Source organism: Pantoea sp. C2G6 (assembly GCF_051336815.1).
In the GTDB taxonomy this organism is placed as follows: domain Bacteria; phylum Pseudomonadota; class Gammaproteobacteria; order Enterobacterales; family Enterobacteriaceae; genus Pantoea.
Genome location: NZ_JBGMNJ010000011.1, coordinates 1 through 57,671, shown reverse-complemented (window position 1 = coordinate 57,671; position 57,671 = coordinate 1). Strand labels below are relative to the sequence as shown.

The 57,671-nt window shown below is 54.4% G+C and carries 49 protein-coding genes (1 of these 49 running past the window's edge); 29 read left to right on the top strand and 20 right to left on the bottom strand.

Going from position 1 to position 57,671, the window contains the following annotated elements:
- Positions 1–80: the 3' end of a transcriptional regulator ArgR gene (gene argR, locus ACCW71_RS14895; protein WP_436372622.1), read on the top strand. The gene continues 388 nt to the left of window position 1, outside the view; 80 of the gene's 468 nt are visible here — the last part of the coding sequence; its start codon lies off the left edge, out of view; the stop codon is at positions 78–80.
- A gap of 307 nt (positions 81–387) precedes the next feature.
- Entirely contained in the window at positions 388–603 is a 216-nt protein-coding gene (locus ACCW71_RS14890; protein ID WP_436372620.1) for a YgdI/YgdR family lipoprotein, read from the top strand.
- Between the two features lie 50 nt (positions 604–653).
- Here ACCW71_RS14890 and ACCW71_RS14885 read toward each other — a convergent pair whose 3' ends face one another.
- The 3 genes from ACCW71_RS14885 to ACCW71_RS14875 form a co-directional block, all read right to left on the bottom strand.
- On the bottom strand, positions 654–959 hold the full coding sequence (locus tag ACCW71_RS14885) for a lipoprotein (protein ID WP_436372617.1): 306 nt from the start codon (positions 957–959) through the stop codon (positions 654–656).
- Positions 960–1,174: 215 nt separating this feature from the next.
- Positions 1,175–1,603, bottom strand: coding sequence for a hypothetical protein (locus ACCW71_RS14880; protein WP_436372614.1), 429 nt, complete (start codon positions 1,601–1,603; stop codon positions 1,175–1,177).
- A gap of 651 nt (positions 1,604–2,254) precedes the next feature.
- A complete protein-coding gene (locus tag ACCW71_RS14875; RefSeq protein WP_436372751.1) occupies positions 2,255–3,235 on the bottom strand; it encodes a helix-turn-helix domain-containing protein in 981 nt (326 codons plus the stop codon).
- A gap of 257 nt (positions 3,236–3,492) precedes the next feature.
- Here ACCW71_RS14875 and ACCW71_RS14870 point away from each other — a divergent pair, with 257 nt between their 5' ends.
- Together ACCW71_RS14870 and ACCW71_RS14865 are read left to right on the top strand one after the other, a co-directional pair.
- The gene (locus ACCW71_RS14870; protein WP_436372611.1) at positions 3,493–4,299 is read left to right on the top strand and encodes an SDR family NAD(P)-dependent oxidoreductase; all 807 of its coding nucleotides are present in this window, start codon (positions 3,493–3,495) and stop codon (positions 4,297–4,299) included.
- Between the two features lie 76 nt (positions 4,300–4,375).
- Entirely contained in the window at positions 4,376–4,672 is a 297-nt protein-coding gene (locus tag ACCW71_RS14865; protein ID WP_436372609.1) for a YciI family protein, read from the top strand.
- Positions 4,673–4,813: 141 nt separating this feature from the next.
- On the opposite strand, the gene ACCW71_RS14860 is transcribed toward ACCW71_RS14865, so the two are convergent.
- Positions 4,814–5,194, bottom strand: coding sequence for a YgiW/YdeI family stress tolerance OB fold protein (locus ACCW71_RS14860; RefSeq protein ID WP_436372608.1), 381 nt, complete (start codon positions 5,192–5,194; stop codon positions 4,814–4,816).
- Between the two features lie 561 nt (positions 5,195–5,755).
- Positions 5,756–6,175: a DUF1090 family protein gene (locus tag ACCW71_RS14855; protein WP_436372606.1), complete on the bottom strand. Its 420-nt coding sequence runs from the start codon at positions 6,173–6,175 to the stop codon at positions 5,756–5,758.
- A gap of 369 nt (positions 6,176–6,544) precedes the next feature.
- Here ACCW71_RS14855 and ACCW71_RS14850 point away from each other — a divergent pair, with 369 nt between their 5' ends.
- From ACCW71_RS14850 to ACCW71_RS14840, 3 genes are all read left to right on the top strand, one after another.
- Positions 6,545–6,781, top strand: coding sequence for a YgdI/YgdR family lipoprotein (locus ACCW71_RS14850; RefSeq protein ID WP_436372604.1), 237 nt, complete (start codon positions 6,545–6,547; stop codon positions 6,779–6,781).
- Positions 6,782–6,829: 48 nt separating this feature from the next.
- Positions 6,830–7,372 carry a YfaZ family outer membrane protein gene (locus tag ACCW71_RS14845; protein ID WP_436372602.1) on the top strand — a complete coding sequence of 181 codons (543 nt, stop codon included), beginning with the start codon at positions 6,830–6,832 and terminating at the stop codon, positions 7,370–7,372.
- 102 nt (positions 7,373–7,474) lie between these two features.
- Positions 7,475–7,777, top strand: a complete 303-nt coding sequence (locus tag ACCW71_RS14840) for a hypothetical protein (RefSeq protein ID WP_436372600.1) — start codon at positions 7,475–7,477, stop codon at positions 7,775–7,777.
- 47 nt (positions 7,778–7,824) lie between these two features.
- On the opposite strand, the gene ACCW71_RS14835 is transcribed toward ACCW71_RS14840, so the two are convergent.
- Positions 7,825–8,007 carry a DUF2256 domain-containing protein gene (locus tag ACCW71_RS14835; RefSeq protein WP_436372749.1) on the bottom strand — a complete coding sequence of 61 codons (183 nt, stop codon included), beginning with the start codon at positions 8,005–8,007 and terminating at the stop codon, positions 7,825–7,827.
- Between the two features lie 1,195 nt (positions 8,008–9,202).
- On the opposite strand from ACCW71_RS14835, the gene ACCW71_RS14830 reads away from it, so the two are divergent.
- Positions 9,203–9,604: an H-NS family histone-like protein gene (locus ACCW71_RS14830; protein WP_436372748.1), complete on the top strand. Its 402-nt coding sequence runs from the start codon at positions 9,203–9,205 to the stop codon at positions 9,602–9,604.
- A 238-nt stretch (positions 9,605–9,842) separates the two neighbouring features.
- Here the strand turns inward: ACCW71_RS14830 and ACCW71_RS14825 are convergent, their stop codons facing one another.
- Complete coding sequence (locus ACCW71_RS14825; protein ID WP_436372598.1) at positions 9,843–11,405, bottom strand: sensor domain-containing diguanylate cyclase; 1,563 nt, start codon at positions 11,403–11,405, stop codon at positions 9,843–9,845.
- Positions 11,406–11,681: 276 nt separating this feature from the next.
- Between ACCW71_RS14825 and ACCW71_RS14820 the strand changes: the two genes are divergently transcribed.
- On the top strand, positions 11,682–12,080 hold the full coding sequence (locus ACCW71_RS14820; protein ID WP_436372596.1) for an H-NS family histone-like protein: 399 nt from the start codon (positions 11,682–11,684) through the stop codon (positions 12,078–12,080).
- A 234-nt stretch (positions 12,081–12,314) separates the two neighbouring features.
- Here the strand turns inward: ACCW71_RS14820 and ahr are convergent, their stop codons facing one another.
- From ahr to ACCW71_RS14805, 3 genes are all read right to left on the bottom strand, one after another.
- Positions 12,315–13,331, bottom strand: coding sequence for an NADPH-dependent aldehyde reductase Ahr (gene ahr, locus ACCW71_RS14815; RefSeq protein ID WP_436372594.1), 1,017 nt, complete (start codon positions 13,329–13,331; stop codon positions 12,315–12,317).
- Positions 13,332–13,435: 104 nt separating this feature from the next.
- Positions 13,436–15,409: a methyl-accepting chemotaxis protein gene (locus ACCW71_RS14810; protein WP_436372592.1), complete on the bottom strand. Its 1,974-nt coding sequence runs from the start codon at positions 15,407–15,409 to the stop codon at positions 13,436–13,438.
- A gap of 480 nt (positions 15,410–15,889) precedes the next feature.
- Positions 15,890–16,186: a hypothetical protein gene (locus tag ACCW71_RS14805; RefSeq protein WP_436372590.1), complete on the bottom strand. Its 297-nt coding sequence runs from the start codon at positions 16,184–16,186 to the stop codon at positions 15,890–15,892.
- Positions 16,187–16,388: 202 nt separating this feature from the next.
- Here ACCW71_RS14805 and ACCW71_RS14800 point away from each other — a divergent pair, with 202 nt between their 5' ends.
- Positions 16,389–16,565 (top strand): general stress protein, encoded by a 177-nt coding sequence (locus tag ACCW71_RS14800; protein ID WP_436372589.1) that lies wholly within the window; start codon positions 16,389–16,391, stop codon positions 16,563–16,565.
- A gap of 98 nt (positions 16,566–16,663) precedes the next feature.
- Here the strand turns inward: ACCW71_RS14800 and ACCW71_RS14795 are convergent, their stop codons facing one another.
- Positions 16,664–17,557: a LysR family transcriptional regulator gene (locus ACCW71_RS14795; protein WP_436372587.1), complete on the bottom strand. Its 894-nt coding sequence runs from the start codon at positions 17,555–17,557 to the stop codon at positions 16,664–16,666.
- Between the two features lie 232 nt (positions 17,558–17,789).
- Here ACCW71_RS14795 and ACCW71_RS14790 point away from each other — a divergent pair, with 232 nt between their 5' ends.
- From ACCW71_RS14790 to ACCW71_RS14765, 6 genes are all read left to right on the top strand, one after another.
- On the top strand, positions 17,790–18,914 hold the full coding sequence (locus tag ACCW71_RS14790; protein ID WP_436372745.1) for an MFS transporter: 1,125 nt from the start codon (positions 17,790–17,792) through the stop codon (positions 18,912–18,914).
- A gap of 59 nt (positions 18,915–18,973) precedes the next feature.
- Positions 18,974–20,002: an alpha/beta hydrolase gene (locus tag ACCW71_RS14785; RefSeq protein WP_436372585.1), complete on the top strand. Its 1,029-nt coding sequence runs from the start codon at positions 18,974–18,976 to the stop codon at positions 20,000–20,002.
- 166 nt (positions 20,003–20,168) lie between these two features.
- A complete protein-coding gene (gene yajD, locus ACCW71_RS14780; protein WP_436372582.1) occupies positions 20,169–20,516 on the top strand; it encodes an HNH nuclease YajD in 348 nt (115 codons plus the stop codon).
- 421 nt (positions 20,517–20,937) lie between these two features.
- Positions 20,938–23,265, top strand: coding sequence for an FdhF/YdeP family oxidoreductase (locus ACCW71_RS14775; RefSeq protein WP_436372580.1), 2,328 nt, complete (start codon positions 20,938–20,940; stop codon positions 23,263–23,265).
- A gap of 197 nt (positions 23,266–23,462) precedes the next feature.
- Positions 23,463–24,578 (top strand): metallophosphoesterase, encoded by a 1,116-nt coding sequence (locus ACCW71_RS14770; RefSeq protein WP_436372578.1) that lies wholly within the window; start codon positions 23,463–23,465, stop codon positions 24,576–24,578.
- Positions 24,579–24,636: 58 nt separating this feature from the next.
- Positions 24,637–25,440, top strand: a complete 804-nt coding sequence (locus ACCW71_RS14765; protein ID WP_436372575.1) for an MBL fold metallo-hydrolase — start codon at positions 24,637–24,639, stop codon at positions 25,438–25,440.
- Positions 25,441–25,487: 47 nt separating this feature from the next.
- Here ACCW71_RS14765 and ACCW71_RS14760 read toward each other — a convergent pair whose 3' ends face one another.
- Together ACCW71_RS14760 and ACCW71_RS14755 are read right to left on the bottom strand one after the other, a co-directional pair.
- The gene (locus ACCW71_RS14760; RefSeq protein ID WP_436372574.1) at positions 25,488–27,413 is read right to left on the bottom strand and encodes a methyl-accepting chemotaxis protein; all 1,926 of its coding nucleotides are present in this window, start codon (positions 27,411–27,413) and stop codon (positions 25,488–25,490) included.
- Between the two features lie 613 nt (positions 27,414–28,026).
- Positions 28,027–29,685 (bottom strand): methyl-accepting chemotaxis protein, encoded by a 1,659-nt coding sequence (locus ACCW71_RS14755; RefSeq protein ID WP_436372571.1) that lies wholly within the window; start codon positions 29,683–29,685, stop codon positions 28,027–28,029.
- A 632-nt stretch (positions 29,686–30,317) separates the two neighbouring features.
- Here ACCW71_RS14755 and ACCW71_RS14750 point away from each other — a divergent pair.
- A complete protein-coding gene (locus ACCW71_RS14750) occupies positions 30,318–30,638 on the top strand; it encodes a hypothetical protein (RefSeq protein WP_436372569.1) in 321 nt (106 codons plus the stop codon).
- A gap of 86 nt (positions 30,639–30,724) precedes the next feature.
- Here ACCW71_RS14750 and ACCW71_RS14745 read toward each other — a convergent pair whose 3' ends face one another.
- Positions 30,725–30,958 (bottom strand): DNA polymerase V subunit, encoded by a 234-nt coding sequence (locus tag ACCW71_RS14745; RefSeq protein ID WP_436372568.1) that lies wholly within the window; start codon positions 30,956–30,958, stop codon positions 30,725–30,727.
- Between the two features lie 1,052 nt (positions 30,959–32,010).
- Here ACCW71_RS14745 and ACCW71_RS14740 point away from each other — a divergent pair.
- The 3 genes from ACCW71_RS14740 (at position 32,011) to ACCW71_RS14730 (ending at position 34,586) form a co-directional block, all read left to right on the top strand.
- Positions 32,011–33,228, top strand: a complete 1,218-nt coding sequence (locus ACCW71_RS14740; RefSeq protein ID WP_436372566.1) for a diguanylate phosphodiesterase — start codon at positions 32,011–32,013, stop codon at positions 33,226–33,228.
- Between the two features lie 181 nt (positions 33,229–33,409).
- The gene (locus ACCW71_RS14735; protein WP_009093260.1) at positions 33,410–33,619 is read left to right on the top strand and encodes a CsbD family protein; all 210 of its coding nucleotides are present in this window, start codon (positions 33,410–33,412) and stop codon (positions 33,617–33,619) included.
- A gap of 202 nt (positions 33,620–33,821) precedes the next feature.
- Complete coding sequence (locus ACCW71_RS14730) at positions 33,822–34,586, top strand: MerR family transcriptional regulator (protein WP_436372564.1); 765 nt, start codon at positions 33,822–33,824, stop codon at positions 34,584–34,586.
- A 73-nt stretch (positions 34,587–34,659) separates the two neighbouring features.
- Here the strand turns inward: ACCW71_RS14730 and ACCW71_RS14725 are convergent, their stop codons facing one another.
- On the bottom strand, positions 34,660–35,151 hold the full coding sequence (locus ACCW71_RS14725) for an Hsp20 family protein (RefSeq protein WP_436372561.1): 492 nt from the start codon (positions 35,149–35,151) through the stop codon (positions 34,660–34,662).
- Positions 35,152–35,324: 173 nt separating this feature from the next.
- Complete coding sequence (locus ACCW71_RS14720) at positions 35,325–35,564, bottom strand: transcriptional regulator (protein WP_436372559.1); 240 nt, start codon at positions 35,562–35,564, stop codon at positions 35,325–35,327.
- A 373-nt stretch (positions 35,565–35,937) separates the two neighbouring features.
- On the opposite strand from ACCW71_RS14720, the gene ACCW71_RS14715 reads away from it, so the two are divergent.
- The 3 genes from ACCW71_RS14715 to ACCW71_RS14705 all read left to right on the top strand — a co-directional run bounded on the left by ACCW71_RS14715 (position 35,938) and on the right by ACCW71_RS14705 (position 39,938).
- Complete coding sequence (locus ACCW71_RS14715; RefSeq protein ID WP_436372557.1) at positions 35,938–36,162, top strand: DUF3606 domain-containing protein; 225 nt, start codon at positions 35,938–35,940, stop codon at positions 36,160–36,162.
- A 507-nt stretch (positions 36,163–36,669) separates the two neighbouring features.
- Positions 36,670–38,454: an EAL domain-containing protein gene (locus ACCW71_RS14710; RefSeq protein WP_436372555.1), complete on the top strand. Its 1,785-nt coding sequence runs from the start codon at positions 36,670–36,672 to the stop codon at positions 38,452–38,454.
- Positions 38,455–38,753: 299 nt separating this feature from the next.
- Positions 38,754–39,938, top strand: coding sequence for a diguanylate phosphodiesterase (locus ACCW71_RS14705; RefSeq protein ID WP_436372553.1), 1,185 nt, complete (start codon positions 38,754–38,756; stop codon positions 39,936–39,938).
- Between the two features lie 1,419 nt (positions 39,939–41,357).
- On the opposite strand, the gene ACCW71_RS14700 is transcribed toward ACCW71_RS14705, so the two are convergent.
- On the bottom strand, positions 41,358–42,431 hold the full coding sequence (locus ACCW71_RS14700) for a RepB family plasmid replication initiator protein (RefSeq protein WP_436372550.1): 1,074 nt from the start codon (positions 42,429–42,431) through the stop codon (positions 41,358–41,360).
- 2,081 nt (positions 42,432–44,512) lie between these two features.
- On the opposite strand from ACCW71_RS14700, the gene ACCW71_RS14695 reads away from it, so the two are divergent.
- The 5 genes from ACCW71_RS14695 (at position 44,513) to ACCW71_RS14675 (ending at position 51,143) form a co-directional block, all read left to right on the top strand.
- On the top strand, positions 44,513–45,715 hold the full coding sequence (locus tag ACCW71_RS14695) for an AAA family ATPase (RefSeq protein WP_436372547.1): 1,203 nt from the start codon (positions 44,513–44,515) through the stop codon (positions 45,713–45,715).
- Complete coding sequence (locus ACCW71_RS14690) at positions 45,712–46,683, top strand: ParB family protein (protein ID WP_436372544.1); 972 nt, start codon at positions 45,712–45,714, stop codon at positions 46,681–46,683. The genes ACCW71_RS14695 and ACCW71_RS14690 overlap by 4 nt, the downstream gene beginning before the upstream one ends.
- Before the next feature lie 646 nt (positions 46,684–47,329).
- Complete coding sequence (locus ACCW71_RS14685; RefSeq protein ID WP_436372542.1) at positions 47,330–48,700, top strand: sucrose-specific PTS transporter subunit IIBC; 1,371 nt, start codon at positions 47,330–47,332, stop codon at positions 48,698–48,700.
- Positions 48,700–50,109, top strand: coding sequence for a sucrose-6-phosphate hydrolase (locus ACCW71_RS14680; protein WP_436372540.1), 1,410 nt, complete (start codon positions 48,700–48,702; stop codon positions 50,107–50,109). Before ACCW71_RS14685 ends, ACCW71_RS14680 begins: the two co-directional genes overlap by 1 nt.
- A gap of 29 nt (positions 50,110–50,138) precedes the next feature.
- Entirely contained in the window at positions 50,139–51,143 is a 1,005-nt protein-coding gene (locus ACCW71_RS14675; protein WP_436372537.1) for a substrate-binding domain-containing protein, read from the top strand.
- A gap of 86 nt (positions 51,144–51,229) precedes the next feature.
- Here the strand turns inward: ACCW71_RS14675 and ACCW71_RS14670 are convergent, their stop codons facing one another.
- The 3 genes from ACCW71_RS14670 to ACCW71_RS14660 all read right to left on the bottom strand — a co-directional run bounded on the left by ACCW71_RS14670 (position 51,230) and on the right by ACCW71_RS14660 (position 55,643).
- The gene (locus tag ACCW71_RS14670; RefSeq protein WP_436372536.1) at positions 51,230–51,790 is read right to left on the bottom strand and encodes a chorismate mutase; all 561 of its coding nucleotides are present in this window, start codon (positions 51,788–51,790) and stop codon (positions 51,230–51,232) included.
- 274 nt (positions 51,791–52,064) lie between these two features.
- Positions 52,065–52,976, bottom strand: coding sequence for an N-acetyltransferase (locus tag ACCW71_RS14665; protein WP_436372533.1), 912 nt, complete (start codon positions 52,974–52,976; stop codon positions 52,065–52,067).
- Positions 52,977–53,861: 885 nt separating this feature from the next.
- On the bottom strand, positions 53,862–55,643 hold the full coding sequence (locus ACCW71_RS14660; RefSeq protein ID WP_436372532.1) for an EAL domain-containing protein: 1,782 nt from the start codon (positions 55,641–55,643) through the stop codon (positions 53,862–53,864).
- A gap of 345 nt (positions 55,644–55,988) precedes the next feature.
- Here ACCW71_RS14660 and ACCW71_RS14655 point away from each other — a divergent pair, with 345 nt between their 5' ends.
- Positions 55,989–57,425 (top strand): methyl-accepting chemotaxis protein, encoded by a 1,437-nt coding sequence (locus ACCW71_RS14655; protein WP_436372529.1) that lies wholly within the window; start codon positions 55,989–55,991, stop codon positions 57,423–57,425.
- Positions 57,426–57,671 lie beyond the last annotated feature (246 nt).

Below are 57,671 nucleotides of genomic sequence, written 5' to 3'. Positions count from 1 at the left end.
CCATCTTTGTGATCCCCTGTCATGGCGTGACCACCCAGGGACTGATTATGCATATCAGAAATCTGCTGGATATTGAGTAGCCGGTCGCTGCGATGGGTCACAGAGGATTGGTTGAGAATGGGGCCGTCTGTGGTGAACGCGCGGCACCCTGCTCCGCGTGCAGGCGAGTGACTCTGGTGCGAAGCGTGTGAGTCAGGCTTTCCCTATTAGCTGATTCTTTCCACCACCGCGGTCAGTGGGTCTGCATTGATCGCTCCTCTCTCCGTTACCATGAAAAAATCAAACAATGGTGAGGTTATTCCGCGCAGGCCGTGGATTTTTATAATGGAAGCTCATAAGATAATGGTGCGTTATGTTCTGAACATATCCAATCACAGGAAAGAAATAATGAGCAAATATCTATTTCTGGCAGTTTTTGCCGCGACAGCTCTTCTGACCGGCTGCTCCAGCGACTATGTTATGCAGACTAAATCGGGTAAAATGATTATCACCAAAGGGAAACCGGAGATCGATAAATCTACCGGGCTGGTGACCTATAAGGATGCGGGCGGCTTCAGACATGAAATAAACCGCGATCAGATCACTAACATGGTTGAAAAATAAATTATTGTGCGTTAAGTCCCACATCTGAATGTGGGACTTTTTCCGCCGGCCTACTGCTGGACTTTAATCTGCGTCCAGCCTTGACGATACATGCAGTCCTTCACCAGAATATCGCGCTTACTTTCATTTTCATCAGTGGTTGAGTAGCTGGTATCTGTCGTTTTCCGTTTTTTATCTTTCGACGTGTACTTGCCGATGATTTGATTATCTGGCGGCAAATCCCTGAGCGCCTGCGCTTTGCACTGGGTCTCGGCCATATCTTCCTGCCGTTTGTCCGTACCAGGCTTAACCCACTGATACTCAACGCAACCCGTCAGACTTACCAGGATTGATGTGATAACGAAGATTTTTTTCATAGTGTCCAGTGAAGGTAATGAGCGTTAACAATGATTTTAGTGCAATCGGGTTGATATAAAAACTATCTGCGCTGTTCAGCGCCCTTCAGATTGCGACTGAAAAGCCAGAGATAACTGACAGCAGTAGTGCGATTTTATTCAGGATGCCAGCTTAGCTGAATCAGCGGAATGCTCTCCTGCGTGGGTTTTGGCTGTTGATATTTTATCTGCAAAGTTCAGCTGTTGTATCCCATTATTTTTTCAAACAGGGATGGCTTGCTGTTTGTTTCGCAGTCAGAAATGATTTCTTCGTTAATATATTCTTCTTTCGCGTGTTCAACAAGCCGCTTAAACCGGTGCTTTATTACTCTACCCGCCGGGCTACAGTCATCCGAGTCGGCCAGATCCACCGCCGCGTTGTAAGCCGCGTAGCAGTTGCCGACGTTGTCCGGGTGGGACTTACAGCCGCTGAACACGTTATAAGCCAGATCAGGATGATTTTTATAATAGGCAGCGTCGGGTGAATTTTTCAGCTGCGCAAATATCCCCGGAAGTAACACCGCGGAAGCGATGGCAAGCATGATCATGCCCGTCAGGGCGATATATCTGAACCTCATTATTCCTGCTCCTGAACTGATCGGTTCACAACGGATGTTTCCAGCCATAATCTCTGCCGGGAGTGGCTATGTGCCCATGGCGTGCTGCGCGATGAAGGCACGCTTCTGTGACGGCATTCGGGTTGTCTGGTTTTCATCCGGCTTTCTGCTCTCTTTCAGTGATTCACCCTTTTCTTCTGTCATCAAGGTGCAGAAGCAGGAGTTTTAAAGCGGGTCATATCCTACTCTCTCTATAAAGCAACTTCAGCAGCGATTTGCTGCCGGCACCAGAGTTAGATAAACAATCCTTCTATGGATTTGATTTATTGCTATCCGACCATCAGGCGCAGGGCTGAAACAGAACACTGGCGGTGCCTGGTTGCTCAGCGATATGAAATCGCCCTCCCCCGAACGGCAATGGAGGAGAGATAAAAATACAGGTTACACAATCGGCCATTAGTTACATCATTCATTCGCTGGAAAACAGCAGTTACGGCCCTTCGGGCCGTGCGGGGGCGGCTTGTCAATGAGCACTCGGAGTTTCAGAACGGCTCGATTGAAGTTGCGCCCGGAGCGGCACGGGTTAGCAGCATCTCTCTCCATACCTCAGCTCCTCCTTTAGTGTGTTGTAACTAATGCCAGCATGCAGAGATCAATGCATCCCTCTGCCCCTTCATGCCAGGGCAGATCAAAACCCGATTCCGCAATCGCGCCGTCATTTCACTCCAGCGATCCCGATGCCTGACGTACCGCCTGCGGCGTTTTACCCGTCCAGAAAAGGAAAGCGCGAGCGAAGGAGTTGGAATCTTCAAACCCCAGCAGGAATGAAATTTGTGCACCAGACATCGTGGTGTTGCGCAGGTAGTGAAAAGCCAGAGACTCCCTGACCTTATCCAGCGTTTGCTGGAATGAAGTTCCTTCCTGCTGAAGTCTGCGCTGAAGCGTGCGTGTGCTCACCGCGAGCTTCTGACTTATCTTCTGCATTGAGGTTTCTCCGGCCGGTAAACTTTCCAGTAAAAGCGCGTGCACTCTTTCGGTCATGCTGGCCCTTTTATCAAGGTCAGCCAGTCTCTGGCGCAGAGAGGGTTCAAAGAAGTCCCACATTCTGTGGTTTTCCGTCAGAAATGGTCTTTGCATGTCATCGTCAGAAAAAACGACCGTGGCCAGCGGGCTGTCAGTAACTGGCGTACCAAAAAACGCCTGATAGGCCAGCGCCTCTGATTCTTCGATCCCGTCAGCCTGGGGCCAGCTGACTTTTATGGGCTTAACGGCCGTCCGTGTCGCCAGCCGCACCAGCTGAACGAAAAAAACCAGTTTGAAGATCAAAAACAGCTCAGGAGGACGCCTGGTTTTATCAATGAAATCGATTACGACTTCAGTGTGTGAGCCACGCCGCTCAGCCCGGATTATCATGGGTGCAATCAGCCGGACATATTTCGCCATTCTCTCCAGGGCACACCGCATATTAGTGCTGCAAAGTGCGGCAAACAGTTCAGGATCGAACCAGTCTGACGACATCACCTTTGCTATCTGCAATGCCACCGGCGTATCAGGCGATCCTGAAAGCGCTTCCGCTTCAATGGCGGACCAGAGTTTAAAGAAATCATCCGGGTTGAGCCGCACATTCTGGCGGGCAAAGAGATCGCCCGGCAGCTCTGCGCGGCGCAGTACAGGTGACGCTTCTATCCCTGCATCCTGCATCAGCAGACGCCATCCCGGCCAGATCGAATAATCCAGCATATTGAAATGGCGACTATTTATAGGGGGCATTTTTTCTCTGTTCATTCAGCCAGTCTAATCCGCCGATCATGCCACCTCAATAGCCAGACGCGCCAGGTTAAGAACCGACACAATGGCGTGATTCGCTGTTAACCTGGCGCGTCTGGCTAGTGCTGCAAAACAGCGGTCCAGGCAGAATGATGCTGAGAGACCACATGACAGTCACCAGGGTAAAGACGATGAAAAAGACAATTTTGATAACCGGCGCATCTTCAGGCTTTGGCCTGCTGCTGGCGAATAAACTTCACCGTGAGGGGTTTAACGTCATCGGCACCAGTCGCAAACCGGAGCAATACGCCGGGCAGGTACCCTTTAAACTTTTACGCCTCGATATTGCTGATGATCGTTCGATTACCTCGTTCATCAGCGAACTCTTTACCCACACCCGACAGCTGGATGTGCTGATTAACAACGCCGGATATATGGTGACCGGCCTTGCTGAAGAAACCTCCGGGGATGTCGGCCGCCGGCAGTTTGAAACCAACTTCTGGGGGACGGTCAACCTGACTAACGCCCTGCTCCCCTATTTTCGCCAGCAGAAAAAAGGCCAGATCATTACAGTCAGCTCGATTGTTGGTCTGATTGGTCCGCCTAACCTCGCCTATTACACCGCATCCAAACATGCCGTTGAGGGCTACTTTAAATCCCTGCGCTTTGAACTCGCTCAATTCAACATCAACGTGAACATGGTGGAGCCCGTCTGGTTCAAAACCCGCCTCGGCGATAATGCGGTGGCAGCGGAGGGCCAACACATTGCTGATTATGATGCGTACCGTCCCAGGGTGCAGGCCGCGACGCAAAAAGGGATCGATGAAGCGGAAGCACCAGACGCGGTGGTCTCTGCCATCAGCCGCCTCATTAAAACCAGCGCGCCAAAATTCAGGAATCCGGTGGGGAAAATGACCGGCATGATCCTCTTCCTGCAAAGCTACGCCCCTAAGATGTTCGAAAACGCGATCCATAAAAGCGTACAGAGTGTGAAGTGATTTGGCTGACAGGCGCAGAAAGTGCCTGACAGATGAAACGGTAACTGACGATTTTAAAAATTGTATCGGAGAGCGAATGAAAAACTACTTATGTAAATGGATACCCCCTCGCGCGGATTTTCTGTCTACCCTGTCAGATGAGGAAAAGGCGTGGATGAGTCAGCATGGTGCATTCCTGAATGAGTTGCTTGAGCAGGACGTGATCATTGCACACGGGCCGGTAATGGATGAGGCGGGCGGATATGGTGTCGCGCTTTACCGCATCGCCGATGAGGAAGATATTGCTGCCTTCACAGCGCAGGATCCGCTGATTAAACATGGCATAGGCCATTATGAGCATTTCACTATGCTGCATATCAGCGCAAAGCGTTGATCCTGCGTTCTTTGCGTCGTTAGATGTGTGATAAACAGCCTGGCCTTGCACCCTGAATTTCACGCCGTACAAACGGCGGGCAGGGTTCATATAACGATAGCGGCGATCGGGTAGAACCGATCGCCGCTAAACAGAGTGGGATCATTTGATGACGCGAAGGTTTTTCACATCGATTTCAACGCTGTTCCAGTCTTTATCCACTTCACCTTCCAGACGGACTTTATCGGCCGGTGACAGTGACTGTCCCATCCAGCGCTTATCGTCAATATCGACGTTAATCACCCCGCTTGCGTCTTTAAACTCATACAGCTCATGACCAACCTGCCGGATGATATTACCTTCCAGAACCACCCAGGCGTCATCACGCAGCGTCTTAGCCTGAGCGACAGAAACCACGCCCGGCACTGGTCCTTTGAATCCTCCCTGAGAAGCAGGTTGCCCGGAAGGCATAATCAGACCCTGCTGTGCATAACCGGTGAAACTTAAGCCCGCAAAGAGAGCAGCTAAAAGAACCTTTTTCATATTTTTATCTCCGTTAAATGATGGGGCTAATTTATAACGCCTATCTTAACGGGATCTTAAGAAAGAGAATTATCGTTAACTGTTTTACCTTTTTATTAACCTCGTCACGAGCCGCAAACACATTCCATAATGATAATGCATGTTAAAATAAAGCTATTCATATAACAGGCTACAGCAATAAATAACCCTGCACACCATTCAGGCGCGAGCCTGTAACATCCATTACAGTGTGGCAGGTAAAGTGACTTTTCACCTTAGCGTTTCGCACAAATTACTTAAGCCTGAGTCCCGTTAAGGCTTATGATTTTCTGGCATAGATATATCCCAGCATAAAATTATTCTGTATCGCAGCTTTGCTCATTAAAGATGTTGTAATACTTATAACCACTCTCATGAGTGGTTTTTTTTGGCTAACTTTCTGGCTCGGTAAAACCGCTCAGCTCTCTGCTATGTATTTACCCGCAGGCTTTATCGGCCAGCTCCACAAATTAAACAGAGAACACTTCCCGAATGAAATGCTGAAAAAGCTCACCAGGGTGAGCCTTCAGAGAAAAGAGAGTATTAATTCAATCTTTGCGCATCTTTCCTGGCCTGCTCCAGGTCGATTTTCGCTGACTCGAGCTTCCGTTTTTTCTCTTCAACCCGACGTGCTTTCTTGCTGATTCTGTCTGTCCGGCCATCAGCTCTGGCTTCGTCGAGTTCCTGCCGCGCTTCCTGAAGTTCAAGCTCCGCTTTTTTAACCTTCGTTTCACGCCTGCTGACATCATGATTCGCACGTGTTGCCTGACGCTCATCGGTACAGTAACGCTCAACGTTATCCCGGGCGATATTTAAACGCGCAACCTCTGCGCTGTTACCCCACTTTTTCGCCATTTCCGTTTTCGCTGAAATGTTGGCCAGCTGATCCTGACAGGAATCTGTGGCGGCCAATGCGGTGAAAGGGGAAGAGATCACCAGCAGCGTTAAAATTGTCTTTTTCATAGCTATATTAAATCCTTGTTAAAATAATCCATGCGGAATGCCATTCACCTGGCGAATATAGCGAAAAATGCGTCAGTAACAAGAAGTGTATTGAAACAGGAAATTATTTAATGTCGATGATTCATGCGCGCTAACAATAGCTGCAATCACCCAGCAAAGCCCCCTCTCTGTCAAAAATGCACGACTCTGCCGGTTAGCAGGTTTTCTTATGCGAAGATGGTGCTGACTGCCGCCACCTTTCCCAGCATAGATTGATCCAGATCATTTCATTCCCGCTAAGCCGCCTCAATGTCAGGCTGTTATTACGACGTTTAACTAACAACAATAATAATGCGGCATTTTCTTAAATAGCAGAAACAGGAAGAAAGAATGACATCTTTACTATTTAGCAAAAAAGCCGTGTTCGCCGTCGCCATCATCGCTTCCGCGATCTCTCTTTCTGCCTGCTCAGGCAACTATGTCATCTCGACGAATGATGGTCACATGATTACCACCCATGGCAAACCCGCTAAAGATAAAGAGACAGGGATGATCTCCTATAAAGACAGTGATGGGAATGTACATCAGCTACAGCAGCAGGATGTCAAAGAGATCGTTCAGAAGTAAAGGTGCCGCAAGGGCGGTACAAAAACCAACACCGTGGAAATCTATGCAATGAAAAAAACGTTAATCAGCCTCAGCCTGCTGCTGTGTGCGTCATCCTCTGCGATGGCGATGGGTCTGAATGTCGAGCAGGGTAAAAACTACTCTACCCTGGACGCCGAAATGGGACGTTCATCCGGCGGGATCTATATCGATGGCCAGTGGGTCAAAAACACCGCAGATGGTGTCCAAATTGGACAGGCTGGCACGGGCTATAACCTCGAAATCGGCCCGGTCACGCTCTCCGCCGGCGCTAAGGCGACATATATCGGCGGCAAAAAAGGCGATAACGGCGTCGCGTTTCCTGTAGGCGGCGGTGTGAAACTCAATCTGCCGTGGGATCTGGCGGTGTATGGCGAGGGCTATTCCGCCCCGGAACAGCTGACCAATAGCGTGAAGAACTTTGTTGAGGCCGATGGCGGCATCAGCTGGACGCCCGTGGGCCCCCTGATCGTAAAAGTGGGCTATCGCTATGCCGGCGTGGATGGCAAAGATGGACGTCCGGGCCACACGCTGATTGATGGACCCTATATTGGTGGCGGCCTGACATTTTAATGCTGACCTGTTATGCCGTAAGGGAACCCAGCCTGAATCAGCAGGCTGTTCCCTTACCCCATCATCCGCCGCTCGCCGGCGGATAGTGCTGAGAAACAGATTATGAGACCTTTTCTTCTGCTGTTATTCCCCCTCGTTCTGACCGGCTGTGTGCAATATAAGTGGGTCAAGCCTGATGCCTCTGAGCAGCAGGAAGCCGTGGCGGAAACAGCCTGCCAGGCAGAAGCGCTGCGTGATTTACCACCGGATAATGTGATTAGCGGCAGATACACGTCGAAGGATCGTAAGTACAAAACCACGGACACCAGCTATTCCACCAGCGATGCTAATGAAAGCCAGCGAGAGATTCTGGTGAAAGATTGTATGTTTAAAAAGGGCTGGCAACAGATTCAGGTTCAGCAATAACGCCAGACTGCGGCCGGGGAGCGAATCCCCTGGCCGGTCTGCTGATGTTATGATCCTTCATTTTCTGTCTCGCCTTCCCGCGCTTTATGGCGCTGACGCCGGCAGCGTTCGGAACAGTACTGAACCTCTTCCCAACACTTCTCCCATTTTTTACGCCACGTCATGGGCTTATTACACGTTTTACAGTAGCGCACGGGTAATGCTTTTTTATTGCCTTTAAAGGTGGTCAGAAGGACCTCCGGGTAAAATAACCGTGAATAGTCGCGCTGATACCGTTTTTCATCTGCGCAAAAAAGTGGCTTTGCTTTGAGACGAAAACCGTCAGCTATTGTTCACACCACTGCTACGGTTTTAGTTCAGAATGTAAACGAATGCCACCCCGGCATAATAATGTCTCCGAACCGGTTCTGATTCTGTCGCTTAACGTGACAGATTGCGATAGCTCCCCGTAGATCATCTGAAGCGAGCGACCCTGATTTTTAATGACGTTACGCAACCATTTTACTCAGTGAAAACCGCCTGTCCGTGCCTGCTGAATTATTGAGACCATCAGGCTCGCTGGTGAACAGTCTGCCACGGCGAATCCAGGCCAGCCTAAGCGGTATCTCCGCCGCCGCCCTCATATTCTGTCCGAAAATTCTGACATGCTCTGTTCATGAGAATCAAAGACGTATGGTAAACAGATGATTTCATCACCGCCAGAGTGATGATTTACTGCACGCTTAATAGCCCCCGGTCATGACTACAACGGGGGTTATTATTACTTCTTATAATCAATATGGGGTGAGGACGTATAACGACTTTGCTTAAGTCGGATTTATCAATTCATGCTTAATAGCCAGGCTGGCTATTTTAAGCCAACCGGCTCGCCCTCAGCGCATTGGCAAAGTACTGCATTTTTTAATACACATCCCTCTTTTTTAAAACAGATATTATTCAGTGAGTTATAAAGAACAGCTCTGATGGCTATCCGCCAGAATATATTTTATGTGGTTGATTTTCTCCACGTTATGCGTACCACTACCCCCTTAACACGACGATCATATAGAGTTGCAGTTGATATAGTATTTAGATGATTTTTATCCGCCCGGCACCTGCATCTGTCAGGAGATCGCGGGCACAATAATTGACATCCATAGCCGTTTTGCCCCTACGTCCCGGCAATTATCGACTTTTCATGACAACCGGCTTTTGACAATTTGATGTGGAAATGCGAAAAACCTGAGTAAATTTACGCTTGTTTAACGCTGGCGCGTTAATTACAGTTTCAACTCTCTTTAAAAGCGATTAATATGCTAGTGTTGAACTATCGGTTCTGTATTGTGATTCTTCGAAGGCAAGCACGTTAAAAAGCAGGTCTGACGAAAAGCATCAGCGTGAACCCGCTCTGTATTTTATTATCTGAACATGACTATGGTGACTTTGATGAGTGACACTCTCAACAGCTTGAATAATATCCGTACGCTTCGCGCCAATGCTCGCGAACTTGACCTTGCTGCCCTGGAAGAAATGCTGGAAAAACTCACGGTCGTTGTCAGTGAACGACGTGAAGAGGCTCAGGCTTCTGAAGCAGCTAACCGTGAAAAAGCCGAAAAACTGGCAAAATACCGTGAATTACTGTTGCAGGAAGGTATCGATCCTAACGAACTGTTAAATGGTATGCAGAGCGCGCCCGCCGAGAAGAAAAAGCGTGCACCTCGCCCGGCTAAATATCAGTACACCGACGAAAATGGTGAAGTTAAGCAGTGGACCGGCCAGGGCCGTACCCCTTCTGCTATTAAAGCGGCCATTGATAACGGTAAATCGCTGGATGATTTCCTGATCTAATTACCGATGCGTAAATGAAACCTGTCTGACCTGCCGGGTCCGACAGGTTTTTTATCAAACAGTTTCCCCGCCCCTCCCGAATTATCCGATAATAGCGTTTCTGTCTGCCTACGCTTTATTCGCACGCTATATGACCGACCTCATTCAACCTGTCTCCCTTAAAAGCTCCCTCTCCGCAGACATGACATAATCGGAAAGATTGTTACATGGTCACGTCAGCGCGTATTCACACCGCGGCTCAGCCAGTCCGTTCTTCGCACTTTGCCTGGTTACGCCCTTCCTCTTTCGCACGGTAAAGGGCTTCGTCCGCCCGCTCAATCAGCGCCAGTTCTCCTTCCTGCGAATCGGTGGCCAGATGGACAGCACAGCCTGCGCTTAGCGTGACCCGCTTAGGAGACAGTTCGCTGCTGGCATGCGGAATATTAAGCTGATTAACCGCGGCAATCACCGTTTTCGCAAGGCTCAGCGCAGCGGGCAGCGACTGGTCAGGCAGAATAATCGCAAACTCTTCGCCGCCGTAGCGAGCCGTTATTTCATTTTTACGCCGGGCGGCGCCTTTCAGAACGGCGGCAATCTTTTTCAGGCAGTCGTCACCGGCCACGTGCCCGTAGGTGTCGTTGTAACGTTTGAAATAATCAATATCGAACAGGATCAGGGATACCGGCTGGCCGTTGCTTTTCGCGTTATTGAGACTCTCTGTCAGCATTCGATCAAAGTGACGACGATTAGCCACCCCCGTCAGCCCGTCACTGTGCGCCAGGTTTTCCAGCGAGAGATTAGCAGCGGTCAGCTCATCACGTAAGCGGGTCAGCTCGCGCTGATAGCGCAGTGTATGCCGCGCCTGACGCAGGACATAAGCCCCCAGTGAAAGGATAACAGCCAGCAGAGCCAGGCTCAGAATCAGATCCTGCACCCAGCTTTTGACCCAGCGGTTAAACAGTGCGCGCTTGTCATAACCGGCGGCAACAACCAGCGGATAACGCTGGGATCGGACAAAACCAAAGATGCGTTTCTTACCATCCAGCGCCGCGCTCCACTGACCGCTCCCCTTATCGGAATGAGCCAGCATCTTCTGAAACAGCGGGCTGATAGAGAGATTCTTACCGATATAGCTATCCGGCATTGGACGGGCGTAAAGTACCGTACTGTCGGCCAGCATCAGCACCAGCACGTCGCCATCACTGATTTCATAATAGCTATAGAAACGGCGAAAATAGTCGACTTTTATGGTGGCCAGTAATACCCCTCTGAAGCCGTTAAAAGCATCATTAACGCGAAGCGTAACCGGGATCACCCGTTCATGAGTGGTGCGGCTGCGGATCACCGGTCCGAAGTGCAGGCTGTCACGCAGACTGTTGCGGTGATAGTTAAAATATTCCCGATCGGCATTATCAATGCCCGCTGGCGTGGTGCGCATGGATGTCGCAATCCACTTCCCCTGTGCATCGTAATAGAACAAACCGTGCAGCTGCGGCAGATGATTTTGCAACAGCCGCATGGTCTGGCTCAGTGCCTCACCGTTCACACTATTAGCAGCGATCTGTTTCTCAAGCTCACGCTGTACTTCGTGCAGGGCAAGTTCTGTTTGCAGAAACGTATCATCCGCCTGACGCGCCTGTGACAGCGACAGGTTAATCGCCATATCTTCAGCTTTATTGACGGTATCATTCCAGTCTTCACGCAGCGTCCACAGATTGATGCCAATCACTGCGACAGTCAGAAGTACGCCTGACAGCATAATGCTGCTGAGCAGCGGGGAAATTTTTGGCGATGCCCGATCATTTTTCCGGCGAAACTTCATGCCCGTCCTTAACAGATTGTGTTAACTGATTTAAGCACAGTTAATACAAAGCAAAAATGCAAATCCCGCAATTCGGTTACGGTAGTGTTAATTTGCCGATCTGCGGCAGATTCCGCTCAGAAACCCGGCTTAATCCGCCTGAACCACGTACTAGAAGCAGAATTTATAGCGAATTAAGCTAGCCAGCCCCTTCAATTTTCTGGCCGGTAAATGTTACCCTTACCGGCTGAATTATTTGCACGCTATTGATTAACTTGAGTATTTGAGGATTTTGTAATGAATGCCCCACTGAACAGCCTGAATAATATCCGTATCCTTCGGGCACAGGCCCGCAATATTGCGCTGGATGTGCTGGAAGAGATGCATCAGAAACTGGAAATCGTGGTCAGCGAGCGGCGTGAAGAAGAGCAGGCCCGGGCAGCCGAAGCGCGCGCGAAAGCGGAAAAACTGGCGTTTTATCGCGAGCTGTTACTGGAGGAAGGGGTTGACCCGGCCGAGCTGGCCAATAGCCTCTCCGCCAGCTCCCGCAAACGGGAACGCGCAAAGCGCCCGGCGAAATACCGTTATACCGATGAGCAGGGTGAAATTCGTTACTGGACTGGCCAGGGCCGCACACCCAATCCGATTAAAACCGCGCTGGAAAATGGCCAGTCGCTGGATGATTTCCTGCTTTAATTCTGACCGCGCACCGGAAAGTGAGAGCAGACGCTTTCCGGTTCGCGTCTGGCGCGATACGCGAAAGGTCCATCCCCCCTTGCTGGGGCTGACGCCGAATCAGGATTTGAAGTTATCTGGCGACATGGCGCAGCGTAACCGATAAAGAGGTGAGCACGGTCGCCCTCAGGATTCCCGCAAAATGAAGATAAAAAAATGCCGCAGCGGACTGCGGCATGATAACTCAGAGAACAATCAGAAATCGGCTTTCAGCACTACGCGGTAATTGGCTTTACCGGCGCGGACATGATCCAGCGCTTTGTTGATATCTGACATCGGGAAGAACTCAACCTGTGGCGCAATATCGGCACGAGCGGCGAGGCGCAGCAGCGAACGCAGCTGGCCCGGTGAGCCGGTTGAAGAACCGGTCACCGCTTTATCACCCATGATCAGTTCAAAAGCACTCACTTCAATTGGCTTCATCACTGCACCCACAGTGTGGAATTTACCCTGCGGCGCCAGCGCGGCGAAATAGGGTTTCCAGTCGAGATCGACCGCGACGGTGCTCAGGATCAGGTCAAAGCGGCCAGCCTGCTGTTTCAGTGCCTCAGGGTCACGGCTGTTAACCACTTCATCTGCGCCCATATCCAGAATCGACTGCTTCTTGTCCGGGGTAGAGCTGAATGCCACCACTTCAGCGCCCATCGCGTGCAGGATCTTAATCGCGATATGACCCAGACCACCGATGCCGATGACGCCGACGCGGCTGGTGGCGGTAATGTTGCTCATCAGCAGCGGTTTAAATACGGTGATGCCTCCGCACAGCAGCGGACCGGCGCTCGCCACATCCAGTTTTTCCGGCAGCGGGATCACCCACTGCCAGTCAGCGCGCAGCTTCTCGGCAAAACCACCTTTGTTCATGATGGTCGGAATGCTGCCCTGCTGGCAGTTAACCTGCTCGCCGTTAATACAGGCGTCGCAGTGCTGACAGCTTTTGGCTGTCCAGCCGATGCCGACACGCTGGCCGATTGAGAGACCTTTGTTTTTCGCCGCGTCACCCAGTGCAGAAACCCGGCCAATCACTTCGTGTCCGGCAATCACCGGGAACTGAGAGATGCCCCATTCGTTGTCGATCATCGACAGATCGGAATGGCAGACGCCACAATATTCGACCTCGACTTCAACTTCTTCGGCTGCCAGTTCGGCGGCATCGTACTCATAGAGTTCAAGGGCCTGGCCAGCCTGCATGGCTGCATAACTTTTAATTTTCATTGGTACCTCTGCGTGGTTAATCATCGACAAGTGTAACAACTGCGTGCCCGGCTTGCCTGGCCGCTGCGCTTATATCGCATTTTTTTGTCTTTTATGCTGATAAATCAGCCCTTAACCTGCGCACCTGAAAGAGTTTGTAACACCTTGAGCTGGGCGACAGCTTCCTGCATCGCGTCCATGCCCTGAGTCAGTTCCCGCAGGCTGCCAAGATGTTTGTTAATATCAGCACGCTCATGTTGCGTCTGCTGATTCATCGCCGCCAGCGTGTCGGCGGCACTGATGCTGCGCTCCGCCATCTGCGCCGCGGTCTGGGCCGAGTCACTGGCCACCAGCCGGATACGGGAGATAGTCGTGACCGCATCGCTGATATTGCTGGCCGTCGCTTCGGCCTGCTCTTTCGAAGAGTGCGCCAGCCGACGGACTTCGCCGGCGACCACCGCAAATCCCCGCCCCGCTTCGCCTGCGCGCGCCGCTTCTACGGCGGCATTCAGCGCCAGGATATTGGTCTGGAAAGCAATATTGCTGATGCCATGCGTAATCTCATTGATGCCGTTAGAGATTTTTTCCAGATCGTCCAGCCCGTCATCCAGCCGACCCTGGGCCTGCTGACTCTCCGTGGCGATGTTGCTGATGTTACGGATACTGCTCTCTGCGAGGCTCAGCGTTTCACCCTGACTCTGGGTGGCCGTTTCCAGCACCGGCAGCGCTTCCATCAGCGGCGTCAGGGCCTGCTGATAGTTAATAACCCGATCCAGCACCCGCGTCTGAACACTGTTCAGCGCTTCCCAGCGGCGCAACGCGCGCTGCGCGTAGTGTGCGGCGTAGCCGGCATACTCTACCGGGAACTGGCTCATCGCTTTGACATCATGATTGAAGAACACCAGCGCAGAGAGCGTCTGATTGATGGGCACGCCCAGGATTTCACCGAAGCTGGAAAAACCGGCGGCGGCGATACCTTTGAAGAAATGGGCATTGTGCAGCTTATCGGCATTGCCGACGCGACGCAGGATACAGTCGTTCATCAGAATAGCGGCCGGTTTACCATGCTGAGCGGTAAACGCCTGCCACTCCTGCTGCGTCGCCTGTTTGAAATCCTTTTCCTCCATCAGGAACAATCGATCGCCAAACTCAAGGTCGCAGAAAAAGTGCACGCCACCCGATGCAATTTTAGCGATCGAGCGGATAAAGAACTCGCCACCCACTTTTACGCCGAAGGTTAACCCTTTCAGCCGCTCGGTCAGCTGCGCTTCGTTGCAGTGCAGATGTTCACACAGCGACGCGACAAAAGATTGCTGCTGCCCCTGACGGTTAAACACCGAGGTCACGGTGCGGGCAATCGGATCGGCTTCGGCGATCAGCCAGCTCTGATCGCGCGGCGTAAAGTTCTGACTCTTGAAAGGGGCAAACGATTTTCCCGCCGCCATCTGACAGAAAACGATCACCGCTTTGCCCTGCAATACCCTGCCGCCCACACCAATCCAGGTGCCATCAAAAGTGATTTTACCGCCCGCGGAACCCCCAATCGCCAGACAGGGGAAGCGCCCGCTGTTGTACCAGGCCTGCATCAGAAATCCTTCTGAAGCGGAAAGCCCGTCGCAATAGATCATGGCAAAAGTGCGATCGGCGGAGAGGGGCATCCGCAGCGGTAAACGATCCAGCTCCTGCTGGATAGCCGTGATGCGCTGGCTGGCGGTGTGGGTATCGTCGACATGCAGATCGACAATGTGGGTTTCATGGCGGGCGATCAGGCTGTCGGGCAGCCAGAGATAGCTTCCCTCCGGGCCGTTACCGTCACAATAGGTGCTCTGCGCTCGGCTGCTGCTCAGCGCCCCGTTGGAGGAGAGCGTCAGCACCGTCAGATCGGGGGCGTTAAAACGCTGAAAAGCGTGGCTGACCCGTTTGAAATCTGCTTCAGGCGGAACAAAGGTCATCAGGATGCCGCCAGCGCGATGAGGTAATCCCAGTGCAGTCAGGGATGCAGGCAATGCACGACAGTCATAGGTACCGTTGGCAGGCTGGCTGCGGCGCAGCAGACCGGCAGCCGGCAGGCGTTGTTTGATCGCCTTAAAAATCGACATATTATTATTTTCGCTTTAGTTTTAATAGGTTGCGATAAAATCGCGGTTGCTGGTGTGTGAAGGAGGGCTAAAAGCAGGTCCATGCGCGTTCAGAACTCGTTGCTGAATGCCATGTTCATCACTGAACCGGCGCACTCAGCGCCTGGTAATTATCGCCCCTGGCGGGAAAACCTTTAACAATCGCTGTGGTTGGTTAGATCGATGGATATGTTACATTTTAGTAGCACAAAATAAGCCAAAAGGTGACGCGGGGAGGAAGAACGCACAATAGTCGTGCTGGATTCCTCTTTCTCCGCAGGCATGCTGCCGCAGAGTAAGCGGATGAAGCTGATGTGTTCATCGCGGCGTTCTCTGGCCGATGACGGAAAAAGGCAAGGATAGCCGGGAAAAGAGCGCGCAGATGGCGGTTCCTTTGCCTCTGAACGCCGACTGAAGCCGCAGCGTCCTGGCCGTCACAGCGCACGACTCTCCTCTTTTCGCTTACTGGCCGCGCTGATCGTGCCAGTGCTGTTCACAGCGTTCCCGCGCTTCGGCGGGCAGATCCCGTAAATCGGGCAGGCTGTCGCCGGAACCGTATCCCATCGAACCGGTCGCTTCCTGCTGCTCATCCTGAGCGGCAAAGCTGAGCCGCTCTTCCAGCGGCTGCCAGCTGCCTCCCTGCTGCTGATAGATCATGGCGTAGGTGGGTGTCCGGGCATCCTCCCCATAAATCTCATACTTCTGTTTCCGATCGTCCGATCCAAACTCAAGCGTATCGATTAAGGTGGCGTCACTCATTACATTCTCCTTTTTAGCAGGGTCTTTAAGGGTAGTTCATCTGCCTGCGCTCTGCTGCGGCTGCGTTCGGGCCGGAGAATCAGCCTCAGCGGAATCCGGCCGTTCACCGCACAGAGTTGCATAACCGAGGCGGCCGACTATGCTTCGAGGTGTGACTAGCTAGTCCTTTCTATCTCATGGAACATTGATAAGAGGTCTTTCTATGACACAACAGAAATACAGAGGCGGTGCCGGTAATTTTGCTAACGATCCAGAGCGAGCGAGTGAAGCTGGCAGTGCAGGAGGCAAAGTCAGTGGGGGCAATTTCAGAAACGATCATGAAAAAGCCAGGGAAGCCGGTCGGAAAGGAGGCAAAGTTAGTCGCCGTCCTTCTAAGTAATTCTGAATAAGGCGCCTCAGGAAGTTTTACGCCACGGAGTGGCATCTCCTGTGACCACAACCCGCGCCCGGCAGCATCCCTGAGTAACCTTTCATCTGCTATCCCTCTTTCAGCCTCAACGCCTCGCGCACCAGTGAAAAGGCGGGTGAATGTTGCTTACGGCTGGGATAATAGAGGTAGTAACCCGGAAACGGCTCACACCAGCGCTCCAGTACCCGGATAAGCGCGCCCTGCGCCAGCCCCTCGGCCACCTCCTCCTCTGGCAGAAACGCCATTCCCAGCCCGGCGATGGCTGCTTCTGCGATGTGTGCCGAGGTGTTAAACGTCAGCTGCCCGTTGACCCGCACATTGAGCGGTCCCTCTTCGCTGTCAAAATCCCAGACGTATAACCCCCCCGCCGTCGCCTGGCGCATGTTGATACAGTTGTGCTGCAACAGATCATGCGGCGTCTGTGGCTCGGGATGACGACGAAAGTAGTCAGGCGCAGCCACAGCCGCCATGCGCAATGGCGGCGTGATCGGCATCGCAACCATATCTTTATCGATGGTGTCTCCCATCCGCACCCCGGCATCAAACCGATCGGCCACGATGTTGCGCAGGCCATGACTGGCATCGAACTCCAGCCGGACATCGGGATAGGCCGCGAGCAGTGGCGTCAGTTTTGGCAGCAACAGTGAACTCAGAATATGCGGGCCGCAGGTGATCCGTACCGTGCCAGCCGGCTTGTCGCGCATGGCGGTCAGCATATCCAGTTCGGCTTCGATCTCATCAAAGCGATCGCCAATCGCCTGCATCAGCCGCTCCCCCGCCGCCGTTGGTGAGACGTTGCGCGTCGTCCGGGTCAGCAGCCGAATCCCCATCCGCTTTTCCAGCGCGGTAAGGGTCTGGCTCAGCGCCGGCTGCGTTACGCCAAGCAGCGCCGCGGCACGGGTAAAGCTGCCCTCGCGCGCCACGGTCATAAAAGCCTGAAGGTCATTCATATTGCGTTTCATTCATCCCTCCCGCATCCGATTAATAAGCTGGAGTTATAACCCCATTAAGGATTGATTAGCTAGTTACCCTGAATCAAACCCGTAAAATTTCCTCCGGTAAACGGCAGTTCTGCCAGCGGCCGCCAGCAGTCTCAGGCCGCACCGTTCAGATAAAAAGGGTAAACAAGTGACAACCAGAGTAACCAGGGAGAATGAACCTCAGCGCGAAGCGCACTGGAGCGGCGTCTGGGCGATGACGCTCTGTGTCTTTGCGCTGATCGCCTCGGAATTTATGCCGGTCAGCCTGCTATCGCCGCTGTCGCGCGATCTGGCGATCAGTGAAGGTCTGGCCGGACAGGGCATCGCCATTTCGGGTGCGCTGGCGGTCATCACCAGCCTGACGATTGCCCGCCTCGCCGGCAATCTTGATCGAAAAATCCTGCTGCTGATCCTGACGCTGGTGATGGCGCTCTCCGGGCTTATGGTGGCGCTGGCCCCCAACTATCTGACTTATCTCGCCGGGCGGGTATTGATTGGGGTGGTGATTGGCGGCTTCTGGTCAATGTCAGCCGCGGTGGCAATCCGGCTGGTGCCAACCGATAAGGTGCCGAGGGCGCTGGCTATTTCTAACGGCGGTAACGCGCTGGCCACGGTGATCGCAGCACCGCTCGGCAGCTATCTTGGCGCAGTGATTGGCTGGCGCGGGGCGTTTTTTAGCCTGGTGCCGGTGGCGCTGATCGCCCTGCTCTGGCAGGGGTTCACGCTGCCGTCAATGCCGGTCGACGCAGCGCGTCAGCACCGCGCAAAACCGGCTCAGCTGTTGCGCGCTCCGCAGGTGCTGGTGGGTCTGACCGCCTATGGCCTGCTGTTTATGGGGCAGTTCACCCTGTTCACCTATCTTCGTCCCTTCCTGGAAACCGTGACCCAGGTGGAGGTTTCCACGCTGTCGCTGGTGCTGCTGACCATTGGCGTGGCCGGTTTTATCGGAACGCTGCTGATCGGCGTTTTTTTACAGCGCGGCTTCTATCCCACCCTGATCGCTATCCCGCTGATCATGGCAGCGATCGCGCTGCTGTTGATCCTGTCCGGCCATCAGCTGTGGCTGACGACCGCGCTGCTGGCTCTCTGGGGGCTGGTAGCGACAGCGGCACCCGCCGGCTGGTGGGCCTGGGTCGCCAGAACCTTCCCGGATAACGCGGAGACCGGCGGCGGGTTGATCGTTGCCGTGGTGCAGCTCTCGATCGCCCTGGGATCAACGCTGGGCGGCCTGGCATTTGACCACGCGGGCTGGCAGACCACGTTCGCCATCAGCGGCGTCTTACTGATTATGGCGGCCGCACTGGCCCTGACCACCGCCCGTAAAGAAAGTACGGCCTGAATCCTGTTTAACCGGGCAACCTGTTGCCCTGACCTTGTCAAAACCATGAGGACCTTCCGATGAGAGCATTAACCCTGATGTTTGGACTGTTGATCAGTTCATGTGCGGCAATCGGTGCCGATATGTCGCGCGGCGCCGATAACTTTTATCAAAGTGACAGAGTAACCCGCGAGAAAGTGACGTTTAAGAATCAGTATCAGATGGCGGTCACCGGCACCCTCTATCGGCCGAAAGATGCCAGTAAAACCGCGCGCCTGCCGGCGATTGTGGTCGGCCATCCGATGGGAGCGGTTAAAGAGCAGAGCGCCAGCCTCTATGCGCAGAAACTGGCTGAACAGGGCTTTGTCACGCTGGCGATCGATCTCTCGTTCTGGGGAGAGAGTGAAGGCCAGCCACGCAACGCGGTTTCACCGGATATTTATGCCGAAGACTTCAGCGCCGCCGTCGACTATCTGGGCACCCGTGACTTTGTTGACCGCGAACAGATTGGGGCGCTTGGCATCTGTGGCAGCGGCAGTTTCGTGATCAGCGCCGCGAAGATCGATCCGCGGATCAAAGCGCTTGCCACCGTCAGCATGTATGACATGGGTTCAGCCAACCGCCACGCGCTGAACAACAGCCTGACCCTGGCGCAGCGTAAACAGATCATCGAGGCGGCAGCACAGCAGCGTTATGTGGAGTTCACCGGCGGGAAAACGGAATATACCAGCGGTGCACCACATAAAATCGATGCGGACTCCCCACCGGTAGCAAAAGAGTTCTACGATTTTTACCGTACGCCTCGCGGTGAGTTCACCCCGAAAAACAGTTCCGCCGCGCTGACCACACACCCGACGCTGACCAGCAACGTGAAGTTCATGAACTTCTATCCGTTTAATGATATTGAGACGATCTCACCGCGGCCGATGCTGTTTATTACCGGTGATAAAGCGCACTCCCGCGAGTTCAGCGAAGAGGCGTTTAAGCGGGCAGCAGAGCCGAAGGAGTTGTATATCGTCCCGGACGCCGGTCATGTAGATCTCTATGACCGCACCGATCTGATCCCGTTTGCGAAGCTGACCGCCTTCTTCAGAGCGCATTTAGCGTAACCGTCAGCCCCTCGCCGCACACCGCCCCGCTGCCACAGCGTGCAGCGGGCGTTTTAGTGATCGGTCATCCTGTACAGGGCGGCCCGATTTCTCCTTCTGCCCGGTTGTGGGATATATTGGCCGTACTTTGGTAAAAATTATCTCTGCATAACAGGTAACAACCGTCATGGCTCTGATCCCAAAAAACTACGCGCGGCTGGAAAGCGGCTACCGCGAGAAAGCCCTTAAACTCTACCCGTGGGTCTGTGGACGCTGTTCGCGTGAGTTCGTTTACTCAAACCTGCGCGAACTGACCGTGCACCATATTGACCACGACCATACCAATAACCCGGAAGATGGCAGTAACTGGGAGCTGTTGTGCCTCTACTGTCACGATCATGAACACTCAAAATACACGGAGGCCGATCAGTACGGCACCCGCGTCGTCGCAGGTGAAGATGCGCAAAAGGATGTTGGCGAAGCTACCTATAATCCGTTTGCCGATCTGAAATCGATGCTGAATAAGAAAAAGTAAATTCTCCGGCGCTGAGCCTGTCAGGCTGACTGAAGCGGCCTGATAAGCTCCCCCCTGTGATTGACTGGCGACTTTACGCTGAATGCCAGGTAATAACGCCCGGAGCAAAATACCCGCCCTGAATATTGCTCAGCGTGATTTAACCGCAAAGCAATTAATAAGAGATTGTGTTTATCAGGATTCACAATTTCGCTAACTCGCTGAATAACATCACTCTTCTCCGCCTGCCGGTGTGCCCCTGTTTCGCCGTTTTAAATAACCGCCACGCTTAGATTAATGCAATAACGTGCCTTACTGCCTCTCACATCCGCGACCGAAACATTTTGAGAAATAATTTCCCGGAATAATAGCCGGAATCCACCCTGTTAATTTATTTCTGTACCAGGCTTAGCAGATAACAATAGAGACAGTGTGGAGCATTATGAAAGAGCAAAATCGCACAAACGGTATCGCCCCTTATGGCGGTGCCGCAGGTGGCTGGGGAGCACTCAAGGCCGTTGCCGATGCTATCCGTGGTCAGATGTCAGTGAAGCAGGATGTGATCGCCCTGTTTAAAGTGAATCAGCCGCAGGGCTTTGACTGCCCGGGCTGCGCCTGGCCCGATCCGCAACACGCCTCGTCGTTTGAGTTCTGCGAAAACGGTGCCAAAGCGGTCTCGTGGGAAGCCACCAGCAAACGTACCACGCCGGAATTTTTCGCCACGCATACCGTGAGTGAACTGTGGGAGCGCAGCGCCCTGCATCTGGAGGGCGAAGGACGCCTGACCCATCCGATGAAGTACGACGCCGCCAGCGACACCTATCAGCCGGTTGAGTGGGAGACCGCCTTCAGAGAGATTGGTGAGCACCTGCGCAGCTACGATGACCCGGATAGCGTGGAGTTTTACACCTCCGGGCGCGCCTCCAATGAAGCGGCCTTTCTCTGGCAGCTGTTTGCCCGTGAATATGGCACCAACAATTTCCCCGACTGCTCCAATATGTGCCATGAACCGACCAGCGTCGGACTGCCGGAATCGATCGGCGTCGGCAAAGGCACGGTAGAGCTGGAAGATTTTGACCATTGCGATCTGGTGTTATGCATCGGCCATAACCCCGGCACCAACCATCCCCGTATGCTCGGTACCCTGCGGGAAGTCTCTAAACGTGGCGCGACTATCGTGGCGATCAATCCGCTGCGCGAGCGCGGGCTGGAACGGTTTACCTCACCACAAAGCCCGATTGAGATGCTGTCGCTCAGCTCGACGCAGCTGGCCTCGACCTACTACAAGGTGCGGGTCGGCGGCGACGCGGCGATGCTGAAAGGGGTCATGAAGATTTTACTGTCGATGCACCAGGAGGCGCTGAGCAAAGGCGAACCCGGTGTAATCGACGAGGCGTTTATCAGCCAGCACACCGAGGGCTTTGAAGCTCTGAAAGCGGATCTCGACAGCACAGATTGGGACCACATCCTGAAAGTATCCGGGATGGCGCGCGAAGAGATCCAGCATATTGCCCGGCTCTACGCCAGCGCGGAACGCACCATCATCTGTTACGGCATGGGGATCACTCAGCATCAGTATGGCACCCAGAATGTGCAGCAGATTGCCAATCTGCTGCTGATGCGCGGCAACATCGGCAAGCCCGGCGCGGGTATCTGTCCGCTACGCGGACACTCCAATGTGCAGGGCGACCGCACGGTCGGTATCACCGAAATCCCGCCAGCCTCGCTGCTGGATAGCCTGGAAAAAGTGTTTGGCTTTCGTCCGCCGCAGAAGCATGGTCACGGCGCTATTGAAGCGATTAAAGCGATGCGTGATGGCAAAGCCAAAGCGCTGCTCTGCCTGGGCGGTAATCTGGCGGAGGCGATTTCCGATCCGCAGGTGACATTCCCGGCGATGCGCAACCTCGATCTGGTGGTGCATATGGCGACCAAGCTCAACCGTTCGCATCTGCTGCTGGGTAAACACAACTATCTGCTGCCGGTGCTGGGCCGGACCGAGACAGATTTGCAGGCGACCGGCGTGCAGAGCGTCACGGTGGAAGATTCCATGTCGATGGTGCACGCCTCACGCGGTTCGCTGGAACCGGCTTCGCCGCATCTTAAATCTGAACCGGCGCTGGTGGCATCGCTGGCGAAAGCGACCTTACCTGACAGCGTGGTTGACTGGAGCGCTATGGCCGCCGACTACAACCGCATCCGCGACGCTATCGAGGCGGTCTTCCCGGCGTTTGAAGACTTTAACCAGCGGATAAAACAGCCAGGCGGTTTCCGGCTCTATAACGCCGCGTCGGAACGGGTCTGGCTGACGCCGTCGGGCCGGGCGCAGTTCAAAGTGATGCAGGGAATTAACGAAGATCCCCGCTCACTGAAATGCCACGATCTGGTGCTCACCACCCTGCGCAGTCATGATCAGTACAACACCACGCTTTACGGGCTGAATGACCGCTACCGTGGCGTCACAGGCCGGCGCGATGTGCTGTTTATTAATGCTGATGAGGCGGAGAGACGTGAACTGCGCGTCGGCGATCGGGTCGATTTAATGGCGCTCGATCCTGACGGCAACCCGACGTCGCGGCAGATGAAAAATCTGACGATTGTGATTATCGATATGGCGCCAGGTTCGGTCGGGGCTTACTACCCGGAGGCGAATGTGATGGTGCCGCTCGACAGCCACGATACCAAAAGCGGTATTCCTGCCTATAAAAGCATTCCGGTGTCGATGACGCGCGTCACCGAGGAGACCCAACCCACCTCAGGCGTGCTGCGCTAAGCGGGGCTGACGGCCAGGCTCTCCGCCTGCGCCGTCATTTCCCCAGACGGGCCGGTTCTCCGGCCCGTCTGCTCTGTACCTGCTGTTAAGCCTCCTCGCTTCCGGCATCGTCTACACTTCAACGCTCAGTCTCATTTTGTAGCTCGTTAACGCCACTCTTTCTGCGCGGATATTCTGCGCCACAATGGATGATTACCATGTTTCACCTGATCTTCAGCCTCCCCAGCTGGTATGTTATTGCGCGCGTTATTATTCCCCTCTCCCTGCCGCTGCTCGTAAAGATTCTGCTCTCCACGCTGGTGCTGCTGGCCTCCCAGTATCTGCTGGTGAGCCGCTTTACCTCGGGCGGGATCTTTTCCGCGGAAATGCCCCGCCTTGTCATCATTCTGTTTAACTGGGCCTTTGGCACCGTGCTGCTACTGGCGTTTGCCCAGATCGTGATGGATGCCGTGCTGCTGATCGCCCTGCTGCTGCGTCATCCGCTGGAGCTGGCTCCCGGCGTCCGCTATCTGGCGGTTGTGGTGGCAATGGGGCTGGCCGCCGTCGGGGTACAGCAGGCGATACGGGTGCCCCCGGTCAAAGAGGTGACGCTTGTGCTGCCGAACCTGCCAGCGGAGTTTGACGGTTATCAGCTGCTGCAACTGACCGATCTGCACATTACCCGGCTGTTTAACCAGCGCTGGACCGCCGCGATGGTTGAACGGGCCATGTCGCTTAAGGCGGATCTGATCGTGGTGACCGGCGATGTGATCGATGGCAGCCTGGAGCACCGTCGTCATGATGTCGCGCCGCTGCGCGGACTGGCCGCGCCTGACGGAGTCTGGGCAATCACCGGCAATCACGAATATTTCTTCCATCAGGCGATCTGGACCGCTCACCTGGCGTCGCTGGGGCTGCAACCGCTGCTCAATCGTCATACGGTTATCCGGCGCGGCGCGGCTAAACTGGTGATTGCGGGCCTGCCGGACGCTTCCGCTCCCGGCCGAAAGGCCACCGGCCCGGACCTGGCCAGCGCGCTGGATCAGGCACCTGACGACGCGCCGGTCATCCTGCTGGACCACCAGCCACGCAATGCGCGACAGAACGCAGCGCAGGGGGTGGATCTACAGCTCTCCGGTCATACCCACGGCGGGCTGATTATCGGACTGGACCGGCTGTTTGCTAAACCCAACGCCGGTTTTGTATCGGGTCTCTATCAGGTCGGCGGGATGCAGCTCTATGTCAACAATGGCACGGCGCTCTGGCCGGGAATGGCGCTGAGACTGGGGCGGCCTTCGGAGCTGACCCGGATTACCCTCAAAGCTCAGCCCTGATCGACCCGAATGAGTGTGAAAAGGCAACGGGATTGCCAGCAACAGAGAGGAGATCACCATGATTCAGCTATGTACCGCCTGCGGCACCGCCTATAGCCATCAGGTCAGCGACAATCCGCACTGTAAAATCTGTGACGATGAGCGGCAGTATGTGCCGGCTGAGGGCCAGCGCTGGATCGACTTCGACCAGCTGCGCGCCCGCCACGCCAATAAATGGACGGCGCACAGTGATGCGCTGCTGAGTATCAAAACCGTACCCCGGTTTGCCATCGATCAGCGCGCCTTTCTGCTGCGAACGCCGCACGGCAATGTGCTGTGGGACTGTATAGCCAACCTTGATGCGGCGACCTGTCAGCTGATCACCGCGCTGGGCGGCATCGATGCCATTGCGATTTCGCATCCTCACTATTACACCACCATGCAGGAGTGGGCCGCGGCGTTTAACGCGCCTGTCTATCTGCACGCGCACGATCGGCAGTGGATCATGCGTGATAGCCCGCATATCCAGCTGTGGCAGGGGGAGTCGCTGACGCTGATGCCGTCGCTGACGCTGTTACGGCTGGGCGGGCATTTTCCCGGCGGCAGTGTACTGCACTGGGATCAGGGCGAAGGAGTGATACTGGCGGGGGATATTCTTCAGGTCACGCCCGGTGCGCATGGGGTGTCGTTTATGTGGAGCTATCCGAATATGTTACCGCTGTCGGCCTCCACGGTCGGTGACATTCTGCAACGACTCGCCGGGGTGGCGTTCGGTCAGCTGTATGGTGCGTTTGAGGGGCAGGAGATCCATCAGCAGGCCAAAGAGAAGGTGATGCAGTCGGGCGCGCGCTATCTGGCCTGCCTGCGGGATCATCAGGCGTGATGAGGGAGCCCAGCAGCAGCCGGCAGGCTGCTGCTGAACCCACGCGGTTACGCGGTCTGGAACACGGCCACCATGTTACGCAGTTGCGCTGCGCGTCCGGCCAGCTCATCGGCTGATGAGGCGGACTCTTCAACCAGCACGGCGTTCTGCTGCGTCACCTGATCCATCTGGTTCACCGCAATATTGACCTGAGAGATGCCGCTGCTCTGCTCTTCCGAAGAGGAGGAAATATCACGCATCAGCTGTGAGGTCTGCTCAATGGCACTGACGCTCTGTTTCACCTTGTCGCCTGCGTTCTGCGCCATCGCGATCCCTTCCTGCGCGTGACCCACCGACTGCTCAATCAGGCCTTTGATCTCTTTCGCCGCACTGGCTGAACGTTGTGCCAGCGCCCGCACTTCCGCGGCGACCACCGCAAAACCTTTGCCCTGCTCACCCGCACGCGCGGCTTCAACCGCCGCATTCAGCGCCAGGATATTGGTCTGAAACGCGATGCTGTCAATCACCGAGGTAATCTCTTCAATCTGGCCTGAGCTGCCACGGATTTTATGCATGGTCTGCATCACCGAGTCCATCGCCGCGCCGCTTAGCAGGGCCGCCTGGGTGGCAGATTCCGCCCGATCCGAAGCAAAGCGGGTGTTGTCCGCGTTCTGCTGAATGATTGACGCAAGCTGTTCCATGCTGGCCGCGGTCTCCGCCAGAGACGCCGCCTGCTGTTCGGTACGCGAGGAGAGATCGCCGTTGCCCCGCGCGATCTCTTCTGAAGAGTTGGCGATGGTGGCGGCGTTACCTTTAATATCGGAAACCAGCTGGGCCAGGCGCTGCTGCATCAGCATCAGCGCATTCAGCAGCTCCGCCATCTCATTACTGCCGGAGACCATCAGCTGCGCCGTCAGATCGCCTGCGGCGACGCGGCTGGCAACTTCGACCGCCTCTCTGACCGGCCGGGTCACGGAACGGGTGATCATGACCGCCAGCAGAATGGCCAGCAGCGCGACAGCAAACAGGCCCGCCAGCAGCAGGTACTGTGCATGACGGCGCTGCTGGATCTGCTTCTGCATCATCCCTTCAAGACGCTGGCTGGACTGATTGCCCAGATCGGCGTAGCGGTTGATCGCCTGGGTAAAGACCCGGACATAGTCAACCGGCGTGACGCTGGCGTGACCACTGACAAAGACGCTGTCAGCCAGTTGCAGCGCGCTCAGCGCCTGTTGATTGGCTTCTTCTGCCATACTGCCAAAGGTGGTTTTAAGATCGGGCTCAATGGCAAACACTTTATCCATGTTGCCGCTGAACTGAGCCAGCGCCGTTTTGCCGTTATCGATCTGGAATGCCATGCGGCTGCGATCGGCTTCCGATGCATCGCCTCCCGCAATCAGCGTGGTGCCGTTCGCCCGAATGCGGCCCAGCGTCTCAGTGAGCTGCGGCAGACGGCTGAATACACTGACGATCAGCTGATAGGTATTGAGATCGGCATCCAGCGACAGCTGATAGAAATCCAGTACATCCTGATTGGTATCCAGCAGTCTCTGAATCAGGCTGGCATGGCGCGTCAGGCTGGTTGCCAGCGTCAGTCGCCCGGCGTTGATGTCGTCCTGTAGCTGCCCCCACTCCTGATTAACCTGCGCCAGTCGCTTCAGCGGCAGTGCCTGCTCATCATCCTGACGCAGATCGCCGGCAATGGTCTGGGAGAGGTTATTGATCTCGCTGACCAGGGCCATACGCGGGGCATTGTCAGGTTTATTCTGCGCGATAGCGATAGCGCTTTCCGCGCGGTGACGCTGTAACAGGTTCAGCATCTTAAGCACTTTTCTTTCTACCGGGATGCCGGTTAATTCCACATTCTTGGTATCGATAAGCTGGTTACCGACCTGAATAAATAAAAAAGTGGGTAAAATAAACAGCACCAGCGCAAAGGATCCGAGTAACAGGAATTTAGCTGGCAAATTAATCCGGTCGAGTATTTTCTTCATTCTTTTCCGCTCTGGTAGGTTGGGCGTGCAGGTGGTGTCGTGCACAAAATGGGTTAAACAATATTATTTTTTTACCGTTTCTTTTATGTCGCCAGAGGCGCTTCATGTAGCGCAATGGCCTCATAAAGAAAGGGGTTTCACATAAGAAAATAACAGAAGCCATCACAGCAAAAAGAATTATAGATTGCGCACGTTGATTTTACAGTGAATAAACAGACAATATTTACTGCAACGTTCACTTAAGCCAAACCAGAAAATCAATATAAAGATCAACAAGTTAAATTATTCATACATAAAATATTCTGTTAAGGCTTCAGCCTCACTTCAGTTTTGCCATTTAGAAAATAAAGAAATTAAAGTTAATGTCGCCACCGCCGATACCAGCGTTCCTGACTGTATCAGATGAATCATTATTTTCTGGTCAGGAAAAATCATCCTGCTGATAAAATATATCCACCTCTTTTTTAATACCTCTGACGAGGTATTAATTATTTTCCCGATAAAATGAAATCGTTTTCATTTACGTTTATATTTTTGCTATTCGTGCTTTGCCTGAGATTATTTAAATAAAAAAGCCCCCACATTGTGGAGGCTGATAAGGAGTGGCTCAACGTCAGAAACTTTCCCAGTTTGCCTTATTCAGATCGATGGCCTGACGTTCAGGCTCTCTGAGCGACAGAGTCGGGCGAAGCGGTGCGGTACTCCTCTGCACCTGAGGCTGATGGCTGTCGCCCTCTAATTTAAAGGTGGCCACCAGCCCGGAAAGCGTTTCGGCCTGCTCCTGCAACGATTTGGAGGCGGATGACGCCTCTTCCACCAGCGCGGCGTTCTGCTGCGTCACCTCATCCATCTGACCAATAGCCTGATGAACCTGCTCGATGCCTTTGCTCTGCTCAGAGGTCGCTGCCGCAATCTCGTTCACCAGGTCGGCAACCTGCTGAATCGCCTGACGGACATTTTCACTGTTAGAGCCGACACCGTTCGCCTGCTCTAAACCGTGCTCCACCTGTGACACCGAGGTCAGGATCAGATCTTTAATTTCGCGCGCCGCCGACGAGGAGCGTTGCGCCAGGTTGCGGACTTCTGAAGCGACCACGGCGAAGCCGCGACCATGTTCACCGGCACGCGCCGCTTCGACCGCGGCGTTGAGCGCCAGAATGTTAGTCTGGAACGCGATGCCCTCAATCAGCCCGGTGATTTCAGAGATTTTGGCGGAACTGCCGCGGATCTCATCCATTGTGCTCAGCATCTGCTTCACGGCCGCGCCATTCTGGATCGACATCTGATTAGCATTATTAGCCAGAGAGCTGGCCTGATGTGCGCCCTCTGAGTTCTGACGTACCGTTTCACTCAGCGTGGCCATGCTGGCAGAGGTCTGCTCCAGCGAGGCGGCCTGCTCTTCGGTACGTGAAGAGAGATCTTCGTTACCCGCCGCAATCTGCGTTGAGCCGGTACTGACCGACTGTGCGGCGTGGCTGACCGAGAGCAGTGTGCCTGAGACGCGCTGCAACAGCTGGTTAAAGGCCATCGCCGTTTTACCGATCTCATCGTTGCGGCTGACTTCAGCGGTCCGGGTCAGGTCAAGGGTGTGACTCACCTGGGTCATGGTATTAACCATGCCAGCCAGGCTTTTTTTGATGCTGAGGATCACCTTCGCCGAGAAGCCCGCCAGCAGCAGAATCAGCAGCAGCGACCCCACCGAGAGGCTCCACAGCGTCTGTTTGTAGGTGCGCTGGTTTTCACTTCTCAGTTGTTTGCCAATATTAATATTCAGCTCAATCTGCCGGTTGAAATTCGCTTCCAGCTTTCTGGCAGCCGCGCCAATACCGTTATCGCCCTGTAACAGGGCCAGCGAGAGCTCATCATTATGGGCGCGCGAGGCGCTGATAAAAGCGGGTAATGCGCTGCGAACCTCATCAAGATATTTAATCGATTCTTCAGTCAGCGCCCGGTCTTCTTCATTAGAAAGATCATTCGCCATGTAATAGTCGCTGAGGGATCTTATCTGCTGGAGTAACTGGTCTATATGCTGTTCGGCCACCGCCTGTTTAGCGCCATCGACCATGGTCTGATGGCGATAGAGGGCAATGCCCAACTGGTTGGTAGCGCTGATCGATTTATTAATATCGCGAATGCTGGGGATCGCGTTCATCTGGACATATTCGAATCGGGACTGAAAGCCCGAAATAACTGATAAAGAGATGATCACCAGTGCAATCAGTGACATTGCAAGCAGTGAAAAAATCAGTACCAGACGCTGTGTAATGGTCATAGACGCCCTCCGGTGAAAAAGATGAGAAATTGTACAATTCAGTAGCTGAATCGATCTTATCGGCGTCGGTAAAGGAGGCTTTAATTAATCGGCGGGGATATATTTTTTTATTTCTTCTTGCATCCTTAATATTCTGCACTATGTAACTGACTTTATTTCCCGTCACGCAGACGCTTTTATCTGCGTAATCAGGCCCAGGCTACGTTATAGCAGGCCGGGCCTCGCAGAACATTAAACGCCCTTCCCGCCCGGAATGCCTGCGGGGATATTTATCTGCGCCACCAATAATAAGCACGCTAATTCAGTAGCATAATTTCACTGAAACGTTTCAGCTACCAGTTGGGAATAAAGCCTCATCTGAAGTAGTGGGTGGGAAGCATCAGCAGCACAGCACATCTGGTCGGTCATGCGGGGTGACAGCGACTGTCTGCCCGCAACCGCGTTTTATCATCTTTACTGATGAGTCGCCGCCATCTGCGCGAAAGCGTTTTTCAGGTTTTCGCCACTCCCGCCGCTGACAGATTAAATTTGTGAATTTCCTGGCAGATTGCTGATTCTGGTCTATGCTCACTGGCCCGACCAGGCATAACGCTGTCGGGTAGTGATAACGCATAAATAAAAAGGTAGTCGTCATGGATTTAGCCACATTTGAAACCAGAACCGGTCTTTGGCCACACATGCAGTTTACTGACGTGGAATATGAAGTGTGTGGAGATCGTGTTGAGATCTACGCCATCGATGTGAGTCGTCAGACCAAGAGCAAACTGTTCATCTGTCGTGCAATTAACGAGCAGCAGGCAAAGTCGCTGACCGCGCAGTTCAAAGAGTGGCTGCCGAAACTCAAGCTCAAAAAGCGTAAAATGGCACTCAATCTGGCGCGAATTGCCTGCGAGAAGAGTTATGCCAGGACGCCTAAACGACCGGTGCAGTCAGCGGCCAGCCGCCTGCTCTGAGCAGAGGCCCCTGCTGAAATGCGCTTCAGCCTGCCCTGCTCAGGGGTCAGGCTGGCGTCAGCTCGCCTTCCGCGGTTGGCAATGCGTTAGTCGCGAACCGCGGGAAGCTGAAACAGCCGGCATTCGCCGGGCTCAGTGGAAATGTCGCTGAACGTCGAGATATGCATTTCAATCCAGTTGTTAGCGGCTCTGAGCGTGTGGGGGGCGTTGCGCTGTTGCAGTTCAGCCACAAAATCGCGGGTGCTCACCGTGAACCGTCTGGCGGCGTCTCGTCTCATCGCCTCTCTGAACGCTATCCCAATCTGATCATCCTGTGACATGCCTTTCACCTCACAACCGCGCCAACTCACAATAACTGTATAGATAAACAGTATAGCTAAACAGAAAGAGGGTCAAGACTGCCGCGCTTAACCCACCTCAGCCATGCGCTGAAGCGCAGCTGGCAGGTAAGAAATAAGCGCCAGACGGCTCTTTGCGGCAACTGAGCACTGCCTGAAGCCTGGCTGACCAGAACAGATTTAACCCATTGAATTTCAGTCGCTAAAAATCAGTGAGCGATAAAAAGAGGTGCAGAGCGGGGATCAGCGCCTTTCACTTTAGGTCAAATCTTAGAAATCGTTTTCATTTGCATATAACTTTATGATAAATAACAAAATACATTTAGTTAGCGCTTTAATTATTTGATAACTAAATAAAAAAAACGATAAGCGCAACGGTATTTCGGAGCGTTTTGCCCTATCTTTAAATGGCTCTGTAACGAAATCCACTTCATTTACAGAGTGCTCTGACTCCTACCCTTGCCCCCGTTATCGGGGGCCCTTTTTTTACTGCTATCGCCCTGCTGCACGGTTTGTGCGGACTGATTGGTCCGGTGATTAAATCAGGCCAGCGCAACAGGCTGACAAGCTGCGGTAGCATGGATTTGTAACGCAATAATTCACCACCCTGACTGGAAATATGACCATCAGAAAGCAGTCGATTGAAAATTAAACCGATTTTTCTCCAGCCTGCTTAACATCTATTTTCATCCGGCGCAGGCCTCCGGTAATGACATGGAAAGCGGTGAAAAAAACAGGTAATACTCTTTATTCAAACGATGACCGGCGCCTCACCAGGGATGCTGTAACACAATAATAATGCGCTATTTCTGTTATTTGCCCCTGCCTCTGGCGGGGCATTTGTTTATTGTTAGCCCCTGCCGCACCTCTTTCCCCCACCACAGCGCCCCGATCTGACCCAGCCGTTATCGCGTGGTCTCTCCGGTCAGGGTGATGCGGCAAGTAACGCGATTTCCCGGCCGCTGTTGTGCCGTTAGCCAGCACTTATTCTATGCTAAGGTTGACCCGCTTATTCCTGCCATATGAGTTCACCCATGCTCTCTACCATTATTTACCGCAGTCAGCTTTCTGAGTCTGTCTCACCGGAACGGTTGCAGGCGCTGGTAGATCATTCCAGTCTTCGCAATGCCGCTATCGAGGTGACCGGCATCCTGCTGTTGGATGGTCAGCACTTTTTCCAGGTGCTGGAAGGCAGCATGGAGGCGGTGCTGACCGTCTATCAGCGCATCAGCCAGGACGATCGGCACTTCAATCTGATTGAGCTGATGCGTGATTACGCACCGGCACGCCGCTTTGGTCATGCCGGTATGGCGCTGTTCGATCTGCGTGACTACCCGCAGCATAAGGTGGTGGATGCGCTGCTTGAGCGGGTGACGCTGAGTGATGAGCGGATCAGACATGACCGGGTAGTAAAATTTCTGCGCTCTTTCGTTGAGGGGCGGGACAAAGAGACCTTTATCGCCATCGAGCAAGCTGACCGGTGGCAACTGACAGCGCCGCGCGCCTTTTTGAGTCAGCCAACCTGGCAACCGGCACCGGATCAGCGTTGTGAGTTTGCGCTACAGCCTATCGTGGATGTCGCCAGCCGCCGGATCGTCTCCTGTGAAGCCCTGATCCGTGGTCCAAAGGGTGCGTCACCGGCGGAGTACTTTGCACAGCTGCATGAGAGTGAGCGCTATCAGGCCGACCTGCACTCGAAAAGCTACGCTTTTCAGCTGGCGGGCCATCTGGATCTGCGGGAACAGACAATATCTGTGAACCTGCTGCCGATGTCGCTGGTTGTGATTGAGGATGCGGTGGAGTACCTGATTCAGCAGATCCGGCATCAGGGTTTACGCCCGGAGCAGGTGGTGGTGGAGGTGACCGAAGATGAAGTTATCTCGCGTTTCGACGCCTTTCAGTCTGCCGTGCAGCAGCTGAAAGCGGCCGGTATCAGTCTGGCGCTGGATGACTTTGGCGCAGGATTCGCCGGCCTGTCACTGCTTGCCGACTTCCAGCCCGACAAAGTGAAAATTGACCGTAAACTGATCACCGATATTCATTGCAGCGGTCCCCGCCAGGCGATTGTGCGCGCTATCATCACATGCTGTCAGGCGCTGGAGATCACCGTCATTGCCGAGGGCGTAGAAAAAATTGAAGAGTGGCTGTGGCTGGAAGGTGCCGGTGTGCGCTACTTCCAGGGCTTTCTGTTTGCCCGCCCGGCACTGAATACGCTTCCCCCGATAAGCTGGCCGGAAAGACGCCCGCTCTGACAGCCCGCTCTTCTCATCCACGGCCCCGCTCTGTCGATCCTTTTCGCGGTAATTTGACGCCGCTCACACCGCTTCGCTGCAAAAAGCAAAAGCTGTGCCATGCTTTATCCATCTGACAGCCATCCGGCAAAACAGATATTCATCAGGTCCCTGGATCATAACCAGAAATGGGAGAATCACCATGAACGAAGATCGCATTGGCGGTAACTGGAAGCAGTTCAAAGGTAAGGTTAAGGAAAAATGGGGCGACCTCACGGATGACGATATGACCGTGGTGGAAGGGAAGCGCGATCAGCTGGTCGGTAAAATTCAGGAACGATATGGCTATGAGAAAGATCGTGCCGAACAGGAAGTGAAAGAGTGGGAAGATTCCAATAAGTATCACTGGTAACCGATCCCCCGCCGCCGGATGACTTCCCGTCCGGCGTGTTCCCTCCTCTCATACTACCTGGCGATCACCGCCCGCTGACTGACTGATAAACGCTGCAACGTTCCATTTTGGAAATGATTGTTTCTTTATTTGGTTATGACGCGCATACTGCGGCCATCGTCCCTGTTCGTGGGATCTCAGTAACCCCTCCCGGAAATTAACTATGCCCCAATACTCAACCGACACGGTTTGTGGTCTCGTCGGTGTTCTCCCTGAAACCCTGCGCAGCTGGCGTCGCGCCGGACTGATGACCGCGCCGGGTCCTGCCGGTTATTCAGACAGTCAGCTGACCCGCGCCCTTTGCGTGCTGGAGATGACCTCCGGTGGCCATACGCTTTTTGATATTCATACCGCCCTTAACTGGCCAGCGGTCACACTGCCGGGCGGCTGGTCCTGTCGTGAAGAGGATATGTTGCAACTGTTGCAGCACAACCCGGATGAAGATGTGCAGCGTGAACTGCGGATGATGAATACCCACTACAGCGGTGACGATTATGTGAACCGCTACCTGCGTCCACTCAACCTCTGGCTACGCGCCGACAACAGCGAAGGGGCAGAGCACCGTCAGCAGCGCTTTCACACGGCGGTAGTCAGTCAGTGGGAGCGCCTGGCGTTCGCGGCGCAGCGGCGCAGCACGGTTCCGCTGTTCCTGGAAGCGGTCAGCGTTACCGACGACACCGAAATCTGGATGGAGGCAATACGCCTCAACGGACAGGGCTTCCGGGTGGAAGTGGCGGCGACCGCATCCGGTGAACCGGCAGTGGCGCATCGTCGCTTCGAGCACCATCTGATGTGGTGCGGCAATGGGATCAGCGCGCAGATGCAAGCGGCGTTTCAGTCCAGCCTTGATGCGGGCGAGCCAATTATGCTGACCGGAACAGATACCGCCATCCAGCCCGAAGACGATCGGCTCTCTGCCAGCGCCTGACATCCTTCCCGGCAGCTTTCCGCCATAAAAAAGGCGGAAACAGCCTGTGCCGCTTCCGCCCCTAGATTCGCGATTAAGCCTGATGCTCCAGGGTGCGTGAATCACCAATCGCAATCGGAATACGACGCGGCTTCTCACTTTCCGGGATCTCCTGCAACAACTGAATGCTCAGTAACCCCTCCGCCAGGCTGGCGCTGGTGACTTTCATATGCTCGGGGATGGTAAAACTCAGCTGGAAATCGTGTCGGCTGATCCCCCGATGGATCCAGCCGCTGTGCTCCTCCTTCCCTTCAGCGGAACTCTCCTGCGGCGTGCTCGTTTTTTTACCGGTAACCGAGAGGCGGCCGCCACTCAGTTCAATCTCCAGTTCATGCTCTTTCCAGCCCGCGACGCTGAGGGTCAGGGCGTAGCGGTCATCGCCGATCCGTTGCAGGTCGTAAGCGGGTGCCGCTGTAACCGGGCTATCGCCGGTGAGCTGACTGAAGAGTTTGTCGATACGGCTGAAACGGTCTGAAAAGACAGAGTCGGCCAGTGACGGAAAGACTGAAAATTGCTGTAATGACATGGTGATAACCTCCTGAACAGATTCATCCAAAAGTTCATCTGACCGGCCTGCATGCTCCGGTCACGATTATAGATAAGATCGGATCTCTCCCTTTCAAGAGGCGTCGTCTGTTTTTTTTAACGTTGAAAAAGAGACAGTTACCACTGAAGCGTGCGGGCGTGCCCGCTCGGCCCCTATTTTTTACTCTGGGGTGCCAGAGAGAAGTGGGGGTGCCGGCCAGCCAGCAGCAGCAGCAATTCATATTCGCCCTGACTCAGTAAGGTCGGATTGCCGGCGGCCTCTTTGGTTTGCCAGACTCGCAGGCTCAGATCAAAGCGCTCAGCGGCGCTCTGCTGGGAGAGGCCGGCGGCAAGGCGCAGTTCGCGAACGTTACTCTGAACAATCACAGGCGGCTGGGGGGGACGATTAACCAAACAGAAACTCCTTTGAGATGATTAAGCCGCAGAATAGCGCAGCGCGCAGCTTTCGCGAAAAGCAGCGCGTTGTGAGTGCGGCACCGGGCTAATGACATCAGAATAATTAACTATTTTAAATAAATGTCAAACCGCGGATATATAATTTATCGGCCATTCCAGAGTAAGCGAAGCGGTATATTTTGCCTTAACGCCATTTTTCTTATTTTTTTATAATGCCTTAATCGCTTCGCCAGGAATTATCCTGATATTTGGCTTAAGTGTCATTCATGGATTAATCCACTACCTCTGTGCCCTCTCCTTCACCAGGATAGGGGGTTTAGCCTGAGCTACATGCTCAGGCCCGGTTAGTCAAACCAGAGGAGAATAATCGATGAAAAACCCTATCCAGCGTCGTTCCCCCGACGACCTGTCGCGGGTAGAGCTGCGTGAACAGTGGCAAATCACGTACTGGACACAGGAACTCAAAACCACCCAGGAACGACTGACGCGGGCGATCCGGGAACGGGGTCCACAGACGGACCAGGTGCGTGAATGGCTTGAGCAGAATCCGCCGCCACGCCGTCCGGCGCAATCGCCTGCCGGTACCGGACGCTAAAAACCGGCGCTGTCTGAAGGTCTGAACCGGGATCGTTCCCGCTGCGGAATGCCCCCGTCGGCCGGGCGACTCAGCCGGGCAACCCCTGCCGAGTTGAGTCTCCTTTTCATTTTTACCCGCTATTTTAATAGTTTATCTCTGCTGTTCATCCTCACCCCGTCATCAGCCCATAAATATCAGGCCCGCTTAATCGTCTGAAAAGCGGATTAATAAACAGAGCCGGCTGGAAAACATTATCTGTTCAGAGAATCAATGCTCTGCCAGTGGGAGAAAATAATCGACACCCCAATTAAAGCCTTCTTCGATTAAATTTTCGAATCGTAAACAGCCCTGAAATGCATTAAAGAAAATATTAAGAGACACCCGTTGTAGAGTCACCTATCATCACTGTGAAAATAATAATTATGCGTTATTTCCTGCCGCCCGAATCACACTTCGTTACGGACAGTTTTTATACAGTTTCTCTTTTTTCGCTCCGTAATAAGCCGGTGCGGGGGATACACACACATGCTAAACAATTTAAACGGCGACGACGAACGCCGTATTCGTGCCTTACAGGCACTGAAAAACCCGGATGAAAGCCGCGATGACGTTCTCAAAAAATTTGTCAGGCTGGCCAGTCAGGCGCTGGGCATCCCTGGCAGTTTTATTTCGGTGCTGGATGATGAATTCCAGACCGTCCGGGCATCGCACAATTTTGATCTGAAGCGTTCAACGCGCGAGGATTCGTTATGCCGTCACGTGGTTGACAGCGACAGCGCGGTGATCGTGCCGGATACCTATCACGATGCCCGCTTTGTCACCCATCCGCTGATTACCGGCGCGCCCTTTATCCGTTTTTATGCCGGTGTCCCGCTGAAAAACCGCGAGGGGATTATTCTCGGGACGCTGTGTGTGACCGATACAGAGCCGCACCTGTTTGCCGGCGATCAGGTCACCACACTGACGCTGCTCTCCACGCTGGTGATGTCCTTTCTGGAAGCCTGGCATTCGGCCGGCTTTGCCGATCCGGTAACCGGGCTGCCGAATCGCCAGCGTCTGATCCGCGACCTGCAATATCTGGCGGTGGCGGGTGATACCACGCCCCGTCGCCTGGTGCTGATTGACTGCATCGATATGGCGCGTGCTTATGAACTGGCCCGTACCATGGGAATGGGGCCGGTGGAGAGCCTGCTGAAGGATATGGCGACGCTGCTGCCACTGCGCCTGCGTCCGGCGGTTGGTGAAATGCTCTATACCGTTGCCACCGGCCGCTTTGCTATTCTGACCCGGGCAGATAGCCGGCTCAGTGCAGCATGGGTAGCGGGCCGGCTGGAGGGGATTAGCGCTGATATGGAAGAGGGATTATCAGTGGCCCTGACCACCCATACCAGCGAGGCTGACTTTATCGCCGGCAGCGTACCCGCTGCGGAGGTGGTACGCCGGGCGGTCAGTGCCCTCAATGAAGCCGTGGCGCGCGGATTGCCCTCCCATCGCTTTGACATCGAAGCGGAAACGCAGCGATCCGAAGATTTCCTGCTGATGAGCGACCTTAAAACGGCGCTGCGCGACAATGCCGGGCTCTATCTGGTCTATCAGCCGAAGATTTGTCTGCACAGCGGTAAACCGGTGGGGCTGGAAGCGCTGATCCGCTGGCAGCATCCGACGCGCGGCGAACTCTCTCCCGCAACCTTTATTCCGCTGGCGGAGCAGACCGACCTGCTCTCTTCGCTGACCGCCTGGATTATCGATCAGGCGGTTGAACGTCTGCGCCGGTTGCGTAATAACTGCATTCAGCTGCCCTTAACCGTTAACGTCAGCGTGCGCGACTTCTCACGCGAGGGTTTTGCGGCCTCGCTGGAAAGTAAAATGGCTAAGTCGAAGGTCCCCACCGCTTTGCTGGGCATTGAGTGCCTGGAAACCGAGCGTATTCTCGAAAGTCCTACCGCCCTGCGCGGCCTGGAGATGCTCAGAGAACGTGGATTCAGCATTTCACTGGATGATTTTGGTTCAGGCTACAGCAATATCAGCTATCTGCGCCGGATGCCGCTGGATGTGATTAAGCTGGATCGCTCGCTGATCAGCGAACTCTCTTCAGATACCGCGTCGCGTATTATTGCCCGCAGCATTATCGCGATGCTGAAAGAGCTGGACTATACCGTGCTGGCAGAGGGGGTGGAGTGCCCGGATACCGTAACCTCCCTGACGGAGTATGGCTGCGATCAGGCGCAGGGCTACTTCTACTCAAAACCGCTTAACGAGCCGTCGCTGGATCACTGGCTCCACTGGAAGTTACGCGAGGGGTGCCATTAAGCGGGAGTTTTAAAAGCTGTGTTATCACCGCATTTTCTGCGCACCAAACCTGAGTCTGCTGCACCCTGATGCTTTTTATTCGGCGGTGTGGCAGCGCGAGCACGCGCTCCGGGCCTTTGTTCACACGGGTTTCACCTTCCGCCAGCCGCTTCGGTTAACCGCAGGTTAACGCCGGAATTGCCGTTTCGCTTACTCCCGCCTCAGACTGTGCACTCTGTGCGCCTTTGAACAAGGTTAGATGCAACATTTTTTGAACAATGGTAGCGTGTGCGTGACATTCATATAAAACGGAGCTGCACATGCTGACGACCATACTCTATCGCAGCCATATTTCTGATGATTTTCCGGTCAGGACCCTGCCTGAAATGGTGGACAACGCCAGCAAACTCAATGCGGCTCATGATGTGACAGGTATCTTACTCTTCAACGGTACCCACTTCTTTCAGCTGCTGGAAGGCCCTGAAGCGGGCATTCAGACCATCTACAGTCGGATCTGCGCCGACCGCCGGCACCATAATGTGGTTGAGCTGATGCGCGACTACGCCCCTTCCCGCCGGTTTGGTAACGCCGGGATGGAGCTTTTTGACCTGCGCGAGCACGATCGCTCATCAGTGTTACAGGCGGTGCTGGATAAAGGCACCTCCAGATACCAACTGACCTATGATGATCGGGCGCTGCAATTCCTGCGCACCTTTGTGGAATCCCGGGAAAAAGAGAACTACTACGAGGTGCTCCCGGCGGGTTACTGGGAATTTATTTCCGAGCATAACGATGTACCGGATTCCCGGCCAGTGACCGAGGGTGTCAGCTTCCACCCGGTGGTGGACCCGCTGGCGCGTCAGGTTACGGCGATTGAAGCAACCACTATCCGGCCCGCGTCGGGCAAAATTACAGGCGATCAGCTCTATCTCGACGATCTGGCCACGGTGAAAAAGACCTTTGCCCACGCAGGCCTGGTCTGCCCGGACGATATGCCGCTCTATGTCAGCCTGCTACCGATGACGCTGGTGGTGATCCCCGATGCGGTCAGCACCATCGTGACGGCTATTGAACAGGCCGGGCTGGTTCCTGAACAGGTCGTGATTGGCGTGAGTGAAACCGAAGTGATCTCCAATCTTGAAGCCTTCTCTGAAGCCGTACGCAAACTCAAAGCGGTCGGGATCAGTCTGTCGGTGGATAATTTTGGTGACGGCTCGGCGGGATTGTCGCTGCTGACCCATATTCAGCCGGACCGTATTCGCATTGACGCCGGGATTACACGTGACGTCCATCGCAGCGGTCCCAAGCAGGCGGTGGTACAGGCGATCATCAAATGCTGTTCGGCGCTGGAGATTACCGTCATTGCGGCTGGTATCGTCCAGGCGGAAGAGTGGATGTGGCTGGAAGCGGCCGGGGTCATTAACTTTCAGGGTAGCCTGTTTGCCGCTGCGGGACGTTTTGACGCCAAATCTGTCGCCTGGCCAGAATACCGGGAGGCGATGTAACACCCTTTATTCTGTAACCGATGCGGTGCGCTGGCTGGCGGCCGCATTTTACAGTCTGCCTGAAACTACCTGCACACCCGCCCTCGCCTTTCGCCTCTCTGCCTGATGCCTTCTGCCCGTGACACCGGTTTTATTACTCAGCGAGGGTGTAATCTTTTTCGGGCCTCGTTATTGCTCTCTCTTACTTGCTAACCACTATAGCGAGTAGTGACTGCTGACTAACCACTATAGCGAGTAGACCCGACGCTCTGGTCAATATCACTTTGTATCTATCAGGCTATCGGCAGCTATCCACTATAGCGAGTAAATCTGCCAGTCAGACGTTACCGATAACCACTATAGCGAGCAGATGGGCGAGTTCAGCGCTGAGACAGGCGACTGAATCAGCATCGACCGGAGGATCAACATCGTAACAACCACTGTAGTGAGTAACAGCACACCAGAAGATCCTTTTGATAACCACTATAGCGAGTAGCGGCTGTAAACAGGAATTCGCCCCGCTCACTCTCCTGTTAAGTCACGATAAAGCATCGTTTTCCATACCCACACGCTGATGATAACCACTGTAGAGAGTAAACCGATGCCCGAAAGTAAGCAGAGTGCTCAGATGGGCCGGATCAGCTTTTTGCAGCGAATCTGAACCTCAAGTGAGGTGAAGAGCACTAGGATAACCACTATAGAGAGTAATCTGGAGTAACCACAGGTTATAGCCGACGTTGCCTGACAGAATCAGCTGTGGCAGTGCCTTAGGAGTAAGTTAGTGCTTACTTTTTTATGCCATTCGGCTATCTGCTTCAGATAGCACCTGTCCTCCTTGACCGTTATAGTGAGTAAACCGCCTTTTTGTTCTCATTTGATAACCACTGTAGCGAGTAGGTTATGCTATTCCGGGTTGTGATCTGCTCATTATCTGATCTCCTGGGCGAAAAGTTAGCCAGAAACCACGCTGATGCGGGTTTTTAACGTCACAGAAGATGCAGCAACAGCGTCAACCTCATACTGAAAATGGAAGATCTGTCTCAGATAACCACTGTAGCGAGTAAATCCGCTATAGCTGAAAAGGAGTGGACGGATTGCTTTCGCGCGCGGCGTTGGGGTCCTTCGAGGGTTAACAACTTTAGCGATAACCACTGTAGTAAGTAACAAAGGCCACGTTAGCTGGCGACGGGATAAAACAGGCAGGCGGATTAATACCTCAGAATCCAGCCGCTGTGCGCGGCGCTGGCTGGAAAAGAGTTAGAGCACACAGGCGTTCAGCAAGGAAACACAGGGTCACATCTCAACCCTGATAACCACTATAGCGAGTAATTTTACTCGTTATAGTGGTTATGCTCACGCAGCCGGTCAGCAGGAGACCTTCTCGCTATAGTGGTTAGTGACTAACACGCTGGCCGTTCTGCACCGTCGCAGGCCGGATAGTTACTTTTTTTTCTGTTTCCTGATCTTGTTCAGCAGCTCTTTTTCTTCGCGCGATACCATCACCAGCTCACTGCTCTCTTCTTCCATCACCGGCTCAGGCGGATTGACCTCAATGATTCCAGGATCGCTGTCGAGATCGTCATACTCATCCAGATCATCATCGATTAAGCCTGAATGGCTGAGCGGTAACTCCGCAGGACGCAGCTTGGGATGACGGTAATGAACCCAGAAGTAGACTGATGAGCCGCGCCGGGTTTCGGTGTAGTCGAGATAACCGATCTCCTTCAACTGCTCCATGGCCTTTCTGACCGTTGCATTCTGCGTAATCACACGCGAGGTCAGATTCAGCCTGGCGCGCAGCCGTGCCATGGAAATGGGCGCAGGCTTAGGTGGCAGGCTTTCAATGAAGGTGTAAAGGGCCTGCGCCGACTCTTTGCGCGCCAGCTCATTGATGGCTTTCAGCTGTAACAGCACTTTTCTGTCGAACTGATAGAGTTCGAAGATCTTCGGATCCGCCTGAAGCGTCACAGTATCTTTTTTGATGCTGTACTTAGCCGACTGCACCAGGTGCGTGGTGTAGTTCTCTCCGCCTTTGCTGGTGAAAGTCAGGGTATTGGAGGCAATACGTGTCAGAGAGGCGTCCAGACGGTTTCTGAGCTTCGAGGAGAGGCGCGCAGAGGGAATACCGCATAGTTTGGCGAATTCAACAAAAGAGAGCGTTACCGTGTCTCCCAGGCACTCGTGTGTTGCGAATGCGCGAATGATCCCGACCCAGGTTTTAAAATCATTGTCCATGTCCAGTCGGGCACCCAGGATCTTAATGTTGTCATACCCTTCCGATCTCACCAGCGACAACTGCTTAAGATCCTGCGTCACATCCATCGCATTCATCTGGTTTTTCTGACTGCGGGCGGTGGATTTAAGGGTAGGCACAAACAGGCCCAGCCGCATCAGCGCGACCGGCTGCACCGTGTTATTACTGTTGGGCGTCAGAGTAACAACTTCACCAGTTCGTTTATCTGTTTCGCTGAAAGCCTCAGCGATGTTCAGTATATCTGGTTCTTTTCCCGGCATGCGTAAGCTCCGTAATGTGCACAGATAAAGGCAGCTGTTACTCGATACAGTGGATACTAGCACTCACTACAGCGGTTAATCTACTCGCTACAGTGGTTTTTTATCTCGCTATAGTGGTTGTTTTACTCGCTACAGTGGTTAGCGATCCCGGTTTTATCCAGCTACAGCAGGGGCTCAGCTGCTGCGGGGATCTTTAGGGAACTTCTTATGATCTTAAATGGATCTGTTACTGGATCGGGCCAGTGGATAAATAGCCTTATTCGCTCTTCCGTTCTGGGGATAATTTGCGGTTTAAATCTGCCCTTTTCCCCGTTTTCACTGGCATCTCTCGTGACAGGCTCCTTTCAGGCCGTTAATACCGGACAAAGTTATTCACAGCAGAAACCGGGTTTACTCGCTACAGTGGTTATCAGCCACTCGCCAGCGCGGTTGCTTTACTCGCTACAGTGGATATTCTTCTTGCTACAGTGGTTATCTTACTCGCTATAGTGGTTATCGATCCCCTCTGAAGCCTTACCGGATAAGGGTTTAAAGCCTGCGGGGATCTGTTTAGGATCTCAGTTTGATCTATTGAGGATCGACTGACTGGATCTGACCTGTGGATAACGGGGATAAAATGCATAACTTAATACAGGAACAGAGTGAGCCAATACAGAGAGGAAAAGAGCGCGGTCAGGGAATGCAAAGGTTTGTCCTGAAAGGCGCTGGTGAAAAGAATCTCTGCCTGATGTGAGCAATATGCTCTATGCCTTCAATGCTGATACAACTGAAAGGAACGATTCATCCATCTGAGAAAAAATATTCACCCTGCCAGTTTTATGGTTAAATAATTGATAATTAAGTATTTATTTAGAATTTTCATGATGAAAACACCCTCATTATAAGCACAGAAAGACCGGATTAAGTCACACCTCACATGCAGGAACAAGGTAAGCAACAGGAAACCGAAGAGAAAAAAGGGAAAAGTTTTAAAATGGGAAGGGTTCTTGAGCCTGGCAGAGAGAGTAGTTCACTGAGATAAAAGTTATGGGTACCGTAATCGAAATGCGTACTGAAAAACTCTGTAAACCCAGACGGTAGTACATAGAAGGTATTAAGAAAAAGCGACAGATAACCTCCTGTATAATCCGCTGATAACGATTCATGGCAAACCTCACCTCCAGTTGCCATATAATTTCCCTGAGAGAGCGATACTTCTCTGCCCTTATTGCCATAAACCACAATCAAAAACATTCGTTCTGACAGAACTCCTTCACACCCGCATCCCCGGACAGCGGTTTAACGCAAGCGAACCTGTATCGATCAACAACGATGCACTTCAAAAATAATCCCTTGCCGACACGCAAAATAGTGCTGTTCAGACAGTGTGACCATGTAACCGCTTTAATCAGACAAAGCATGTTTTCGGTCCTGGGCAAATTCATCGCAGTGTTAATAAACTTATCATCCGCAATGAAGAGAACGATTGCAAAGTGAGTATGTCAGCAGTTCAGAAGAACTACCCTTAATCTCAGTGTTGTCCACTGATTCTCTACAGGACCATAAATATCGATAAAGAGCAGAATAGAGGTAGCGAGTGATTCACTCAGTATCTGCCTGAATCAAAACAGACAGAATAGCGATTAGCGCAGCAACCTGGCAGGTAGCAGATGGCGTCTGGCAAAAGAATAAGCAGTGCCGAACACAGAGAAATAAACCAGAATTTTCACCAGAGGTTTTCTCACCTATCATTATGAAATAAAAAATATTTTCTGAAATTTTCATCATGAAAATACCATGATAAAACACTTTTTTTCAGCGTGATTTCATCTGAACGAAAAGCGCTTCATTGTAGTGCGAGCGGCAAAGCATCAACTATGAAGATAGCCAGCTATATGTTCCGATTTCAGCGGTGATTGCGCCTCAGCTTTGTAACAGCAATTCCCCGCCCGGATGCGACCATCCTTCTATCCTCTTGCATAATCCCTTCTCTTCCCGCTTTCACCTTGAGTAAAAAATCCAGGTTTTTGTCTTTTTCCTGAAAAATTGGCAGGTAATGGCTTTTTGTGTAGTATGCCAAAAACATTAATGCAGAGGGGCTTATGAAGCGTGACTATGGTGGGGTGCTGGAGATGGCAACGCGAGCCAACTCCATGCTGCATGGACTGAGTAATCATATCGAACAGCAGCGTCAGGAATTTAACCAGACCGGTTTTTATCAGACTTTCTCGCGTAATGCTGTCGCCAACATGCCTTTACTGAGTAAACATGCGGTGGTCGCCGCTATTGGTGATATGGAAGCGTCAGGGTATCAGTTTGGTAAAAAACAGACCGGCAGCACCTCGCAATACGCTTTAACTATCCAGAACGTGGTCGATATTTATCAGCACCGGAAAGTGCCCAAATATCGTGACCGGCACGAAGGCCCCTTTGTGGTATTCGTTGTCAGCCTGAAGGGCGGCGTTTCTAAAACGGTCAGCACCGTGACGCTGGCACATGGTATGCGGGCCCACCCTTCCATGCTCTATAACGATCTGCGGATTCTGGTTATTGACCTCGACCCGCAGGCTTCAAGCACCATGTTCCTCAGCCATACCAACAGCGTGGGTTCCGTGCTGGAGACAGCTGCACAGGCAATGCTTAACGATCTGGATGCCGATCAGCTGCGTGAGCAGTTTATCAAGCCAACCGTGATGCCCGGCGTAGATGTGATCCCGGCCTCTATCGACGATGGCTTTGTCGCCAGCGACTGGGAAGAGCTGGTTGCTCAGCATCTGCCTGGCGTTGCCCCCTCCGAAGTGCTGCGCCGTAATGTGATCGATCGGCTGGCGGGCGATTACGACTTCATCTTCCTGGATACCGGCCCGCATCTGGATTCCTTTATGCTGAATGCCATTGCCGCCAGTGATGTGCTGCTGACGCCGACGCCTCCGGCGCAGGTGGATTTCCATTCCACCATGAAATATCTGACACGCCTGCCGGAGATGCTGGAGCGCATAGAAGCGGAAGGCGTTGAGCCACGTCTCAAAGCTAATATCGGCTTTATGTCAAAGATGACCTCCAAGCACGATCACCTCACATCACAAAGCTACGCGCGCGAAGTGTTTACCAAATCGATGCTGGACTGCGGCTTACCGCGGCTGGATGGGTTTGAGCGCTGCGGCGAGTCGTTTGACACCGTGATCAGCGCCAACCCCTCTTCTTATCCTGGCAGCGCAGATGCCCTGCGAAAAGCCAAGTATGAAGCAGAGCAGTTCTCCAGGGCAGTGTTTGATCGCATCGAATATATCAGGAGCACCCTGTGAGCAAACCGATACAGCGCATCGGGCGTAAATTTGGCGATTCCGCTATCGCCAGCATGATCGACAGCAGCAGCCAGTCACGCACTTTTACCCTGAAGTCGGGCGCTAAGGCGACCTTTGTGCGCCAGCTGATCCCGCATGACGATATTGAAACCCGCACCAGCGTTGACCCGAAGATTAACGGACGTGACCAGAGCACGCTGACGCCAGAGTCACTCCAGGAGATCACCCGCACCATTACGTTACAGCAGTTTTTCCCGGCTATCGGACGTGTTACCGGCGATCGGATTGAGATCATGGATGGCTCGCGCCGCCGCGCCGCCTGCATTCTCTCGGGTGCCAGCCTGGAAGTACTGGTGACCGCCGATGAGCTGAGCATCAGCGATGCGCGTCAGCTGGCGGCGGATATTCAGACCGCTAAAGAGCACAATCTGCGTGAGTTAGGACTGCGCTTCAGGCTGATGAACGAAAACGGCATGAGCAAATCAGAGATCGCCAAAGCGGAGGGGATCTCTAATGCTAAAGTCTCCCGCGCATTCCAGGCGGCGGCGGTGCCCGCTGAGTTTATCGAACTCTTTCCGGTGGTTTCAGAGCTGACCCTCCAGGATTATCAGTTGCTGCTCGATGTCTGGGAGGAGGCCAAAGCGGAGGCGCTGGAGGTTTCTGAACTGGTTACTCAGATTCAGGAAAAACTGAGCGCGGATGCTTTACCGCCGGACATCAATGCGGATGAGAAAAAGACGGCGATCCTCAACGGATTCAAAAATGCCCGGCGTCAGTTAAAAACACCAGCGCCAGCCAGCAAAACCGTCACAGAGAAACTGGCGAGCTTTACCACAGCCAACACCTATGCGCGGCGTAAAACCAACAATGAGAAGCGCACCGTACAGTATGAGTTCAGCCGGTTGCCAAAAGAGATCACCGAAAAAATTGATCTGGCGATTAAGCAGATACTCGCTGACATGTCGTAGTCATCAGTACGTCCTCCCTGTTGACTCCTTCCTCAGACCGGCCTCGCGCCGGTTTTTTTCTGCTAAGGATCATCACTTTCCCCGGCGCACGCCTGCTCGCTGTGCAGCAGAGGGGCTCTTAAATATGCAGCTTTAAGCGACTGGGTTGACTCAAAAAATTCTCGCACCACGCTTAAAGCCAGTTCATTACTGGCGTGCCAGTCAGCGTTGTGATCACTGCCGCAGCCTGCGCTTAGCAATCTCACACCTCAACAGCCAGAAGACTCCTCGGCAAATCCTCTCTCAAAGCCGGTTTTGCGAACTGTCTCACATTCACTAAACCGCTTTAGCCATTTTCATTGCGCAGTGAAATTACCCCTGGCTATGATCGCCGCCTAAATCGGTTTAGCAGGTTTTTTGCTCTGAATCGCCCGGTTAATGGCCATCTGCTCAGCAACCATTTTAGCCGGTTCAACGTGGCGCAGGTTACGAGCGCGGAGTGACCACAGACCGGCTGAATCAGACTTTTGCAGCCAGCAAGGGGCAGGCTGATGCCGGTAACGGGGGACACGCCGGGCAGAGAGCAGAACCGGATGCTGATGAGGTACCCCCGGATTCAGAAGCGAGTGGTCCGCCGGGATAAAATCAAAATGAGACTGAGGTGAATATGGACTATGTACAAATCTCCCGGGCGTTACTGCCTTTGCTGGGTGGCAAAGAGAACATTGCCAGCGCCGCGCACTGCGCCACCCGGCTGCGGCTGGTGCTGGCGGATGATGAAAAGGCGGACACCGCCGCGATTGGCCGCATCGAGGGAGTTAAAGGCTGTTTCCGCAATGCGGGTCAGCTACAGGTTATTTTCGGCACCGGCGTGGTGAACAAGGTCTACGCCGCCTTTATCGCCGAAGCGGGCATTAGCGAATCGAGTAAATCTGAAGCGGCGAATATCGCCGCGCGCAAGCTCAATCCTTTTCAGCGTATCGCCCGGCTGTTATCCAATATCTTTGTGCCGATCATTCCGGCTATTGTCGCGTCAGGTCTGCTGATGGGCCTGCTGGGGATGGTGAAAACCTACGGCTGGGTCAACCCGGAAAATGCGCTCTACATCATGCTGGATATGTGCAGTTCGGCGGCCTTTATTATTCTGCCCATCCTGATTGGTTTCACCGCAGCCCGCGAGTTTGGCGGTAATCCGTTTCTTGGCGCGACGCTGGGCGGTATTCTGACCCACCCGGCGCTGACCAACGCCTGGGGCGTAGCGGCCGGTTTCCACACCATGAATTTCTTCGGCATCGAAGTGGCGATGATCGGTTATCAGGGGACGGTATTCCCGGTTCTGCTGGCGGTATGGTTTATGAGTCTGCTGGAAAAGCAGCTGCGGCGGGTTATCCCGGATGCGCTGGATCTGATCCTGACCCCGTTCCTGACGGTGATTATCTCCGGCTTTATCGCGCTGCTGATTATTGGCCCGGCCGGACGCCTGCTGGGTGACGGCATCTCCTTTATCCTCAGCACGCTGATTGCCCACGCGGGCTGGCTGGCGGGCCTGGTGTTCGGAGGGCTCTATTCGGTGATTGTCATTACCGGCGTCCATCACAGTTTCCACGCCATCGAAGCCGGGCTGCTGGGCAATCCCGCGATTGGCGTTAACTTCCTGTTGCCTGTCTGGGCAATGGCCAACGTCGCGCAGGGCGGCGCCTGCCTGGCCGTCTGGTTTAAAACCCGCGACCCGAAGATCAAGGCCATTTCACTGCCTTCCGCTTTCTCGGCGCTGCTGGGTATTACTGAAGCGGCGATCTTTGGTATCAATCTGCGTTTTATGAAGCCATTTATTGCCGGCGTGGTGGGCGGGGCGCTGGGCGGTGCCTGGGTGGTGTCGGTGCATGTCTATATGACGGCGGTCGGGCTGACCGGACTGCCCGGTATGGCGATTGTCCAGGCCGGTTCCCTGCTTAACTATCTCATCGGTATCGCCATCGCGTTCACTACCGCTTTTGTGATGGCTTACCTGCTTAAATATAAAACGGAGGCGGAATAATGGCCTCAGCCACACGCCTGACCGCTATCCTGCAAGCGGTGATGCAGGGGATGCCCGCCGCGCTGAACGATCGCCACTATCCCGGCTGGCATCTGGCTCCGGTTACCGGGCTGCTTAACGATCCGAATGGCTTCATCCACTTCGGCGGTGATTACCATCTCTTTTACCAGTGGAATGCGCTGGGCTGTGAGCATAAGCATAAATGCTGGGGGCACTGGCGCTCGGCCGATCTGCTGCACTGGCACCACCAGCCAATCGCCCTGATGCCCGATGAGGATTATGACCGTAGCGGCTGCTACTCCGGCAGTGCGGTCGATGACAACGACGTGCTGACGCTGATCTACACCGGCAACGTAAAGTATGACGATGGCTCGCGCACCGCGTGGCAGTGTCTGGCCCGGCAGAACCCGCAGGGCGGCTTTGACAAGCTGGGACCGGTGATTGCGCTGCCGGCGGGTTACACCGGCCACGTGCGCGATCCTAAAGTGTGGCGGCACGACAACGCCTGGTACATGGTGCTGGCGGCGCAGACTCAGCAGCGGCAGGGCAGGGTGCTGTTACTGCGCAGTGACAACCTGCGGGAGTGGCAGAACCTCGGGGAGATCGCGGGCAGCGGGCTCGGTGGCCTCGGCGCGGCTGGCTATATGTGGGAATGCCCGGATATGTTCAGGCTCGGCGACCACGTTTATCTGATCTGCTGTCCGCAGGGCGTGGCACCGGAAGAGAAGCGCTATCTGAACAGCCACGCCTGCGCATGGCTGAGTGGCTCACTCGACTATCAGCGTGCCGAATACCGGCACGGCCCGCTGAATGAACTGGATGCCGGGTTTGAATTTTACGCGCCGCAAACCACGCTCACCGCCGACGGACGGCGTCTGCTGGTCGGCTGGATGGGCACCCCGGACGGTGAAGAGATGGCGCAGCCGACCGTTGCGCAGCGCTGGATCCACCAGATGACCTGCCTGCGTGAGTTAAGCTCCCGCAACGGCCGGCTCTGCCAGCAACCGATCGCCGAACTTCAGGCGCTGCGCGAAACGGAACAACACTATCAGGGGCGTGCCGATGACGCACCGCCTCTCTCCGCGCAGCGGCTGGAGCTGGAACTGACCTGTCAGGGCGGGATTGAGCTGGATTTCGCCGGTACGCTGATCCTGACCTGGCAGCAGAGTGAGCTGCGGCTTGCCCGACGCAGCCTGGTGTCGGGGGAGTGGACTTACCGTTACTGGAGCGGCACAGTCAGCCACTTACAGATCCTGTGCGACCACTCCAGCGTCGAGATTTTTATCAACAGCGGGGAAGGGGTGATGAGCAGTCGCTATTTTCCTCCCCATCCGGCGACGCTGACCCTGCGCGGGCGCGCAGAACTGGAGGCCCGCTACTGGTCGTTACGTCGCTGCATGGTAGAATAAGCCCTTGTTTCCGCAACCGATGCCCTGCCGTGAGAAAAACCAAACGCATTACCATCAGTGACATCGCCGGACTGGCTGGCGTCTCGAAAGCCACCGCCAGCCTGGTACTCAACGGCCGTGGCGAAGAGCTGAGGGTGGCGAAGGAGACGCGCGAGCGAGTGCTTGCCCTTGCCCGAGCGCATCACTATCAGCCCAGCATCCATGCCCGGATGCTGCATGATACCCGCAGCCATACGCTGGGGCTGGTAGTGCCGGAAATGACCAACCACGGTTTTGCCGCCTTTTCTCACGCGCTGGAAAAGCTCTGCCGCGCTTCAGGTTTACAGCTTCTGATCTCCTGTACCGACGAAAATGCGGAGCAGGAGATGGCGGTGGTCCACAACTTGGTAGCCCGTCAGGTCGACGGGCTGATTGTGGCGTCCAGCATGCTGAGCGACAGCGACTACGTCAGCCTTAGTGAGCAGTTGCCGGTGCTGCTGTTTGATCGCCGTATGAGTCCTACCCGATTACCGTGGGTGATCACCGACTCGGTCACTCCCACCGCTCAGCTGGTTGAAAAGCTGGCGCGCTCGCGGCCGGAGGAGATCTACTTCATGGGGGGACAGCCTGAGCTGTCGCCGACCCGGGATCGCCTGGCGGGATTTATGCAGGGTCTGGCGCAGGCGGGCGTCACGTCGCGTCCCGAGTGGATTATTCAGGGCTGCTATCATCCCGGCAGTGGCTATGAGATGTTCGCCGCGCTGTGCGACCGGCTGGGGCGGCCGCCGAAAGCGCTGTTCACCGCTGCCTGTGGTCTGCTGGAGGGGGTTTTACGCTATATCAGCGAGCATCACCTGCTGACCAGCGACATCCGTATCGCCAGTTTTGATGACCACTATCTTTATGATTCACTCTCAATAGCGATCGACACGGTCGAGCAGAATGTGCCCGAACTGGCGCAGGCCTGTTTTGCCCTGCTGACCACGATGATCCGTGGCGAAGACCCGGCTGACAGCCAGCTGCTGCTGCCCGCCAGGCTGCGACTGCGCAGTTAACGCTCCGATGACCCGCAATCAATCAGCGCTTCTCGCCTGGCGATCATCCATCCCGCGTCAGGACATTTTCTGCAATGCGAAAGGGATCAGCCCCGCTTCGCTTCAGGCCTGCGTTCGATGCGGGAAAGGCTGGCGACCAGCCGCTTTTTATCGTTCTCACTGAGCTGAGGCGCGGTAAGCTGCGCGATCATAAGGGCATTGTCGGCCGCCTGTAAGGGGGCCGACTGGAGACGCTGGCTGATGGCGCTCATCAGCTGACTGTCCAGCCGCACTATCTGTTGCCGGGTCTCGGTAAGATCGCTGACGGGCTGGGCGTTATCGGGCGCAGAGAGCCAGTCAGCCCGGTAGCGGTATTGAATCGCCTTACTGGCATCCATCAGAGCATGAACGAACGGCTCCACGGAATGGGGTTCAAGCCCGGCCTGCTGCGCATTTTGCAGCATGTTTTCCAGCACCACCTGTTCGCGCGGCAGATCTTCAATAGGGAGATGATGCTGCGCTTTATAACCTGCCACCGCTTTCATGATCAGCATGCGTTGATTCAGCAGCGTGGAAAGTTGTTCGGGCGAAGCGGAAGGGAGTGAACCTGCAAAAGCGTGACTGCACATCAACAGGGAAGAGAAAAATATAGCCATAACATAGTGCATTTGCCTGCTCCATGAGTAAAAACGGGCTCTTATTTACGCATGAAAAGATACCGCTTAGTGATTATTTTGTTTTCTGGATGTAAATGTCGGCAGAGGTCAATGGATTATCTGTAGGTCCTTAATTATGTATCACTTTTCTTTTTTTAACCTTCACACAACCTTCATCCGGGCATGCCATTCTGTCCGGCTGGTCAGCCGCACTATAAGAGGAGTGAATAAGGTCTGAGCCTGAAGCCGCGCTTCTGCGAGGCAATGGCGCAGGACAGCTGAGCATTCAGATGGCGCATCGGGCGGCGCGTAAATCGGCGGGGGTGAAAAACTGATATTTCAGCACACAGCGCCGCTGCGCATTCTGCGCGGTCCGCACTGACGGAATATTGCCCGGCAGTATGGTGCCGGTCAGCAGCGTCTGATCGCCATATTGCTGATAAAGCTGGTACAGCAGATGCTGCTGGGCCTGCGCCGCCAGCCCACGCCCCTGATATGCGGGCAGGATCACCTCATCCATAATCTGAAATCCGTCAATAAACGCCACCTGTCGCCGGACACAAATCATCAGACCCGCCAGCACGCCCTGCCAGACAATCAGGAAAACATCGCCGCGGGCAATATCATCACGTAATTCTCGTCGGCTGGTTGCCAGTAACTGGTGCCTGAGCTGCGGCAGCGCGCGCCAGCTGGCCCGGTAGGCGTGCTCGACGGCCGTCATACAGGCGGCATAGTCCTGGCGCATCGCGGGTTGCAGCGACAGATCCGGCGCGCGCCCGGCTGAAAGTGAGCCCGGCTGGCTGAGGAAAATCAGCTGATCGGTGCTGCCGCTGGCGGGATGGGCGACGGGCAACAGGGCGCGAAGCTGCCGGGGGCGCAGTGGCCGCCACGCCTGCATGATGGCGCTGGCTACCCGGTGATCCACTGCGCCATTGCGGGCGATAATCTCAATAAAGGGCTGGGCCAGATCGCCACCCAGATAGCGCGGGCCGGTGAGATAGTGATGGCCGTTAATCTTCAGTTCACGTTGCAGAAACGCACGCTGCGGCAGACCGGTTTCACGCCACGGAAAAGAGGCGGAGAAGCCCGGATCGTGGCACCAGTTCTGGTGCTGCGCCAGCCAGCCGGTGAGCCAGTCACTGAGACGATCGGATGAGACCGGCATGTCGCGGTAGAACGACACCATATAATCCAGCATAGGATTTCCGCCTGTTAGTCCACCGTCATAAAGAGTCCCGCCTGCGCCTGCGATCAGCCGAGCCCGCCTGGTTGTCGATGACGCAGCTGAGAGTGTAAACGAACTGCTCTGTTTTTGACCATCCCGGCGTCAGCTGATCAGGTGATTCAGATGCTGGCGCGTGGCACATCACAGCATTGACTCCCGTCACTGGCGCGTGCGGATCGGCCCGGGGGCTGTGCTGACCCCGTCACCCTGAATAAGGATTTGGGTTAACTCTGTTCTCGCAGAACTTAATCAAATTAATTGATGTAATTGTGCTGACTTGCCCAGATATTTAACGGCAAAAATAAAAAGGTGCGGTTTTATGTAAATTAAACGGAATCAGATAATCGGCTACTGATAAATGGATTAAGCTAAAAACGCTATTCGATAATTATAAAAGATCATCCTTTTTTAACATCCGGGGGTTATATGGTTCATATTGATTTATGCACCAAAGATGGCGTGATGAAGGCTTATGCTTTTCAGACGCCGGTGCAGGCGGTGAGTCTGCTTGAGTCGATAAAAGATGATGACTTTCAGTGGTTTAATCTTGACTGGGATGGCCGGCATTTTACCTGTCCCCGTAAGTTCATAAAAAAACTCAGCAGCCGATCTTATATGATGTTGTTCAGACGTTAATTTTCCCGGTCAGACTATTAAAAGAATTAATCAAACGCTAAAGGCGCTGTCAGCCGCAGGCGAGTGAATTAATCATGGCGTATATTTACCTGCGATAAAAATATCGGGGCGACATCAGCCCCGTTATTTTTAATTACCTGAATCACGCCATCTCTGCTGATGGTGGCCAGATCCGAATGCTTCAGCACACAGCGGTGTGGCAGGATAGGGCAGGGCGATACCTCAGCTCTCACTGCGCAGCCGCCAGCTGAGCCATGCATCCAGCGCGGCTTCCGGCTGGGGCCTTGAGTAGAAAAATCCCTGCGCCTGATCGCAGCCGAACTCGGTCAGCGCCGCCACGGTCTCCTCATTCTCCACGCCTTCGGCAAGTACCCTGTAGTCGAGATCTTTCAGCATCGCGATAATGCTGCGGGCAATCACGCGCGAAGCGGTATCTGATGCAATCTCACTGATCAGTGAACGGTCAAGTTTGATCACGTCCAGCGGCATCCGTCGCAGATAACTGATGTTGCTGTAGCCGGTGCCAAAGTCATCCAGTGAAATGGCAAATCCGCGCAGCTTCAGCATCTCCAGACCCTCTATCGCCGCCGGACTCTCCAGAATGCGTTCGGTCTCCAGACACTCAATACCCAGCAGGGAAACCGGCAGCTGCGCCCTGATCATCTTCTCCTCCAGCTCGTCGGCGAAACCGTCGCGGGAGAAGTCGCTGCTGCTGACGTTGATGGTCACGGGCAGCTGAATATAGCTGTTGCGCAGCCGGGAGAGCCGGGCGATGGCGTGCTCTGTAACCCAGGCGGTCAGTTCGCTGAGCAGCCCGGTCTGCTCCGCAAAAGGCAAAAACTGCGCGGGTGAAAGTTCGCCCCGCCGCGGATGGTGCCAGCGGATAAGCGCTTCCAGCCCGACAGGCTTGCCGCTGCGCAGGCAAATCTTGGGCTGATAGGCGAGCCACAGCCCTCTGTTCTGCCGGATAGCCACGGCCAGCTCATGCATCAGAGTGAAATCCTGAGTATGTTGCGTATCGTCGGCTTCGCTGAAGCGCATCGAGGCAACGTTGCGCGTAATGGCCTCATGCAGAGCACTGACCGCGCGCCGCAGGATCTCCTGCGCCGGAAGCGTTCCGTTGATGAAACTGGCCTCGCCGGTATAGGTGGTCAGCGCAACCGATAACCCTTCACCGAGATCCGCGCTGATCCCCGCCAGCTGCTCCGCCACCCAGCCGGCACTCAGCCTGCTCTCCTGACGGATCAGCAGGGCAAAGCGCCCGGTTGCGACGGTGTAGAGTATTTCATCCGGTGCAGGCCGCAGACGCAGCGGCAGCAGCGTCGCGACATCTTTCAGCAGGCTTTCAACCGGACCCATCCCCATCGAACGCGCGAGTTCATAGGCGCGCGGCATATCAATGCAGTCAATCAGCACCAGCCGTCGCCGGGTCGTGTCCCCGGAGAGGGCAAGGAATTGCAGGTCGCGGATCAGACGCTGACGATTGGGCAAACCGGTGACCGGATCGGCAAAGCCCGCCGCATACCAGGCTTCCAGAAATGAGATCACCAGCGCAGCCAGCATTTTCAGCATCGCCAGCCGCTCGGCACTGAAAGAGTGCGGCACGATGTCGGTGACGCACAGCGTGCCCAGCACCACCCCTGCGCTGTTTTTCAGCGGGACACCGGCATAAAAGCGGATGTAGGGCGCGCCAAGGATCAGCGGATGTGTGGCAAAACGGGGATCAAGCCAGGTGTCCGGCACCACGACCGGGCTGTCACTGTCGACGACGTGTCGGCAGAGCGAGTCCTGGCGGGAAGAGCGGGTAAGGGTGAAATTGCGCGCCGCTTTAATATGCTGCTCCTCATCATCCAGCACCGAGATAAAGCTGCCTGGAATACCCAGCGCCTGGCTGGCCAGCCGGACGAACTGACGCAGCACTTCGTCGCGGCTTTCGTCAGGGCTGCGCAGTGCATGCAGGGTTTGCGTCCGGCACTGATGCGGGTCGCTGGGGCTGGTAAACATGAGATCCTCCGTCGCTGCTGGTTGCGTAACGAAATTAAACAGAAAAAATGGATAATAAAGCGTCATCACTACCGGCAATTTTGTAAACAAAATCGCTCTGAATAAGTGATTACGTTGCCTGCACCCGCCCGCATGCGGCCTGAGAACGGTTTTTCTCTGTGTTAATAAAATATTTTATTAATCACGATTTTATTATTTTGTCGTTAATAACTTTTCATTTCCTGATTATGCTGCCAGGATAGTTTGCATAAAAATAGTGCGCTATACAATAACGCACTAAAGTAAGCGGTAAAACTTATTATTTTTCATTTTCACTACACCAGCTATCACACCGGGGAAAACCTCATGAACTCACTCAGGCATTTCACAATTCGCCGCGTCGTCCTGTGGATGATGATCGTCTCACTGGCCGTCGTCGCGCTGGCAGGCGGCTTCAGCAGCCAGGTCGTGCGCGACCTTTTCCGTCACACCGACCGCAATTCCGTACTGACACAGCAGCTCAGCTTTCTGGCTCACAGCGCTATTGTGATGCAGAACGGTAACGCAGCAGAGAAAAGCGCGCTGATCGCGGCCACACCGGACGGTGCTGAGTGGGATGCGTTCCGCACGGCGCTGACCGCCACGCCCGCCAGCTATCCTTCTGCCGCCCAGGCGCGGCTGACGGCGCTGACCCAACAGCTGGCGCAGAGCCAGGCACCGTTGATGGCGGACAGGCGTCAGCTTGAAGGCACATTTTTAGCGGCGTTGCTGGCGGCGGTCGCACTGCTGCTGTTCTGCGATCGCTATCTGGTGATGCATCTGGTGCGGCCGGTGGCAAAGATCCGCGCGCATTTAAACGTTATCGCGGGCGGCGATCTGACCCGGGAGCCGGAAGATCTGGGACGCAACTGCGTGGGTCAACTGGTGCCGCTGGTGAAAGAGATGCAGCACAGCCTGTTGCAGACGGTCGAAGCCATCCGCGATAACGCAGCTACGCTCCACCGTGAAGCGGGCGACATCGCCGCGGGCAATGCCGATCTCTCCGATCGTACCTCCACCCAGGCTGCGGCGCTGGAGCAGACCGCCGCCAGCATGGAAGAGATCACCGTCACCGTTCGCCACAATGCGCAGAATGCCCGCGAGGCGCGCGAACTGGCGGCTTCGACGGCGGGTACCACCCAGCAGGGTGTTGAGCTGGTCCGGTCGGTGGTGGCGGCGATCGCCAGCATTGCCCAGGGGTCAGAAAAAATCCGCCAGTTCACTGCGACGATCAACGGCATCGCTTTCCAGACCAATATTCTGGCGCTGAACGCCGCTGTCGAGGCGGCCCGTGCGGGTGAGCAGGGACGCGGATTTGCGGTGGTCGCCAGCGAGGTCCGTTCGCTGGCGCAGCGCAGTGCCGCCGCGTCTAAAGAGATTGAAGAGCTGATTACTGACACCGTGGCGCGCGTCAGTGACGGACGCCAGGCCGCGGACAGTGCCGGAACTACTATGGAAGCGGTACTGCGCGGCGTCGGCAGCGTGAATGAACTGATCGGCCAGATCGCACTGGCGTCGGATGAGCAGAGCAAGGGCATTGCCCAGGTCACGCTGGCCGTTGCCGAACTTGACCGGGTTACGCAGCAGAATGCGTCCCTGGTCCAGCAGGTCTCAGCCACGGCCGGCAGTCTCAGCGGACAGACCGAGACGCTGGGCAGCGTGATCACCCGCTTTACGCTGCCAGCCGTTCCGGCTGTGCCAGCGCAGAAAACAGCCGCACCCGTCGCCCACAAGGGCAGCTGGGTCGCCTTCGGTCAGGCATAACCGGTGAGAGGCCGGGAACGCTGGCTCCCCGGCCTCTGATGATAAAGCCTGGCACCACCAAGCAGGCTGGCGATATTTATCGGGTTATGAGTTTTAGTACGCCCTGCCGGAAACAGCACGCTTCCGGCGCGGTAATAGATTGTCTGAACGATCGCCCGCTATAAATGAATTGTCAGCAGTCCGGCAATGATTCGCGCATGACATTGGGTTTAACGCGAAATCATTGTCGTTTTTTTTACGCTTTAA

Coding starts and splice junctions, on each gene's coding strand:
- ACCW71_RS14890 (WP_436372620.1), top strand. CDS start 388: ATGAGCAAATATCTATTTCTGGCAGTTTTTGCCGCGACAGCTCTTCTG.
- ACCW71_RS14885 (WP_436372617.1), bottom strand. CDS start 959: ATGAAAAAAATCTTCGTTATCACATCAATCCTGGTAAGTCTGACGGGT.
- ACCW71_RS14880 (WP_436372614.1), bottom strand. CDS start 1,603: ATGGCTGGAAACATCCGTTGTGAACCGATCAGTTCAGGAGCAGGAATA.
- ACCW71_RS14875 (WP_436372751.1), bottom strand. CDS start 3,235: ATGCAGGATGCAGGGATAGAAGCGTCACCTGTACTGCGCCGCGCAGAG.
- ACCW71_RS14870 (WP_436372611.1), top strand. CDS start 3,493: ATGAAAAAGACAATTTTGATAACCGGCGCATCTTCAGGCTTTGGCCTG.
- ACCW71_RS14865 (WP_436372609.1), top strand. CDS start 4,376: ATGAAAAACTACTTATGTAAATGGATACCCCCTCGCGCGGATTTTCTG.
- ACCW71_RS14860 (WP_436372608.1), bottom strand. CDS start 5,194: ATGAAAAAGGTTCTTTTAGCTGCTCTCTTTGCGGGCTTAAGTTTCACC.
- ACCW71_RS14855 (WP_436372606.1), bottom strand. CDS start 6,175: ATGAAAAAGACAATTTTAACGCTGCTGGTGATCTCTTCCCCTTTCACC.
- ACCW71_RS14850 (WP_436372604.1), top strand. CDS start 6,545: ATGACATCTTTACTATTTAGCAAAAAAGCCGTGTTCGCCGTCGCCATC.
- ACCW71_RS14845 (WP_436372602.1), top strand. CDS start 6,830: ATGAAAAAAACGTTAATCAGCCTCAGCCTGCTGCTGTGTGCGTCATCC.
- ACCW71_RS14840 (WP_436372600.1), top strand. CDS start 7,475: ATGAGACCTTTTCTTCTGCTGTTATTCCCCCTCGTTCTGACCGGCTGT.
- ACCW71_RS14830 (WP_436372748.1), top strand. CDS start 9,203: ATGAGTGACACTCTCAACAGCTTGAATAATATCCGTACGCTTCGCGCC.
- ACCW71_RS14825 (WP_436372598.1), bottom strand. CDS start 11,405: ATGAAGTTTCGCCGGAAAAATGATCGGGCATCGCCAAAAATTTCCCCG.
- ACCW71_RS14820 (WP_436372596.1), top strand. CDS start 11,682: ATGAATGCCCCACTGAACAGCCTGAATAATATCCGTATCCTTCGGGCA.
- ahr (WP_436372594.1), bottom strand. CDS start 13,331: ATGAAAATTAAAAGTTATGCAGCCATGCAGGCTGGCCAGGCCCTTGAA.
- ACCW71_RS14810 (WP_436372592.1), bottom strand. CDS start 15,409: ATGTCGATTTTTAAGGCGATCAAACAACGCCTGCCGGCTGCCGGTCTG.
- ACCW71_RS14805 (WP_436372590.1), bottom strand. CDS start 16,186: ATGAGTGACGCCACCTTAATCGATACGCTTGAGTTTGGATCGGACGAT.
- ACCW71_RS14800 (WP_436372589.1), top strand. CDS start 16,389: ATGACACAACAGAAATACAGAGGCGGTGCCGGTAATTTTGCTAACGAT.
- ACCW71_RS14795 (WP_436372587.1), bottom strand. CDS start 17,557: ATGAAACGCAATATGAATGACCTTCAGGCTTTTATGACCGTGGCGCGC.
- ACCW71_RS14790 (WP_436372745.1), top strand. CDS start 17,790: ATGACGCTCTGTGTCTTTGCGCTGATCGCCTCGGAATTTATGCCGGTC.
- ACCW71_RS14785 (WP_436372585.1), top strand. CDS start 18,974: ATGAGAGCATTAACCCTGATGTTTGGACTGTTGATCAGTTCATGTGCG.
- yajD (WP_436372582.1), top strand. CDS start 20,169: ATGGCTCTGATCCCAAAAAACTACGCGCGGCTGGAAAGCGGCTACCGC.
- ACCW71_RS14775 (WP_436372580.1), top strand. CDS start 20,938: ATGAAAGAGCAAAATCGCACAAACGGTATCGCCCCTTATGGCGGTGCC.
- ACCW71_RS14770 (WP_436372578.1), top strand. CDS start 23,463: ATGTTTCACCTGATCTTCAGCCTCCCCAGCTGGTATGTTATTGCGCGC.
- ACCW71_RS14765 (WP_436372575.1), top strand. CDS start 24,637: ATGATTCAGCTATGTACCGCCTGCGGCACCGCCTATAGCCATCAGGTC.
- ACCW71_RS14760 (WP_436372574.1), bottom strand. CDS start 27,413: ATGAAGAAAATACTCGACCGGATTAATTTGCCAGCTAAATTCCTGTTA.
- ACCW71_RS14755 (WP_436372571.1), bottom strand. CDS start 29,685: ATGACCATTACACAGCGTCTGGTACTGATTTTTTCACTGCTTGCAATG.
- ACCW71_RS14750 (WP_436372569.1), top strand. CDS start 30,318: ATGGATTTAGCCACATTTGAAACCAGAACCGGTCTTTGGCCACACATG.
- ACCW71_RS14745 (WP_436372568.1), bottom strand. CDS start 30,958: ATGTCACAGGATGATCAGATTGGGATAGCGTTCAGAGAGGCGATGAGA.
- ACCW71_RS14740 (WP_436372566.1), top strand. CDS start 32,011: ATGCTCTCTACCATTATTTACCGCAGTCAGCTTTCTGAGTCTGTCTCA.
- ACCW71_RS14735 (WP_009093260.1), top strand. CDS start 33,410: ATGAACGAAGATCGCATTGGCGGTAACTGGAAGCAGTTCAAAGGTAAG.
- ACCW71_RS14730 (WP_436372564.1), top strand. CDS start 33,822: ATGCCCCAATACTCAACCGACACGGTTTGTGGTCTCGTCGGTGTTCTC.
- ACCW71_RS14725 (WP_436372561.1), bottom strand. CDS start 35,151: ATGTCATTACAGCAATTTTCAGTCTTTCCGTCACTGGCCGACTCTGTC.
- ACCW71_RS14715 (WP_436372557.1), top strand. CDS start 35,938: ATGAAAAACCCTATCCAGCGTCGTTCCCCCGACGACCTGTCGCGGGTA.
- ACCW71_RS14710 (WP_436372555.1), top strand. CDS start 36,670: ATGCTAAACAATTTAAACGGCGACGACGAACGCCGTATTCGTGCCTTA.
- ACCW71_RS14705 (WP_436372553.1), top strand. CDS start 38,754: ATGCTGACGACCATACTCTATCGCAGCCATATTTCTGATGATTTTCCG.
- ACCW71_RS14700 (WP_436372550.1), bottom strand. CDS start 42,431: ATGCCGGGAAAAGAACCAGATATACTGAACATCGCTGAGGCTTTCAGC.
- ACCW71_RS14695 (WP_436372547.1), top strand. CDS start 44,513: ATGAAGCGTGACTATGGTGGGGTGCTGGAGATGGCAACGCGAGCCAAC.
- ACCW71_RS14685 (WP_436372542.1), top strand. CDS start 47,330: ATGGACTATGTACAAATCTCCCGGGCGTTACTGCCTTTGCTGGGTGGC.
- ACCW71_RS14680 (WP_436372540.1), top strand. CDS start 48,700: ATGGCCTCAGCCACACGCCTGACCGCTATCCTGCAAGCGGTGATGCAG.
- ACCW71_RS14670 (WP_436372536.1), bottom strand. CDS start 51,790: ATGCACTATGTTATGGCTATATTTTTCTCTTCCCTGTTGATGTGCAGT.
- ACCW71_RS14665 (WP_436372533.1), bottom strand. CDS start 52,976: ATGCTGGATTATATGGTGTCGTTCTACCGCGACATGCCGGTCTCATCC.
- ACCW71_RS14660 (WP_436372532.1), bottom strand. CDS start 55,643: ATGTTTACCAGCCCCAGCGACCCGCATCAGTGCCGGACGCAAACCCTG.
- ACCW71_RS14655 (WP_436372529.1), top strand. CDS start 55,989: ATGAACTCACTCAGGCATTTCACAATTCGCCGCGTCGTCCTGTGGATG.